Origin of the sequence: Salinihabitans flavidus, assembly GCF_900110425.1 — a bacterium.
Lineage (GTDB): Bacteria > Pseudomonadota > Alphaproteobacteria > Rhodobacterales > Rhodobacteraceae > Salinihabitans > Salinihabitans flavidus.
Genome location: NZ_FODS01000001.1, coordinates 1 through 55,252, shown reverse-complemented (window position 1 = coordinate 55,252; position 55,252 = coordinate 1). Strand labels below are relative to the sequence as shown.

The following is a 55,252-nucleotide window of genomic DNA, read 5'->3' as shown; positions in this document are numbered from 1 at the left end:
AGAAGCTGCGCGAAGAGATGCAGATCGAATTCACGATCGACAACGACCGGGTGCATATCCTTGACGGGGTGCGGGTGCAGCGCACGGCGCGGGCGGCGGTGCGGATCGCAGTGCAGCTTGCCAAGGACGGTGTCATCCCGAAGGAGGAGGCGCTGATCCGGATCGAGCCACGATCCCTCAACGAATTGCTGCACCGGCAGGTCGATACGTCGGCCCCGCGCGATGTGATCGGCACAGGCGTCGCCGCCAGCCCCGGCGCGGCCACGGGCCGGATTGTCTTTACCGCATCGGAGGCGCAGGCCAGCGCGGCGCGCGGTGAGCCTTGCGTGCTGGTGCGCCGAGAAACCTCGCCCGAGGATATTCGCGGGATGCACGCGGCCTCTGCGGTGCTGACCGAACGCGGCGGGATCACCAGCCACGCGGCGGTGATCGGGCGCGGACTTGGCCTGCCGTGCGTGGTGGGGGCGTCCTCCATGAGGTTCCAGACGCTCAAGAGCCTTTTGACCGCGCCGGATGGCCGGGTGTTCCGCGAGGGGGACATCATAACGGTGGACGGCACGCGCGGCGAGATCCTCGCCGGAGCCGCACCGATGCATGAGCCGGCGCTCGACGATGCGTTTCAGGCGTTGATGACATGGGCCGCGGGGGCCTGTGACATCGGCATCCGGGCCAATGCCGACACGCCCGCCGATGCCCAGACCGCGCGCAATTTCGACGCGCAGGGGATCGGACTTTGCCGGACGGAGCACATGTTCTTCGAGGAGGACAGGCTTACCGTGATGCGCGAGATGATCTTTGCCAAGACGAGCGAGGACCGGCGCGCGGCGCTGGAGCAGCTTTTGCCGATGCAGCGCGCCGATTTCACCGAATTGTTCCGCATCATGCAGGGGCAGCCGGTCTGCATTCGCCTGTTCGACCCGCCCCTGCACGAGTTCCTGCCCACCGACCGCGCCGGGCTGCGCGATCTGGCCGAGGCGCTTAACCTGCCACTGTCGGATGTGACGCGGCGGGTGGAATCGCTTGACGAATACAACCCGATGCTGGGAATGCGGGGGGTGCGGCTTGGCGTCACAGTGCCGGAGATCTACGAGATGCAGGCACGCGCGATTTTCGAGGCGACGCTGGACGCGAGCCGTGAGGGCGCGCCCGTTGTGCCCGAGATCATGATCCCGCTTGTCAGCGCCAAGCGCGAGGTGGAACTGGTCAAGACACGGATCGATGCGGTGGCGGCGGCGGTGCGCACCGAGAAGGGCGCGGGCTTCGATTATCGTTTCGGGGTGATGGTGGAAACGCCGCGCGCCGCGCTGCGGGCCGAGGATATCGCGCCGCATTGCCATTTCTTCAGCTTCGGCACGAATGACCTGACGCAGATGACCTATGGTCTGTCGCGGGACGATGCGGGGCGGTTCATGTCGGCCTATGTGCAGCAGGGGGTGTTTCCCGAAGATCCGTTCCACACGCTCGATGTCGAAGGGGTGGGCGAGCTTCTGCGGCTTGGCGTGGAGCGGGGACGCCGGGCGCGGCCTGACCTGATCCTGTCGATCTGCGGAGAACATGGCGGCAGCCCCGAGTCGATCGCATTCTGCCGCGAAGTGGGGATTGATTACGTGTCGTGCTCTCCTTTCCGCGTGCCGGTGGCCCGGCTGGCTGCCGCTCAACTGGCGATTCGGGACAAGATCGGGTAGGCGGAAGCACCGCGACCAACTCAATATGGCCATTTTCAGGGCGAAATTGGTGCGAAAAGCGGCAGGGTGGACGAATGCTGCGCATTTTTGTAGAAGACCCGATGTTCGGACTTGGGAGGGTCCGGTTCACAACATAGGGGCGTGAGACATGCGTGCTGCCATCATTACCTTCCTCGGCGCCGTTCTTCTGGCACAGACGACAGTCGCCGGGGCACGGGAAGACGTTTACGAAGTTGCATTGAACAGTCCATCCCGGAGCGAGTCGCAGTCATCGGGAAGCTGGCTGGAGCGGCTTTTCGGCGCGAAACCGCCGAGCCCGGAGACGGAGATCGAGTATTCCCGCGACTGGATCGACACCCAGCCCAAGGCAAAAGGGGATGAAAACTGGAAATGCCTTGCCGAGGCGCTCTATTTCGAGGCGCGGGGCGAGAGCGTGAAGGGCCAGTTCGCGGTGGCGGAGGTGATCCTCAACCGTGTGGCGCATTCCTATTACCCTGACAGCACCTGCGGCGTGATCCGGCAAGGCACCGGCCGCAAGTATCAGTGCCAGTTCACCTATACCTGTGACGGTGTTGCCGAGGTCATCCACGAGAAGGATGCCTTCGAACAGGTAGCCAAGGTGGCCAACCTCATGCTGAGCGGCGCGCCGCGCGCGCTCACAGGCGGGGCGACGCATTACCACACCAAGACGGTGCGCCCGGCCTGGGCGCGCAAGTTCCCGCGCACGGCCACCATCGGGGTGCATCACTTCTATCGCCAGCCGACACAGCTTTCGCAAAACTAGGCCGGTCTGACGCAAACGGCCGCTGGCCTGACGCATCGGGGGCTGCCCGAGAGGGCCCGCCGCGTCACACTGACCGGGCTGCGAAGGGCAAGGAGGCCGCGCGATGAGCAATGAAATCAGACTGGCCTTTGCCCACCCCGATGAGCGGTCGCGCGCCACGGCGGCGAGTGATCCGCTCGACCGGATTTCGCTACGCGATCATATCGCGGAAGTGGAAATTGGCGCCTTTCAGGCCGAGCGGGGCACGACGCAGCGGATCTGTTTCAACATCGTGGTCGAGGTGCGTCCTATCACCGACCCGGTGGAGGACGACGTGGACCGCATCCTCAGCTATGACAAGGTGACCGAGGCCATCGCGCATGAGCTGTCGGCGGAGCGGATCAACCTGCTGGAGACGCTGGCCGAGCGGATCGCGGAACGTATCCTGCATGAGCCGCAGGCGATGCGCGTGTTCGTTCGGATCGAGAAGCTGGACCGCGGCCCCGGCGCGCTCGGGGTCGAAATCGTGCGGTCGCGCAGCAGCATTCCGCATTTGATGGAGGAGGACGAGGAGAAGCCGCATCCGCGCGTGCTCTACCTGTCGAACGCGGCGATCCGGTCGCAGCGGCTTTCGGACTGGATTGAGCAGTTGGAGGCGGACGGGATCCCGATGATCTTCTGCGTCGGCGCGCCGGAAACGCCCGCGCCGCAGACGGGGCACGCGATGACGCAGCGGCGCGTCGATCTTCTGGCGATTGAGCAGAACGCCTGGATGCTTGCGGCGCGCGATGCCCGCTGCGTCGTGGTCAGCACCCGGACGGAACTGGACTGGGCGATGAAGAACGGGCAGATCTGCGTCTGGGCGCCGTCGAAGATCGTGCTCGACGCGGTGGACGGGCCCTCGGCGCAGCCCAGCGATTCGGTGGCGCTCGCGGTCTGGTTTGCCGAAAAGATGGAAGCGCGGCGCCTGTGGATCGTGGGCGAGGAACTGCCGCAGGACGCGGACGTGCCGCTTCGGGCATTGCCGGCGGATGCCGGCGCGCTGTGACACAGGTTGCCAAGGCGCGCGCGATCGCCCAATAAACCGCCATGACCTATTATCGCCCCATAGCACAGACCGATCCCGCGCGGCCCAGCGGCGCGCTGCCGCTGGCCGGGGGCTGGTGCTGGTTCTCGCATGTTGAAGTGCTGCGCCGCGATGGGCCCCCGCAGGTGATCGCGGCGGCGGATCTGCCCGAGGGCTGGCGCGCCCGGCTGACCGCGCCGCGCCCGGCGCTTGGCCCGCTGGCGATGGACCGCCCGCAGATCATGGGCATTCTGAATGTCACGCCCGACAGTTTTTCCGATGGTGGGCAACATGCGCAGGCCGGGCGGGCGCTGTCTCATGCGCGGGCGATGGCGGAGGCTGGCGCGGCGATCATCGACGTGGGCGGCGAATCGACACGGCCCGGGGCCGTCGATGTGCCCGCCGAGGAAGAGATCGCCCGCACCGCGCCGGTGATCGAGGCGATGCGGCGCGAGATTGGTGTGCCGGTGAGCATCGACACCCGCAAGGCCACCGTCGCGCGGGCCGCCGTGGCGGCCGGGGCGGGGCTGTTCAACGACGTGGCGGGCTTCACCTTCGATCCCGCGCTTCTGCCTTATGCGGCGCAAACGGGGCTGCCGGTCTGTGTCATGCATGCGCGGGGTGATCCGGCCACGATGCAGCACAATCCGGTCTATGAGGATGTGCTGCTCGATGTTTACGATTATCTGGAAGCTCGCGTGGCCGCGCTTGAGGCGGCGGGCATCCCGCGCGCACGGATCGCGGTCGATCCCGGCATCGGCTTTGGCAAGACGATCGCGCACAACCTTGCGCTTCTGGCGCGGATCAGCCTGTTTCACGGGCTGGGCTGTCCCGTTCTTCTGGGAGCGTCACGTAAGAAATTCATCAGCGTGATCGGCAAGGCTCCCGATCCGATGGGCCGCGCGCCCGGGTCTGTGGCGGTGGCGCTGGGGGGAATCGCGCAGGGGGTGCAGATCACCCGCGTGCACGATGTGGAAGCGACGGCGCAGGCGCTTCGCCTCTGGCGGGCGGTGACGCTCGGCGATTGGTGAGGGCGCGCGCTACGGCCCGCCACGCACAGGGGTCAGCTCGCACAGCAGGTCCGCCCCCTTGATCCACGCGGCTCCGACTTGCGGTCCGGGCGCGGCGGGCGTGGCCACGTCGATCGCGTGGGGGCGGCGGGACGGGTAGAACACCACCCCGCGATGCACGAGGATGACCCGCTCCACATCGGGCAGAGGCGTCTTGCGGTGCAGGTGGAGCGTGCGCCCCGACAGATGCAGCGCGCCCGCGGGCTCCGCCCCCTTGAACTGGCGGCGCGGCACCGGCACGAACAGCGACCCCAGACCGGGGATGCCCCCCAGATCGATACGGTTGAGTGGTAGCGTCTGGACCGGATGGCTGAGCGACAGGCCCAGCCCCGGGCCCAGCAGCAGGTGATGGGGATGGGTGGTGCCGCCCGGCCCGTCGAGCCGCAGCCGAGCGCGCCCGCCATCATTGCCGGTGCGTTGCAGAGGGTCGGTTTTTCCGGCGGCGACGCCCCCGGCGGTCAGCACGAGAGGCGCGGCGAGCGCGCCGAGAAGCGCGGCGCGCCGGGTCAGGCCGTGTGTGGTGCGGTGTCGCGGCATGGGAAGGCCCTCCTTTGCAAGGCATGGTATCATGTGGCCGGTCAGGGCGCCACGATGGCCTTGCGTCTCTTGCGGCTGAGCAGCAGGCCGCCGAGGATCAGCACCAGCGAGATCAGAAGCTGCGGCGGCAGCGCCTCGCCCAGTAGCAGCGCGCCGAAGATCACCGACCAGACCGGCACCTGATAGTTGACCTGCGACAGGAACCCCGGCCCCGTGTCGCGGATCACCTGCACCAGAAGCACCTGCGCCAGCGCCGTGGGCAGGATCCCGAGGTAGAGCAGCGCCCCGAGCGACAGCGGCGTGGGCCACGTGGCGGGCATCCCCTCGACGATCAGCGCGGCGGGCACCATCATGACAGTTGCGGAACTGAGCGCGGCGGCGGCGAGCGCGAGCATGTTCACAGGCGGGCAGAGCCGCGTGATGATGGAGCCGATGGCATAGCAGAGGGCGGCCCCGAGGCAGGCGAGCCGGGCCAGCGATTCATGATCGCTTCCGACCGAGCGGAAGGCATCCAGCCCGATCAGCACCAAGACGCCCACGAAGCCGATCAGAAAGCTGATCCCGCGCCGCAGCGTGAGCCGTTCGGCAGGTACGAAGACATGTGCCAGCGGCAGAACGAACAGCGGCACGGCGGCCATGCAGACCCCCGCGAAACCGCTGGCCACATAGGTCTGCCCCCAGCTCAGCAGCGCGAAGGGCAGGGCGGAGGAAAACAGCCCCATCCCGATCGCGGCGATCCAGACACGCCGGCCCACGCCGCCCCGGGGGTCGGGCAGGCCGGAACCGCGCGCCCGCACGATGGCCACCAGAAGCACCGCGCCAAGCGCGATCCGCCCGGCGGCGATGGTCAGCGGACCGATGTCGCGCAGCGCGACGGAAATGCCCATGAAAGAGCCGCCCCAGACCAGCCCGAGCGCCAGAAGCTTGATCCAGTTCTTTAGGCCCGGTGAGCCGTCCATTGCCTGCCTCCGCCATGTAAAAGGGCGCCCCCGGTGGGGGACGCCCTGGCCGGACATTAGGGCCGGGTCATCCCCGCCGCAAGATCAGTTCTTGTCCTTGTCGACCATCCGCCCGGCCGAGATCCACGGCATCATGCCGCGCAGCTTTTCACCGACTTCCTCGATCTGGTGGGCGTCGTTCATGCGGCGCGTGCCCTTGAAGAACGGCTGCCCGACGGCGTTTTCCTGCATGAAGTCGCGGACGAATCTGCCGCTCTGGATGTCGCTCAGGATCGCCTTCATCTCTTTCTTGGTGCGCTCGTAGGGAAGCACCCGCGGGCCGGAGACATACTCGCCGTACTCCGCGGTGTTTGAGATGGAATAGTTCATGTTGGCGATGCCGCCCTCATAGATCAGATCCACGATCAGCTTCACCTCGTGCAGGCACTCGAAATAGGCCATCTCGGGGGCATAGCCCGCCTCTACCAGCGTCTCGAAGCCCATGCGGATCAGCTCCACCAGACCGCCGCAGAGCACGGCCTGTTCGCCGAAGAGATCGGTTTCGCATTCCTCGCGGAAGCTGGTTTCGATGATGCCCGAGCGCCCGCCGCCGATGGCCGAGCAATAGCTCAGGCCCAGTTCCAGCGCCTTGCCGGAGGCATCCTCGTTCACGGCGACGAGGCAGGGCACGCCGCCGCCCTTGACGTATTCGCCGCGCACGGTATGGCCGGGGCCCTTGGGCGCCATCATGATGACGTCCACGCCTTCCTTGGCCTCGATCAGGCCGAAATGAATGTTCAGGCCGTGGGCGAAGGCAATCGCCGCGCCGGGCTTGATGTTGTCGTGGACATACTTGCGGTAGGTCTCCGCCTGAAGCTCATCGGGCATGGTGAACATCATCAGGTCGCACCATGCGGCGGCCTCTGCGATGCCCATGACCTGAAGGCCCTCGGCCTCGGCCTTGCGGGCGCTGGCGGAGCCTTCGCGCAGGGCCACCACGAGGTTCTTGGCCCCCGAATCGCGCAGGTTCAGTGCATGGGCGTGCCCCTGAGAGCCATAGCCCAGAATCGCCACTTTCTTGTCCTTGATCAGGTTGATGTCGCAATCGCGGTCATAATAAACGCGCATGTCAGCGGTCCTTTCATGTGAATTCCTGGCCGCGATCATAGGGTGTGCGGCGCGGGTGACGAGAGCGGTTCGCATGAAATTTCCGGTGATTTCGCAATAGTCATTCGTGAAATTCGCATATATCGTGATTTCCATGCTTGATGATCTTGACCGCCGTATCCTGCGCCACCTGCAACGCGACCCGGCCCTTTCGGTGCCGGAACTGGCCGACCGCCTTGGCCAGAGCGCGCCGCGCCTGACCCGGCGGCTCGAAAAGCTGCAATCGGGCGGCATCCTGCGCGGGCAGCGTGCGGTGATCGACTGGCGCGCGCTTGGATATGAGGTGGAGGTGAGCCTGCGCGTCACGCTCGACAAGACACAAACACGCGCCTTTGACGATTTCCTTGAGGGTGCGCGCGGTATCCCAGAAGTGCTTGAGATACAGACCTTTCTGGGCCGGGTGGATGTGCGGCTTTCGGTGATTGCGCGCGACATCGCGCATTATCAGCATATCTACCGGCGCAAGATCCTGACCCTGCCGCATATCGCGGATATCGAGGCGCTGATGCATGTGGCGCGGATCAAATCCGACGAGGTGCTTCCGATATGATCGAGCCGGACGACACCGATCGCGCGATCCTGCGGGCGCTGGCGCGCGATGCGGGGCAATCGGCCGGGGCGCTGGGGCGCCGGCTCGGCCTGTCGCAGCCCGCCACATGGCGGCGCATCCGGCGATTGCAGGAGGCGGGGGTGATCACGGGGCGGGTGCTCGATCTCGACAAGGAGAAGCTGGGCTTTGGCGTGACCGTGTTCCTTGGCGTGAAACTGGCGACCAAGGGGCGGATTTCATTGGAGGATTTCGAACGCGCCGTCACCGCGATCCCAGAGGTGCAGACGGTGGAGCATGTGCTCGGCATGTATGACTACCGCCTGCGGGTGACGGCGCGGGATCTGGCGGATTTCGAGCGGGTGCTGCGGCGGCGCCTGATGACGCTGCCGGGTGTCGGGAATGTGGAGGCCAATGTGCTTTTGAGCGAAGAGCGGCGCCCGGGCCCTCTTGGCTAGCGCCTCTGGCCGGATCAGGCTTCCAAATCCGGGCCATTCACGCTAGCCCTTTGGCAAAGTGGAATGAAGGAGAGAGGCGATGGCGCTGTTGCAGGAGATCGACCCGCAGGGGCTCGATGAGTTTTCGGTGGTCTTCACCGATCGGTCGCTGAACCATATGTCGGCGGCGTTTCAGGAGGTGATGCGCGACATTTCGGGGATGTTGAAAGAGGTCTACAAGGCCGATGCGGTGGCACTCATCCCCGGAGGCGGCACCTATGGGATGGAATCTGTCGCCCGGCAATTCGCGCGCGATTCCAAGGTGTTGGTGGTGCGAAACGGTTGGTTCTCCTATCGCTGGAGCCAGATCGTCGAGGCCGGGTCACTGACATCCGAGACCATCGTGATGAAGGCGCGGCGGTCCGGCAACGATCCGCAGGCCCCCTTCGCCCCCGCCCCGATCGACGAGGTGGCCGAGCGCATCCGGCAGGAGCGGCCGGACGTCGTCTTTGCCCCGCATGTGGAAACCTCTGCCGGGGTGATCCTGCCGCATGACTATATCACTCAGATGGCGGCGGCGGCGCATGATGTGGGGGCGCTGGTGGTGCTCGACTGTATCGCGAGCGGGGCGGTCTGGGTCGACATGAAGGCGGCCGGTGTGGATGTCCTGATCTCCGCACCGCAGAAGGGATGGAGCGCGTCTCCCTCTGCCGGGCTGGTGATGATGTCGGCCAAGGCATTGGAACGGCTTGAGAAAACCACGTCGGACAGTTTCGCGCTCGATCTGAAGAAATGGCATTCGATCATGCTGGCCTATGAGAACGGCGGCCATGCCTATCATGCGACCATGCCGACCGATGCGCTTCGGGCGTTCCGGGACACCATGCGCGAGACCCGCGATCATGGTCTGGCGCGCTTGCAGGAGGCGCAATGGGCGCTTGGCGACGGAGTGCGCAAGTTGCTGAAAGACAAGGGAATTCGCTCTGTCGCGGCAGAGGGGTTCGGCGCGCCGGGGGTGGTGGTCAGCTATACCGACGATCCCGGCATCCAGAACGGCAGCAAGTTCGCCGCCGAAGGGTTGCAGATCGCCGCCGGGGTGCCGCTGGCCTGCGATGAGGGGGAGGGATTCATGACCTTCCGGCTCGGGCTGTTCGGGCTCGACAAGCTTTATGATGTGGAGGGCACTCTGGGGCGGTTGAGGCCGGTTCTGGACCGGGTTCTCTGAGAGTCGGGCGAATCAGGGTTAATGCCCTGATTTCGCCGAAAAACCCGTTTTCGGTATCACGTCGGTAAAACGTCAGTATTACTTCGGTATGGGCGCCGCGTATCGCGCCATCAGGGGCGTGATGAACGGGGCGGGCGTTGCGCATTGAGTATTTGCGGAACAGAGAAAGAGCGGGCGGCCGCCCGTTGGCCCGGTGCGCGCATGCTTCAGCGCGCGCCAAGACCCATCTGCATCAGCGTCTTGCGCACCGCGGGCATGGCGTAGAGCGCGTTGAGCCCCATCGCGCGCATGTCGCGCAGGGGCCGGGCGGAGACCATCGAGGCGCGGTTGAGCAGATCGATGCCCTGCACGCGCAGCCGCATCTCCGCATAGCGTTTGCGGTGATACTCCGCGAGCATCCGCGCATCTCCGAGCCGGCCCGGCGCCGCGCGCGCCAGATCGAGCAGCACGCGCATGTCCCCGAGGCTCATGTTCAGACCCTGCGCGCCGATGGGCGGGACCACATGCGCGGCCTCGGCCACCAGCACCAGCCTTTCACCTTGGAGCCGGTCGGCATGTTGCGAGATGATCGGCCAGATGGTGCGGCGCGAGGCGAGCGCGAGCGGGCCGAAGAGATGGGCGCTCCGCTCTGACATCTCCGCCTCGAACGCGGGCGTGTCCAGCGCCAGCAATTCCTGCGCGCGGGGGCCGCGTTCCATCCAGACCACGGCGGACGAGGGGCGCCCCCCATGATCGGGGAGCGGGACCAGCGTGAACGGCCCGCCGGAGCGGTGAATCTCGGTCGAGACATTTTCATGCGGGATCGGGTGGGTGACGGCGAAGGCGAGCGCCTTCTGCCCGTAGCGGGTGGTCTTTACCCCGATCCCGGCCGCCTGCCGCATCGGGGAGTTGCGCCCGTCCGCCGCGATCACCAGCCGGCAGCGGCTGCGGGTGCCGTCCGACAGGCCCACGCGCGCCTCTGCCAGACGTGTGAAGAGCGTCGTGGTCGCGGTGCCGAGGCGCAGGTCCACGTTGGGCAATTCCCCGAGCCGGGCGATCATCTCGCGCCGCAGGAGCCAGTTGGGCAGGTTCCAGCCGAAGGGCATGTCCGAGGACAGGTCGGCGGCATCGAACTCGCGCGTGATGCGCGGCTCTGTCAACTCTCCGCCGGCGTCCACGATGCGCATGATCTGCAACGGCGCGGCATGCGGGGCGAGGCGGTCCCACAAGCCGGCCTCCTCCAGCAGGGCGCGGGCCGGTTGCAGGAAGGCGGTGGTGCGCAGGTCCGCGCCTTCGGCGTCGCGCTCTGTCACCGGGGGGGCGGGATCGAGGCATTGCACCGAAAACCCCGCCGCGCCGAAGGCGGCCGCCGCGCTCAGCCCGGCGATGCCGCCGCCCGAGATCACGATGTCGAAAGACTGGTCCGTCATGGCATTCCCCCTGATCCGGGCGGCACGATAGGCCGGGCGCGGCGGCATGCCAAGGGGCCGGGGGCCGGTCAGCCTGCGGCGATCACGATCAGCACGATCCAGATCAGCGGCACCATGATCAGCGCCGGGATATACAGACCCGGAATCCCGAAGGTCAGCGCCGAGATCCCCCACAGGGAGACGAAGGCGGCGATGGCGTAATAGACGGTATCGCGGCTGCCGTATGTCAGATCGCGGGCGATCCATCCGACCACCGGGATCATGAAGAGGATCCGCTGCCACAGGGGCTGCGTGCGGGGGGTGTCGGCGGTGGTCATCGCGCGTCTCCTTAACGTCTTGTCATCAAGTCGTCATATAGGGGCGCGGGGCGCCGAATGAACTGTGCCATTTTGTCAGATCACCTGTGCGAGAAACGCGGAGAGATCATCGGTGTGGTGGTGAATGTGGTCGGCGGCAAGGCGATCCTCGGCGACATGGACGGTGCGCATGCCCATCTCGTGCGGGGCGCGCAGGTTGCGCGGATCATCCTCGAACATGGCGGCGGCGTCGGCCCGCACCCCGTCGCGGGCGAAGATCGCCTCGAACGCCGCGCGCTCGGGCTTGGGGCGGAAGCCGGCATGTTCTACCCCGTAGACGGCATCGAAGAGCCCCGACAGGCCGCGCGCCTCCAGCACCCGTTCGGCGTAGGGCGCGCTGCCGTTGGTATAGACGATACGCCGCCCCGGCAGGTTACGGATATGCCCGGCGAGCATCGGGTCGGGGTCGAGATGATCGAGAGAGATGTCATGCACCTCGATCAGGTAGGGGGCCGGGTCCACGTCATGCTCTCGCATCAGCCCGGCCAGCGTCGTGCCGTAGCGCGTCCAGTAGTCGCGGCGCAGGAAGGCGGCGCGCTCTCGGTCCACGCCGAGCGTGTCCATGACGAACCGCGTCATGCGCACCTCGATCTGGTCGAACAGGCGCGCGCGGGGCGGGTAGAGCGTGTTGTCGAGGTCGAAGACCCATGTGGTGACATGGGTGAAATACTGTCTGGGCATGGCGCGCAAGCTAGGGCGTTGTGACGCGCTGCGCAATGGCGGCTTGCACCTTTTCCGCGCGGCGGCATAGAGTGGCGGTCATCCTTGCAAGCGCGGCCATGGGAGGGCGGCATGACGCAGACGAAAGCACCGGCGAAGGATGCCTATACGCTCATCCTCGAGGCGATTGATATTGGCACGTTCCGGCCCGGCGACCGGCTTGTCGAAAGCGATCTGGCCGAACGGTTCGGGGTGTCGCGCACGCCCATCCGCGAGGCGTTGCAGCGGCTTGAGACGCAATCGCTTCTGGCGCGGGACGGGCGGAGCCTGATTGTCTCCTCGCTCGATCACAACCAGATGTCGGAGCTTTACGTGGTGCGCACCGAGTTGGAGGGGCTGGCCGCGCGGCTGGCGGCGCGGCACGCCACGCGCGAGGAGGTGCGGGTGCTGCGCGACATGGTGCAGGCCGACCGGGCGCTGATCGGCGACCCGTCGGCGCTGGCGCGCGCGAACCGGCGGTTCCACAAGCAGATCCACCTTGCCTCTCACAACCGCTATCTGGTGCAGCAGCTCGATCTGGTGCATCGGTCCATGGCGCTCATGGCGACGACCTCCATCGCCGCCGAGGGGCGGGGCGAGGATACGCTGACCGAGCATCAGGCGATCGTGGACGCGATCGAGGCGTGCGACGAAAGCGGCGCCTACAACGCGCTGCGCGATCACATTTCACAGGCTTTCGTGACCCGGCTGAAACTTGACGGGGGCGATGTCTGAACGCAGGGCCGATTGCCCCTCGGGCGTCTGGCCGTGGTCGGTCTTGTCCCAGTAGAAGGGGGCGACGACCAGTTCAAGAAGCGCCTTGTAGGCGGCGACGGTGGCCATCGGGAAATAGAACGGCATCGTGATCACCCAGGGCATCAGCCGCCCGCGCCCCTGACGGGAGATGGCGAAAAGCGCCACCAGCGCATCGACTGCCGTGGTAGTCAGGATCGCGGCGGTGACGGTGGGCGTGACGAATTGCGTGAATGCGATATCTTGCGGGACGGGCAGTCCGAAGAGGATCAGCCAGAAGCACCAGATCAGCGGCGCCAGCAGGAATTGCAGGATTGCGGTGCCGAAGAAAAGCTGAAACCCCCAGAAGCGCCGGTGCCCGAGTTGCCGCAGAAGCTGGCGGGGCCGGCGCATGTGCACCAGATAGGTGACCATATACCCCTTGAGCCAGCGCGACCGCTGCCGGATCCAGCGCCATGGGCGGCAGTTCGCCTCTTCATAGGTGACGGTGTGGATCAGGTCCGTGCGGTAGCCATAGCGCGCAAGGCGGATACCGAGGTCCGCATCCTCGGTCACGTTATGGGCATCCCAGCGGTTCACCCGTTCAATCGCCTCGCGGCGCAGGAACACGGTGGTGCCGCCGAGCGGAACGGCGAACCCCATGCGCGCGATACCCGGCAGGATGACGCGGAACCACGTGCTGTATTCGATGGTGAAACAGCGCGAGATCCAGTTGGTATAGGGGTTGTAGTAGTCGAGGATGCCTTGTAGGCAGCCGACCTCGGGCGGGGCGATGGCAAAGCGGCGGGCGACGTGTTCAAGCTGATCGGCCTGCGGGGCGTCCTCGGCGTCCCAGATGCCGATGATCTCTCCGCGGCAGAAATCGAGCGCGTAGTTGAGCGCACGCGGTTTTGTCGTCAGCCCGCTTCCGGCGGGCACCTCGATCACCTGAATCCAGTCGGGCAACCGCGCCTTTTCGATGGCCTCGCGGGTCATGTCGTCCCGTTCTTCCAGCACCAGAAGCACGTCGAGAAGGGCGGCGGGATAGCGCAGACGCGACAGGCGGGAAATCAGCGCCCCGGCAATCTCGCGTTCTCGGTAGAGCGGGACCAGAACTGAGATGCGCGGCCAGAGTGCGCCCTCGGGCATTCTGGCCGGCTCGCGGCTGAACCCGCGCTGCAGCCGCGCGATGAAGGCGGCGACCTTCAGCCCGCTGCTCAGAAAGAGGGTGAGCAGCGCGAGGGCCAGAAACGCCGCAAAGACCGCGCCGGGCGCGGTCCATGCCACAAGCACTGGTGCGGCCACTGCGGCGCTCAGAAACATGACGTGGCGCGAGCCGGGCCCGCGCCAGCCACGGCAGCTTTCGCCGGGGGGCACGCGCGCTTCCGCGCTGCGGGTCAGATGGCGGCGATGGATACGGGTGATATGGGCGCGGATGTCATCCTCGCGCGCGACGGCGACAAGCGCGCCGCGCAGGTTCGCAGGCAGAACCGCGCGCAGTTCCGCGATGCGGTCGGGGCGGCTGGTGACCAGCATGACCAACCCGCCAAGGCTCGCCCAGGGCAGAACGCTGTGATGCAGGCAGAATTCCGGAGACAGAAGACCGGCCAGCCTTGGGTCGGGTGGATCGCGGGACAGATCGACCTTCTGCGCGGTGTGAAATCCGGCCAGCGCGTCGAGCGCCTGATCCTCGTCGATCCAGCCCCGCGCGCGGAGAATATCGGTCAGCGACGCGTTCCAGCCCGATTGCCGGTCAAGCGCGTGAAACAGTTGCCAGGGAGCGATTGTGCCCTGTTCAATGAGATGCCGCCCGACGGAAACAAATTTTTCCCGCCGTGGCACCGCGCGCGGCGCAAACAGCCGGAGCATCTGGTCACTCATCGCCGATTTCCCTGTCGTCCTTGCGTGCCGGGGAGACTGCGGGGCGAGGGTTAACGCCAGGTTAACGCCAATGATCGCGGAGACTCCCGCGTCACAATCGGATTTTGCAATGCGACGCGACAGGCATTACCGTTTGCAGTGCGCAGGTTCGGCGGGACATGCAGACGTGTTTCGTCGTTGGCGATCCCTGCCCTGTGGACGAGTGAAAACGGAGGATATCATGACCGAACACATTCTGGTTGCGACCGATGGGTCGCACACCGCCGATCGCGCGGTGCGCATGGCCGGGGAACTTGCCGGACACTATGGCGCAAAGCTGACGATATGCCACGTTCTGATGCACAAGGCCCCGCCCGAAGAACTTGAGCGTATGGCCGAGATCGAGCATATCGTGCCCGAGGTTGGCCGGCTCACCATGTCGCGGCCCGAGAATGTTCCGGGCAACATGGCGGACTTGTTCCGCAAGCTGGAAGGGTCGGAGCATACCGCCCGCGCGGTCGCCGCGATCGGCGATACCATCGTGACCAGCGCCAGGGAAATCGCGCAGGAGGCCGGGGCGCGGGACGTGCACACGCGCACGGCACAGGGCGACTATGCCGAGTCGATCCTGTCAACCGCGCGCGAGGAGGGCGCGGACATGATCGTGATGGGCCGTCGCGGGCTTGGCACTTTCAAGCGGTTGCTTCAGGGCAGCGTGTCGCAGAAGGTCGTCGCCCATGCCGAATGCACGGTGATGACGGTGATCTGAGCGGCGCCGGGCGCGGAGTTATCCGCGCGCGGCCATGTCCACGGCGAAGCGTTCGAAGAGGTAGAAGCTGTCCTGCGGACCGGGGCTCGCCTCGGGGTGGTACTGCACCGAATAGACCGGGCGCTCGGTGAGGCGGATGCCACAGTTCGACCCGTCAAAGAGCGAGCGGTGGGTTTCAACCACGCCCTTTGGCAGGGTCTGGCCATCGACCGCGAAACCGTGGTTCATCGAGGTGATTTCCACTTTCCCGGTTTCGAGATCCTTGACCGGGTGGTTGGCGCCGTGGTGGCCGTGGTTCATCTTTACCGTCTGGCCGCCGAGCGCCCGCGCCAGTAGCTGATGGCCAAGGCAGATGCCGAATACCGGAAGCTCGGCTTTGAGGATCTGCTGGAGCATCGGCACCGCGTATTCGCCGGTGGCCGCCGGATCGCCCGGACCGTTGGACAGGAAGATGCCGTCGGGGTCGTGGGCCATCACCTCCTCGGCGGTGGCGGTGGCGGGCATGACCGTCACATCGCATCCCGTCGAGGCCAGGCAGCGCAGGATATTGCGTTTCGCGCCGTAGTCGATGGCGACGACCTTGTGCCTGGGGTTCGTCTGGCGGCTATAGCCTTCGGGCCAGGCCCAGCGCATTTCGTCCCAGCGGTAGGATTGCGCGCATGTGACCTCCCGCGCGAGGTCGGCCCCGGTGAGCCCCGGAAAGGCGCGGGCCTTGGCCACGAGCGCCTTGGTGTCGAAATGACCGTCCGGGTCATGCGCGAGCGCGACATGCGGTGCGCCCTGATGGCGGATGGCGCGGGTCAGGCGGCGGGTGTCCACGCCGCCGATGGCGATGCGCCCGCGCGCGGCGAGCCAGTCGCCCAGCCGCCCGGCGCTGCGCCAGTTGCTCGGCTCTGTCGGGTTCCATTTCACCACCATGCCGGCGGCCACCGGATCGGCGGTTTCATCGTCATCGGGGTTGACGCCGGTATTGCCGATATGGGGAAAGGTGAAGGTGACGATCTGCCCGGCATAGGAGGGGTCGGTCATGATCTCCTGATAGCCGGTCATGGCGGTGTTGAAGCACAGTTCCGCCGTCGCCTCCCCCGTCGCGCCGAAGCCGCGCCCGTAGAATAGCGTACCATCGGCCAGCGCAAGGCATGCGGTCGGATGGGATGCGGGGTGATCCGCCATGATGCGACTCTCCTGGACGACAGATTTGCCGGAACCTATGTCGGGCGCGGGGCAGCGTCAAGAGGGGGGTGAGATATGGGATATTATGCAATATCAATAGGTTAGGGTGGGTGCGCTGCCGGTTGCACGGCGGCACACCATTGGGTAGGCTGCGAAGCTCCAAAAACCCGTGGGGATGGGCGGCATCATGACCAAGCAAGACGAGATCAGCAAGGCGATGAAACAGGCAATGAAGGAGCGCGCGACGGCGCGGCTTTCGACGTTGCGGTTGATCAACGCGGCGATCAAGGACCGCGAAATTGCCGCGCGCGGCGACGGGGAGGAGACCGGGATCGACGACGCCGTGGTGCTTTCGATCCTGTCGAAGATGGTCAAGCAGCGGCAGGAAAGCGCCCGCACCTACGAGGAGGGCGGGCGGCTCGACCTTGCGGAGCGGGAGCTCGCCGAGGTCGAGGTGATCGAGGAATTTCTGCCCAAGCAGTTGAGCGATAAGGAAATTGCCAAGGCCGTCGAGGCCGCCATCGCGGAGGTGGGTGCCAGTTCCATCCGCGACATGGGCAAGGTGATGGGTGTGTTGAAATCAAGATACGCCGGCCAGATGGATTTCGGAAAGGTCGGTCCGATGGTGAAAGACAAGCTGAACTGACCGGCCCGCTGGCGGGGTCGCCGGGGCGGGAAAACCCCTGTCGGTGAAACGTCGGTATTTTGTCGGTATCGCGTCGGTGCCCTGCGGGCCCCCCCTGTTTGTACCTGGACATAACGTGAACAGGCTTTTTCGCGGCCCCGTTCCGATGTAGGCTCCCGTGCCATGCCGCATGATCTGAACAGGTTATTCCCGCTGCGCCCGGCCCGCGTTCACGAGGTGTGTGGGCCGTCGGCCATGAGCTTTGCCGCGATCGCCAGCGCGCGGGCGCAGGGCGATTTCCTCTGGATTCGGGAGGGATGGCAGCCCGATACGCTCAACCCCGTGGCGCTGTCGGAGATGGCCGACCCTGCACGGCTCTTGATCGCGCGGACCGCGAATCAGATCGAGAGCCTGGCCGTGGCCGAAGAGGCGCTTCGGGACGGGGCGATCCCGCTGGTGGTGATCGAGGTCACGCGCCCGCTTGACCTTCGGGAGGGGCGGCGGCTGCAACTGGCGGCGAAAAACGGGCAGACGACGGGGTTGTGTCTCATTCCCGAGGGGATGGGCAGCAATGCCGCCGAGACCCGCTGGCACGCCGCGCCGCTGTTCGATCCCGGCGGGGCGGACTCGACTCTGATGCGGTGGGAAATTATAAAGAACAAAACAGGAACCTTGGGATTCTGGGATGTTCGATGGAATGCGGCGGCGCATCGTCTCGATGTGGTTTCCCCGGCTGGCGAGTGACCGCAGCCTCCGGGGACGGCCGGTGGATGCGCCGTTTGCCCTCACGCTCAAGGAGGAGAACGCCAACCGGATTTATTGCCTCAATCCGCAGGCCGAAAAGCAGGGGCTGCACCGCGGGATGAATGTCGCCGATGCCCGCGCCTTCTGCCCCGAGCTGGAAAGCCGCCCGGCCAGCCCGGCGGATGACCGGGCGTTCCTGCATGTGCTGTGCCGCTGGGCGACGCGCTATTGCCCATGGGTCGGGATCGAGGGGGCGGACGGGCTGGTGCTGGACATCACCGGGGCCGCGCATCTGTTCGGCGGCGAGGCCGGGATGCTGTGCGACATGCGCCAGCGGCTTGCGCGGGCGGGGATCACGGCGCGCATCGGGCTGGCCGATACGCGCGGGGCGGCCTGGGCGCTGGCGCATTTCGCCGAAGGCCGGGCCGGGCCGGGCGATGCCGTGGCGGCACTGCGTCCGCTTCCCGTGGCGGCGCTTCGGCTGGAGGAGAAGACCGTCACCGCGCTGGAGCGGCTGGGGCTGCGCCGCATCGGCGATCTGGAGGATGCGGCGCGCGCCCCGCTTGGCCGCCGGTTCGGCCCCGATCTTCTGATGCGTCTGGATCAGGCGTTCGGGCGGCGGGCGGAGCAGATCAGCCCGCTGCGCGCGCCGCCGCACTACGGGGTGCGGATGGGCCTGCCCGAACCGATCGGTCTTTGCGACGATGTCATGGCGGGGGCGGCGCGCCTGCTCGACCGTCTGTGCGAGACGCTGACGCGGCATGAGGCCGGGGCACGGGTGCTGTGCCTGACGCTGCGGCGCGTTGACGGTCAGGCGCAGCAGGTGGAGTTGCGGCTGGCCGCCCCGATGCGTGACCCGGCGCGTATCCTTCCGCTGTTCGAGCGGGGGGTGAGCGGTGTGGACGCCGGGTTCGGCATCGACCAGATGCGGCTGTCGGTGACGCGGGCCGAGCCGCTGCCGGTCGAGCAGATGAGCCATTCCGCCCCGGCGCGCAGCGGCCGGCTTGAGGATCTTATCACCCGGATCGGCACGCGGATCGGGCTGGACAACATCCAGCGCCTGTTGCCCGCCGACAGCCATATCCCAGAGCGCGCGTTCATCGTCGCCGCGGCGGCCTTTTCCCGGCCCGGCGGGGGCTGGGCGGCGCCGCGCCCGCGTCCGCTGCGCCTGTTCGCGCCCGAGCCCATCGCGGGCACGGGATCGCGCCCGCCAGAGCGGTTCCGCTGGCGGCGGATGCCGCTGACCACCGCGCGCGCCATAGGGCCCGAACGGATCGCCCCCGAATGGTGGCTGGAGGATGAGAACTGGCGCGCGGGCCTGCGCGATTACTGGCGGGTGGAGACCCGGCAGGGGCGGCGGCTGTGGCTGTTCCACACGCCGCAAAACCCCGGCTGGTTCGTGCAGGGGGAATTCGTATGACGGGTTTTTCCGGCCAGAGAGATCAGGACGCGGACCGCGCGCCGGGGGTACCGGTCGCGGGCTATGCCGAGCTTTGCGTGACCTCCAACTTCACCTTTCTGACCGGCGCCTCCCACCCCGAGGAACTGGTGCTGCGCGCGGCCGATCTGGGGCTGGCGGCCATCGCGATCACCGACCGCAATTCGCTTGCCGGGGTGGTGCGGGCCTATTCCGCGCTCAAGACGCTTCGGCAGGAGCGGCAAGAGCGGCAAGAGGGGCCGGAGGGGCAGCTTCCAAGGCTGATCGTCGGGGCGCGGCTTGTCCTGCGCGATTGCCCGGTGGACTGGGTGGCCCTGCCCACGGATCGCGCCGCCTATGAGCGGTTGTCGCGGCTTCTGACGCTGGGCAAGCGCCGCGCGGACAAGGGCGCGTGTCACCTGACGCTGAACGATCTGCTGGAGGGGGGCGGCGGCCTGATCCTGATCGCCCTGCCGCCCGATGATCCCGGGCGGGCGGTGACCCCGGTTCAGGCCGTGCAGCGCCGGTTTCCCGGTCAGGTCTTCGTCGGCGCGGCACCGCGTTACGACGGGTCCGATCAGGACTGGTTCGACGCCTGCGCGCACCTCGCGCTCAGAACCTCCGCGCCGATGGTGGCGGTGGGCGATGTGCTGATGCATCGCGGGGCGCGCCGGCGGCTGGCCGATGTGCTGACCTGCATGCGCGAGGGGATCACCATCGACCGGATCGGAACGAAGGCCCTGCCCAATGCCGAACGGCGGCTGAAGGGGGCGGCGGACATGGCGCGGCTTTACCGCAACCATCCGGGGGCATATCGCCGGACGCTCGACATCGCGGCGCGCTGCGGCTTCTGCCTGTCCGAACTGTCCTATGATTATCCCGATGAGGTCGCGGGCGGGGAGACGCCGCAGGCCCGGCTTGAGCGGCTCACCCATGAGGGGCTGGCGCGGCGCTGCCCGGAGGGTATTGCCGAGCGCTATCGGGCGCTGGCGGAAAAGGAACTGTCGGTTGTCGGCGATCTGGGCTTTGCCGCCTATTTCCTGACCGTGCATGACATCGTGCGCCATGCCCGGTCCAACGGCATCCTGTGTCAGGGGCGCGGGTCGGCGGCCAATTCGATTCTGTGCTGGGCGCTGGGCGTGACCGATGTGTCCCCCGACCGGATCGCCATGGTGTTCGAGCGGTTCGTGTCGAAATACCGCGGAGAGCCGCCCGATATCGACGTGGATTTCGAGCACGAGCGCCGCGAGGAGGTGATCCAGTGGATCTACGGGAAATACGGCCGCGACCGGGCCGGGCTCTGCGCGACGGTGATCCATTTCCGCAGCCGCGCCGCGATCCGCGAGGTGGGCAAGGTGATGGGCCTGTCGCAGGATGTCACCGCGGCGCTGTCGGGGCAGATCTGGGGCACGTCGGAGGGCGGGGCCGATCCCGCGCGCCTGCGAGAGCTTGGCCTCAACCCCGACGATCGCCGCCTGTCGCAGACCATTGACCTGATCGCGGAGATCATCGGCTTTCCGCGCCATTTGAGCCAGCATGTCGGCGGCTTCGTCATCACGCGCGGGCGGCTCGATGCGCTTTGCCCGATCGAGAACGCGGCGATGGAGGGGCGCACGGTGATCGAATGGGACAAGGACGATATCGACGCGCTGGGCATTCTCAAGGTCGATGTGCTCAGCCTCGGGATGCTGACCTGCATCCGCAAGGCGTTCGACCTGCTGGAGCGGCACGAGGGCACGTCCCTGACGCTCGACACCGTGCCGCAGGAGGATACGGCGACCTATGACATGCTGTGCCGGGCCGATGCGGTCGGGGTGTTTCAGGTCGAAAGCCGGGCGCAGTTGAATTTCCTGCCCCGGATGCGGCCGCGCACCTTCTACGATCTGGTGATCGAGGTCGCCATCGTGCGCCCCGGCCCGATTCAGGGCGGCATGGTCAAACCCTATCTGCGGCGGCGTCAGGGGCTGGAGCGAGCCGAGCCGTTCGGCCCGGAGTTGGAGGCGGTGACGCGCAAGACCCTCGGCGTGCCGCTGTTTCAGGAACAGGCGATGCAGATCGCCGTCGTCGGGGCGGGGTTTACCGCCGAAGAGGCCGACCGGCTGCGCCGCTCTCTGGCGTCGTTCCGGCGGATGGGCACCATCGGCGCGCATCGTGATCGCTTCGTGGAGGGGATGCGCGCGAACGGCTATTCGCCGGAGGTGGCGGCACTGTGCTTTTCCCAGATCGAGGGGTTCGCTGACTATGGCTTTCCCGAAAGCCACGCGGCGGCCTTTGCCATGCTGACCTATGTGTCCTCATGGCTCAAATGCCACCATCCGGCGGTCTTTGCCTGCGCGCTTCTCAATGCGCAGCCGATGGGATTCTACGCCCCCGCGCAGATCGTCCGCGACCTGCGCGATCACGGGGTCGAGGTGCGCCCCGTCTGCGTGAACGCCAGCGGCTGGGACAACACGCTGGAGCGCCGGGCGGGGGGGCAGCTTGCCCTGCGCCTCGGGTTGCGGCAAATCAAGGGCCTGCGCGAGGAGGAGGCGGGCTGGATCGTGGCGGCGCGCGGCAACGGCTATCCCGATCCCGAAAGCCTCTGGCTGCGGGCCGGTGTGTCGCCGGCCACACTGGAGCGGCTGGCCGAGGCCGACGCCTTCGCCGGCCTGGGGCTGACCCGGCGCGACGCGCTCTGGCAGGTGCGGGCGATCCGGTCCCCCGCGCCGCTGCCGCTGTTCGCCGACCCGCTGGACGGGGAGGGGATACGCGAGGCCGGGGTCACACTGCCCGCGATGCATCTGGGCGAGGAGGTGGTGGAGGATTACGTCGCCATGCGCCTGACCTTGCGCGCCCACCCGATGGAGCTTTTGCGCGGCGCGATCCCCGGCCTTGTCCCGCATGCGGAACTGGCGGTGACGCCGCTCAACCGGCTGTCGGTCTGCGGGCTCGTGATCACCCGCCAGCGCCCCGGCACGGCGTCGGGGGTCATCTTCCTGACGCTCGAGGATGAAACCGGGGTGAGCAACGTGGTGGTCTGGCCCAAGATCTACGAGCGATTCCGGCGCAGCGTCATGGGCGGGCGGCTTCTGCGCGTGACCGGACGGTTGCAGCGCGAAGGCATCGTCGTGCATCTGATCGCGGAGCGGATCGAGGATCTGTCGCACCGCCTGTCGGAACTGGGCCATCCGCTGGACGGGGCGGTGGGCATCACCCGGCCCGAAACCGACGACGCGCCCCGCCCGCCGCGCTATCCGCCCCGCGCCCGGCATCCCCGCGAACAGGCCAGACGGCTGTTTCCCAGCCGGGATTTTCATTAGGGGCGTGTTGCGTCTGATCGGTGCGGCCCATCACCTGCAAAAGGGCATACGTCCGCCCGGGTGGGCGCAAATGCGCCCGCCGTGGGGCGGGCGGGCGCATGCCCGGGCCGCGAGCGACCCGGGCGGTAGGAACGTGACGGAGCCGACGCGCCCCGGGCGGCGGGGCGCGCGGTATGCGCCTAGCCTTCCATCCCCGGCGCATCGAGCATGTGCCGCCCGGCGCGGTCCTCCACCTCGATGACCCACAGGTCGGGGTCGGTGCGCCGCTGCCGGGCGAGAACGGCGTCAACCTCTGCCTCGTCGCCCTCGGCCAGCGGCAGCCAGCGGCGTTCCCCGCTCATCAGATCGAAGCTGCGCTGAAACGCCTGCGCCTGCCCGTCCAGCGTGTTGAGCTTGACCAGAACCGCGCCCCCTGTGTCGTCGCCATGCGCCACGACAAAGGCCGGTATCCCCTCAAGCCGAAGCCGCGCGAGATACGCCTGCACCCAGAATTGCGCCGTCAGCCGCATATGCGCCCCTTTCGTCAGCGTGTCGGACGGACCACCGGCCCGGGCCGGCAGGGTGGCCTAACTGTCCGCGCCGTCGCGGAAATCCAGCCCCATCTCGGAATAGCGTTCGGCCTCGTCAAGCCAGCCGGGGCGCACCTTGACCTGACAGAAGAGATGCACCCGGCGGCCAAGAAACTCTTCCAGCTCCTCTCGGGCGGCCTTGCTCACGGCCTTGATCGTCTCGCCCTTGTGGCCAAGCAGGATCCCCTTGTGACCGTCCCGCGCGACATAGATTATCTGGTCGATGCGCGCGCTGCCGTCCTTGCGTTCCTCCCAGCTCTCGGTCTCCACGGTGAGCTGATAGGGAAGCTCCTGATGCAGGCGCAGCGTCAGCTTCTCGCGCGTGATCTCTGCCGCGATCATCCGCATCGGCAGATCCGCGATCTGATCCTCGGGGTAAAGCCACGGCCCCTCGGGCAGCTGTCGCGCGAGCCATGTCTTGAGCGCGTCGCAGCCATAGCCCTTCTCGGCGGAAATCATGAAGGTTTCCGCGAAGGCATAGCGTTCGTTGAGCGATTGGGTCAGCCCCAGAAGCACCTCGGATTTCACCCGGTCGATCTTGTTGATGGCCAGCGCCACGGTGCGGCCCGTGCCGATCTCTGTCAGCCGCTCGAGGATGTCCTCCACCCCCGGCGTGATGCCGCGGTGTGCCTCGATCAGCAGCACGACCACATCGGCGTCCGCCGCCCCGCCCCAGGCCGCCGCGACCATCGCCCGGTCGAGCCTGCGGCGCGGCCGGAACAGGCCCGGCGTGTCCACGAAGATGATCTGGCTCTCGCCCTCCAGCGCCACGCCGCGAATGCGCGCGCGCGTGGTCTGCACCTTGTGGGTGACAATCGACACCTTCGCGCCCACCATGCGGTTGAGCAGGGTGGACTTGCCCGCGTTGGGCTCTCCGATCAGGGCGACGAAACCGGCGCGTGTGCTCATGCTGGCATCCGTTGTGAAATTGCAAAGCCCCGCCATAACGGGTTTTGCCACGCCCCGCCAGTGGTTGCCGCGCGGCTCATGCCTGCACCAGCCGCGACAGAAGCGCCGTCGCCGCGGCCTGTTCGGCCTGCCGCTTGGAGCCGGCCTGCGCCTGCGCGCTCTCGCCGCTTTCCAGCCGCGCGGCGATGGTGAACACCGGCGCGTGGTCGGGACCGCTACGCGTCACGGTCTCATAGTGCGGCGGCGGCAATCCGCGCGCCTGCGCCCATTCCTGAAGCGCGGTCTTGGCGTCGCGGGCGTCATCCTCGACCCGCGAGACGCGCTCCCCCCAGAGCCGCACCACCATGTCGCGCGCCGCCTCGAACCCGGCATCGAGATAAACCGCGGCGATCACCGCCTCCATCGCGTCGCCCAGCAGCGCCTGCTTGCGCCGCCCGCCAGAGAGCATTTCCGAGCGGCCGAGCTTCATCGCGTCGCCAAGCCCGATCGCGCGCGCCACATCGGCGCAGGTTTCCTTGCGCACCAGCGTGTTGAACCGCGGCGCGAGCTGCCCCTCGGTGGCCTCGGGGTCTTTCGCCAGAAGCGTCTCGGCCATCACCAGCCCGAGCACCCGGTCGCCAAGGAATTCCAGCCGCTGGTTGTCGGCGCGCTGCGGGGCGGCGACCGACGAATGCGTCACCGCCCGCAACAGCAGATCGGGCTGCGCGAACTCATGGCCCAACCGCGCCTGAAGCGCCTTCAGCTCGCCGGAAACCTTCACTCCACCCCCTTGAAAAAACGGTCCCCCCGCCATGTCCAGAACGAGAACATCGACCGCCCGGCGGAGGAGAACATGATCCGGTCGGCCCGCCCGATCAGGTTTTCAAAGGGCACGAAGCCCACACCGCGCGCCGCCTGCGGCACCCGGCTGTCGGTGGAATTGTCGCGGTTGTCGCCCATGAAGAAATAATGACCCTCGGGCACGGTATAGACGCCAGTGTTGTCGGTGCCCTGCATGGCGATGTTGAGGATGGGATGCGATCTGCCGTTGGGCAGTGTCTCAATCTGGCGCGATTTTACGCAGAGTCCGCCAGTGCCCACCGGCCCGTTCTCGCAGCGCGGACGTGACCCCTGCGGCCCTTGCGGACCGTAGACTTCCTCGAACACGCCCGCGTCCTCAAGCTCCACCGGCTCTCCGTTGATATGCAGAACGCCCCGCCGCATCTGGATGCGGTCGCCCGGCAGGCCGATCACCCGCTTGATGAAATCAAGCCCGGTGACAGGATGGCGGAACACCACGACGTCGCCGCGCTCCGGTTCCGAGCCCCAAAGCCGGGCATTGTCCCCATCGAAGACGCTACAGATGTTCTTGGCGTCGATGTTGATTCCAAGAGACGCGATGCGGATGCTCGGACAGGAAGCATAGGAATAGCCATAGGCCATCTTGTTCACGAACAGGAAATCCCCGATCAGCAGGGTCTCTTTCATGGAGCCGGAGGGAATCCAGAACGGCTGAAAGAACAGCGACCGGAAGATGCCCGCGATCAGCAGCGCATAGACGATGGTTTTCACGGTTTCAAGAAAACCGCTTTTCTTCTTGGCTTCTGATGCCATCTGACTGGAATCCTCCGGGGGGTTTGGGTCGTGGGCTACATGAGCCGGGAACCCGCCCAAGTCAACCCGGGCGCGCGCCCTCTTCGCGCACGCGGGGCAGGTGGCAACCTATCATTTTGCTAGCTGAGATTGTCGAGCGGCCTTGCCTCGATCACCACGAAGGCCTGCGCCCAGGGGTGATCGTCGGTCAGCGTGACGTGAATGACCGCCTCGTGCCCGGGTGGCGTCATCTCGCGCAGCCGGCCCTCGGCCCAGCCCGTGACGTGCATCACCGGCTGACCCGTGGGCAGGTTCGTCACCGACATGTCCTTCCATGCGATCCCCATGCGCAACCCGGTGCCGAGCGCCTTGGAGCACGCCTCTTTCGCGGCCCATCGCTTGGCATAAGTGCCGGCCGTGTCGCGCCGCCGCTCCGCCTTGCGCTGCTCGGTCTCGGTGAAGACGCGGTTGCGGAACCGATCGCCGAACCGTTCCAGCGTTCCGGCCACGCGGTCGATATTGGCCAGATCCGTGCCGATGCCAAGGATCATGCGCGTTTCCTTTCCGCAGCCGGACCGTTCGGACGTTTCAGAAGCCCAGCCGCTGAAGCCGGCCGATCACCCGGCGGAACACGACGGGCGGCAGCATCTCCTTGAGCATTTCGGCGCGCCGGATCTTGCGGTCCACCTGATCGTGCGTGCCGGGGCGCGGCGTGAAAAGCGTCGTGTGGGACTTGCGCGTATAATCCCATGTCGCGGTATAGTAATAGAGCGCCAGAGACATGCGGGGCTCTCCGTCGGGGTGGTTCACCGTTTCGGGGTTGCCGTGCCATGTATCCGACCCCGTGTTGAAGCAGCACATGCGGTTGAACACCGGCACGAAACTGTCCACCCGCTGCGTCATGTCGGTGTTCCAGATCTCGAAGGAGCCGCCGTATTCCTTGCGCCAGTCCTTATTGAGATAGATCAGGATGTTGAGACGGCGTTCGAGGTTGAGCTTGGCGTTGTGGTTGAAATCGGCGTGGATGTCGAGGTGCCCGCCATTGGCGACCACATGGACACCGCCACCGGCGAAATAGGGGTCGGGGATCAGCCCCTGAATGCCCGTCATCTCTTCGAGGAATCGCAGGAAGGGGCGGGAATTCAGAACGTAGAAGAGATTGCGCGTGTAGGGCGGCAGGCGTTCGGGCAGGTAGCTGGTTTTCAGCTTTTCCTGTGGCCGGTCGAACATGGTTTCGGCCTCGGGCAATTCCCTGATCTCATTGAGCACACGGTCCAGCACCGTCTCGGGCAGGAAGTCGTCGAAGCTGCCATAGGGGTAGGGTGTGTGGCTGCGATAGGTCTTGGCCGCCGCCGCCCCGGCCGCCTTGGCCGATGCGGAGTCGAGAACAAGCGTTTCGGGGTCCATCTCGATCACTGGCATAACTCATTCCTTCAAAAATACATGCACATCTGCCCATGACCTAACGCGCCTTTTGGGCAGGATGATGAACAAAATCGGACCGAGTTTGAAACCAGCCCGAGACGTGCGTCAAGCGCGCGCCTCGTCCATTAGGCGCCGCATCTCGGCGATCGCCGGCTCCAGCCCGCGAAAGATCGCCTCGCCGATCAGGAAATGCCCGATGTTGAGTTCCATCACCTCGGGAAAGGCGGCGACGGGCTGCACGGTGTCATAGGTCAGGCCATGGCCGGCGTGCACCTCCAGCCCCAGCGCGTGGGCATAGCTGGCCATCTCGCGCAGGGTGTCCAGTTCGCGGTCGCGGTCCTCCATGCGTCCTTCGGTGTGGGCGTCGCAATAGGCGCCGGTGTGAAGCTCGATCACCTCGGCGCCGATGCGGTGCGCGGCGTCGATCTGGCGGGTGTCGGCGGCGATGAAGATCGACACCCGGCACCCGGCCTCGCGCAGCGGCGCGATGTAGTGGGCCAGCTTGTTTTCCTCGCGCGCGACCTCAAGCCCGCCCTCGGTGGTGCGTTCCTCGCGCTTTTCCGGCACGATGCAGACGGCATGCGGGCGGTGGCGCAGCGCGATCTTCTGCATTTCCGGCGTCGCCGCCATCTCGAAATTGAGAGGCACGGTCAGCACCTCCATCAGCCCGTCGATGTCCGTGTCAGAGATATGGCGGCGATCCTCGCGCAGATGCGCGGTGATCCCGTCGGCCCCGGCCTCCTGCGCGAGTTTCGCGGCGCGCAGCGGATCGGGATAGGCCCCGCCGCGCGCGTTGCGCACGGTGGCCACATGGTCGATATTCACGCCCAGTCGCAACATTGGCATGGCTCCTCACTAGGGGTCGCCCGAACCTAGCCCCTTCCCCGGAAAGTGCAAACCGCTTTCCCTGTGGTGCCGGCTACCGGATCTCGTCCTTCTTCTTCTTGCTGCGATGCAGGGCTTTCTTTCTCAGCGCGTCCAGCTTGGACTTCAGCCGTCCGGCGCGGCGCTTCTGATAGGCGCGGATCACCGGGACCGACAGATAGTAGGCGACAGAGGCCGCGATGATCCCCGGAATGATACCGCCGACCAGATAGGGAAAGAAGACTTCTTCATGAAACCGCAGCAGCGCATGCCAGTCGGCCCGCTGATCACTGAACAACGACACGAAATTGTGCCACAGATCGCCCCAGGCCTCGGTGAACTTGCGCACCAGAGATTTTTCCACACGCTCATCGAACATGGTGCCGAGCAGGAAGTGCCCGGTTTTCAGAGAGATCACGCCGATCGGCAGGAAGGTGAGCGGGTTGCCCACGAAGGTCGCCAGAAGCGAGGCCAGCACACTGCCCTTCACGATCCGGCTGATCAGTATGGCAAGGACGAAATGCAGACCGAACAGCGGGGTGAAGCAGACGAACACGCCCGCCCAGATGCCCCGCCCGATGAATTCGGGCGAGCCGGGCAGCCGGTGCAGCCGGTGTTTCACATAGTGAAAGGCCCGAGTCCAACCGCCCCGTGGCCAGAGGAAATCCAGCAGGGTCTGAAGGATAGGACGTCTGTCACGCCGCTTGAAAACCACTGCGGTGTGTTCCCCTGTCTATTGCTGCCCCGAGGGCGCCCTGGCCTGGCTCGGGTCTCTGTGCCTCTCTATGGCCGCCACATCGCTTTCCGCTTCGAGTGCGAGCATCAGCGAATGCAGGTGCTCTGCGTCGCGCAGGTCGATCCAGACCATCAGCCGGAAGAAATCGGGCTTGCGGTCAAGAAACTCCAGGTTCGAGATATTCGCCTTGTGCTCTCCGATCAATGTGCAAATTCGCCCCAGCACCCCGGCATCGTTGCCGATCGTCATTTCAAGCGGAACGGTATAGATCGCCTTGTGCTTGCCCGCGTGCCAGTGCAGGTCGAGCCAGCGTTCCGGCTGATCCTCGAACTGACCAAGCGAATCGCAGTCGATGGCATGCACCACCACCCCCTTGCCGCGGTAGGTGATACCAACGATCCGCTCTCCCGGCAGGGGCGAGCAACAGGGCGCGCGCTGAAAACTCTGATCTGGCGAGAGGCCGATCACCGCGCGATCCTGGGCGATCTCCTCGCTTTCGTCGGGGGCGAGGTCGGGATAGACCGCCTGCACCGCCTGCCGCCCGGTCAGCTCCGCACTGCCCAACCGCGCCAGAAGCGTCTCACGGTCCTCCAGCCTCAGATGCTTCGCGGCGGTATCGAGAACCTTGTCGGTCGGCTTCTTGCCCACATGCTCGAACGCAGAGCGTGCCAGTTCGAATCCGAGCTTTATATAGCGTTCCCGGTCCACCGCCCGAAGCGCCCGGCGAATCGCGGCCTTCGCCTTGCCGGTGGTCGCGATGTCCAGCCATGTGGCCTGCGGCACCTGTCCTTCGGCGGTGATGATCTCGACCGATTGCCCGTTCTTCACCCGTGTCCAGAGCGGCACGCGCGTGTGATCGACCTTCGCGCCCACGCAGGCATTGCCGATCCTTGTGTGGATGGCATAGGCGAAATCAATCGGCGTCGCCCCGCGCGGCAGCTTCACCACATCGCCCTTGGGCGTGAAACAGAACACCTGATCGGAATACATCTCGAGCTTGACCGCTTCGAGAAACTCGTCGTGATCCTCTTCGGCGGTAAACTGCTCTGTCAGGGATCTGATCCATTTTGCCGGGTCCACGGCAAAGGGGTTCTCGCCCCGCACCCCGTCGCGATAGGACCAATGCGCCGCCACCCCGGTTTCGGCCACGTCATGCATCTGGCGGGTGCGGATCTGCACCTCCACCCGCTTGCCGTCGCGCCCGCTCACCGTGGTGTGGATGGAACGATAGCCGTTCGATTTCGGCTGGCTGATGTAATCCTTGAAGCGTCCCGGCACGGCGCGCCAGCGCTGATGGATGGCGCCCAGCACACGATAGCAATCCTCCTCGCTGCCTGTCAGCACGCGAAAGCCGTAGATGTCAGACAGCCGCGAAAAGCTCAGATCCTTCTCCTGCATCTTGCGCCAGATGGAATAGGGTTTCTTGGCGCGGCCCAGAACCTCGGCTTCGACCCCCGCCTTGTCGAGTTCATGGCGCATGTCGCCGGTGATCCGCTCTATCACGTCGCCCGATTCGCGCTGAAGCGTGATGAAACGGCGAATAATGCTGGCCCGGCCCTCGGGGTTGAGCACCTTGAACGCGAGATCCTCAAGCTCTTCGCGCATCCACTGCATCCCCATGCGCCCGGCCAGCGGGGCATAGATATCCATGGTCTCGCGTGCCTTCTGCGCCTGCTTTTCGGGACGCATGGCGCGGATCGTGCGCATGTTGTGCAGCCGGTCCGCCAGCTTCACGAGGATCACGCGCAGGTCTTTCGACATCGCCATGAACAGCTTGCGGAAATTCTCCGCCTGTCGGGTCTCGTTGGACGACAACTGAAGGTTGGTCAGCTTGGTGACACCATCGACCAGCTCCGCGACCTCGCGGCCAAAGCGTTTTTCGACCTCGGCGTAGATCGCCTTGGTGTCCTCGATCGTGTCGTGCAAAAGGGCGGTGGCGATGGTGGCATCGTCGAGCTGCTGCTCTGTCAGGATGGCCGCCACCGCGATGGGATGCGAAAAATAGGGCTCGCCGGAATGGCGATACTGCCCTTCGTGCATCGCGCGGCCGAAGTCATAGGCCGCACGCAGCATCGTCTCGTTGGTCTTGGGATTGTAGGCGCGGACCAGCGCGATCAGATCGTCAACCGGGATCATGCGCCCCCGCCTCGTGCCTCTCTGGCTGCGTCAGCCTTGCCCCTGTGCTTCCATCAGCGCGCGAAGCAGCTTTTCCTCGGACATGTCGTCCTCGGCGGGCTTGTCAGCCTCCCCGCCCATCAGAAGCGCCATGGAATCGTCTTCCGGCTCATCGACTTCGATCTGGGTCTGGTTGCTTTCGATCAGACGCTCGCGCAGATCATCGGCGGTCTGCGTCTCGTCCGCGATCTCGCGCAGGGCGACGACAGGGTTCTTGTCGTTGTCGCGGTCCACGGTAACGGGGGACCCGGCCGTGATCTCGCGGGCCCGGTGCGCGGCGAGCATCACAAGCTCAAAGCGGTTCGGAACCTTGTCGACACAGTCTTCTACGGTCACGCGGGCCATGCGGCACTCCATTCTCTCGGGTCGGGATCGGAAACCATGTATCTAAGGGGGAACGAATACCTTGACAACCCGATTCCACCTGAAATCAGAGGGAAATCACGGCTGCGCGATCACTTTCGGGCAGGGCATCGTGCATCTGCCGCACGCTGAGCCCGAGAACCGGATGGATCCAGTGCCGCGCGATGTCCATCAGTGGCACCAGCACGAAGGCGCGGCCCTGAATCCGCGGATGCGGCAGAATCAACTCTTCCGGCGTGGCGCTGACCTGCTCATCGGGTGGCAGATCGTGCCATTGCATGAACCGCTCCCGCGTGGGTATCACGCGGTCGCCCAATGCGATCAGATCCACGTCGAGCGTGCGCATCCCCCAGCGTTGCACCCGCGCCCGGCCGCGCGCCGCCTCTATACCATGCAGACAATCGAGAAGCGCCCGCGGTGCAAGTGCGGTCTCCACCTCCACGGCGGCATTGACGTAGTCGGGCCCGGCCCCCGGCGGAAAGCACGGAGTCGAAAAGAAACGGCTGACCTTGCGCAACCGAACCGGCCCCCTGTTCAGATCCCCGACCGCCGCCGCGAGGGTCTGAACCGGGTCGCCGGATTGTGAAGGCAGGTTACCGCCCAGTGCCAGAAGGCAGATTTCGCACATGATTTTGATTTCTCCTATCCCTTCGGACAGTGTAAACTACCTCAAATCGCGGTCGCATCCACTTGATGGCGCGCCTGCATGCATTTAATTAGGCGCTCTTAGTGTGCCCAAGATTTCATCACTCACGGATCGACAGAGGGCACGTCTTTTTATTGGAAAGGACATTTTATGTTTTACAAGGACGAACGGCTCGCGCTGTTCATAGACGGGTCCAATCTTTACGCGGCGGCGAAGTCCCTTGGCTTCGATATCGACTACAAGCTTCTGCGGTCGGAGTTCATGCGTCGCGGGAAGCTACTCCGGGCATTCTACTATACCGCGCTGCTGGAGAATGACGAGTATTCTCCGATCCGGCCTCTGGTGGATTGGCTGCACTATAACGGCTATGCGATGGTGACGAAACCGGCCAAGGAATATACCGACAGCCATGGTCGCCGGAAGGTGAAGGGGAACATGGACATCGAACTGGCCGTGGACGCGATGGAGCTTGCGCCGCGGGTGGATCATATCGTGTTGTTCTCCGGCGATGGCGACTTCCGCCCGCTGGTGGAAAGCCTGCAACGGCAGGGCGTGCGCGTGTCGGTGGTCTCCACCATCCGCAGCCAGCCGCCGATGATTTCCGACGACCTGCGCCGACAGGCTGACAACTTCATCGAACTGGAGGGTCTGCGCGAAGTGATCGGGCGTCCGCCGCGCGACTACACGCAAGAGCGTGACCGCGATATCGCCTACAGCGAGAACGACTGAAGACCACCGGCCCGGTGTTCTCCGGGCCGGTTTTCATCCGGCCGAATTCCGGCGGGCGCCCTCTGCGCGGCGCAGCGGCGCCGATTCCTTTCGGGGCCTTCGCTCCCCTTTGTGAAATCTTTACCAATGTTGACAGAGCCTCACCGTTCGCGCTGTTTACCTGGCAATTTCGCGGGTCGATACCGACGCGATACCGACGTAATACCGACATTTTACCGACAAGGGTTTTCCCGGCGTTAACAAGGGCTTGCAGTGAGTCGTGACCGGCAGGGGCCGAGGGCGGTGCCGCAAGGCGTGCGCTGGCTTTGCACATTTTCCTAGCTGCCGCTGCGGGCGTTGTGCATCCCGATCACGTCGTCGGGCCATGTGCTCTTGATATAGGCAAGGATTTCAATGATTTGCGCATCGCTCAGGACATCGCCAAAGCCGGGCATATCGCTTTCATAGCCTTGGCCGACAACGGCTTCCACGCCCAGCTTGGTCAAGCGAAACAGGACCATGTCGGGGTGGTGCCATGTGTGTCCGCTCGCATCATGCGGCGGCGCGGGCATGCGCCCGCTGTCCTTCCTCTCCCGCCAGTTGGCCGTCTCGCCTTCCAGGTCAACCCCATGACAAGACGCGCAAAATTCCTGATAGAGCGTCTCTCCGCGCGCCACGGCCCCGGAATCCTCATAGGGCAGAAATCCCTTGCCCTGCGCCCCCGCCGCCCCGGCCCAGAACGCGGCTAGCACCCCAAGCGCCAGTTGCCTCAAAGCCATGTCTGTCTCCCTCATGGATGATTCCGAATGCCCCTTTCCCACCTTCCAGCGGTGGAAGGTCAAGGCGCCATCGGCTCACAGGATCGTGTGCCCCCCCTCTGGACGCAGGGCCTTCAAGGGATTACCTCTGGCCCAAACGCGAGGACAGCATGACAAGACCGCCCCTGACCCTATACATCGCGGCGCCGCGCGGCTTTTGCGCGGGCGTGGATCGTGCCATCAAGATCGTTGAAATGGCGCTCGAAAAATGGGGGGCGCCGGTCTATGTCCGGCATGAGATCGTGCACAACAGATTCGTCGTCGATTCCCTGCGCAACAAGGGCGCGGTGTTTGTCGAGGAGCTGTCCGACTGCCCCGACGACCGGCCGGTGATCTTCTCGGCGCACGGGGTCGCCAAGGCGGTTCCCGCAGAGGCGGAGCGGCGTGAGATGATCTATGTGGATGCCACCTGTCCTCTTGTCTCCAAGGTGCATATCGAGGCCGAGCGCCATCATGAAAACGGGCTTCAGATCGTGATGATCGGCCACGCCGGGCATCCCGAAACCATTGGCACGATGGGCCAGCTTCCCGATGGCGAGGTGCTGCTGGTCGAAACCGAAAGCGACGTGGAACGCATCGAGGTGCGCGACCCCGAAAAGCTCGCCTTCGTCACGCAGACCACGCTTTCGGTTGACGATACCGCCCATATCGTGACCGCGCTGCGAGACCGGTTCCCGGCGATCATCGGCCCGCACAAGGAAGACATCTGTTACGCCACCACCAACCGGCAGGAGGCGGTCAAGGCCATCGCGCCCAAGGCCGAGGCGATGCTGGTCGTGGGCGCGCCGAACTCATCCAACTCGCGCCGTCTGGTCGAGGTCGCCAGCCGTGCCGGCTGCGGTTATTCACAGCTTGTGCAGCGCGCCGCCGACATCGACTGGCGCGCGCTTGAAGGTGTCTCCAGCCTTGGCATCACGGCCGGGGCCTCCGCGCCCGAGGTGCTTGTCGAAGAGGTGATCGACGCCTTCCGCGACCGCTTTGACGTGACCCTGAAAGAGGTGGAAACCGCCGTGGAACGGGTGAACTTCAAGGTGCCGCGCATGTTGCGCGACATGGCCTGACGGCGGCGGATGCGGTCCATTCCGAAATCCGCACTGGCATTGGGGCTGGCGGGGCTGCTCCCCTTCCTTTGGTCGGCGCTGACGGTTCTGGCCCCCGATCTCGGTCTGTGGGCGGCCCGCACCCTTGGCCCGCGGTTCATCGGGCCGTATGTGGGCCTGTCCTATGGCACGGTGATCCTGTCGTTCATGTCAGGCGTACTGTGGGGGTTCGCCACCCGAGCGAGCGGCATGGTCGCGGCCAGCGGGTATGCCCTGTCGGTCATTCCGGCGCTCTGGGCATTCGTGATGGTGGGCGGCGGGCCGGTTGGCGCGGGGGTGAACCTGATCTTCGGTTTTGTCGGCCTTCTGGGGCTGGACTGGCTGTTCTGGCGGCACGGACTGGCACCGCGATGGTGGATGGCGCTGCGTGTTGCGCTGAGCGTCGTGGTGGTGATCTGTCTGGCGGTCGGCGTCTATTTGTGACATCAGCGCGGCAGACTGCGAAAGGCCGACATATGACCGATCTTACCGCCTACACCGATGGCGCCTGTTCCGGCAATCCCGGCCCCGGTGGCTGGGGCGTTGTGTTGCGGGCGATGGACGGAAGCCGCGTTGTCAAGGAACGCGAGTTCAGCGGCGGCGCGCCGGAGACCACCAACAACAAGATGGAGCTGATGGCGGCGATCACCGCGCTTGAGGCGCTCAGCCGCCCGTCGTCGATCACCATCGTCACCGACAGCCAGTATGTGAAGAACGGGGTCACGAGCTGGATACACGGCTGGAAGAAGAACGGTTGGAAAACCGCCGCGAAAAAGCCGGTGAAGAATGCCGAACTGTGGCAACGGCTCGATGCGGCGCAGGCTCGCCACGACGTGACGTGGGAATGGGTCAAGGGCCATGACGGCCACCCGGAAAACGAACGCGCGGACGAGTTGGCGCGCGAGGGGATGGCCCCCTATAAACCGAAGCGCGCGGGCGCCGCGTCATAAGAAAGGGGCGGTGCCTGAACACCGCCCCGTTTCGCATCGGTCAACCTGACGTGGAGGTCACTCCTCGGAGGCATCCGCGGCCTCGGCCACCTTGGCGGCCTTCTGCTCGGCACGTTCCTGTGCCTTCTTGCCGGGCTTGGCCTTTTTCGGGTTGCTGCGCTCTTTCTTCTCGGCAGCGCCAGCCGCTTCGAGCATGCGCGAGATGCGGTCGGTCACCTGCGCGCCCTGACCGATCCAGTACTGGATGCGCTCCACGTTCATCTGAACGCGCTCTTCGCTGTCTTTCGGCAGAAGCGGGTTGTAGGTGCCCAACTTCTCGATGAAGCGGCCATCGCGCGGCATGCGTGAATCGGCGGCGACGATACGGTAGAAGGGACGCTTCTTGGAGCCGGCGCGGGCGAGACGGATTTTCATGGCCATTTGATATTCTCCTTTGAATGGCGGTTGTGCGGTGGGATGGCACCCACCTTACGTTTGCTGTTTCTTGTGGTGCCTGATGACCTCATCAATGATGAAGCTCAGGAATTTCTTGGCGAATTCAGGGTCCAGGTCGGCCTGTTCCGCCAGGTCTTCGAGCCGCGCGATCTGTTGCGCTTCGCGCGCGGGATCGGACGGGGGAAGGTCGTGTTCGGCCTTGAGCGTGCCCACGGCCTGCGTGTGCTTGAACCGCTCTCCCAGTGTGTAGACGAGGATGGCGTCAAGCCGGTCGATGCTGTCGCGGTGGTCTCTGAGCAAGGCCGCGGCGCGGGTCACGGGATCAGTCAAGGGCCACTCCTTTCGGTTTGAAACTCGGGTCGGCGTAGTGGCCGATTTCCATGGCGATCCCGTCCGCGATCTGGCTTGACCGCAGGACCGCGGGCGACGGGTGGCGGTAAACCACGTCATGTCCGTCCACCGTCGCGGCCTCATGGTCCTTCACCGCGCCAAGCCGTTCGGCAAGCCGGATGGAATCGAGGTTCTTGGGGTCGAGGTAGCTGACCGCCCCATCCCAACCCTGGGTCTCGTAGAAATAACCGCGCACGGCATGGGTGGCCTCCAGCGCATAGCCATGTCCGGCCTTTTCGGGCCAGATGATCCAGGCAATCTCCCGTTCCGGCCACTGCGCCGGAAACCAGCCGCCCGCCATGCCACAGGTCTCATCGGTGTGCCGGTCATGGATCATCCACATGCCGAAACCGCGGATCGTCCAATGCCCGATTTCCGCCGCATACAGCATCCAGCTTTCGTAGGGATTGAGCGGCCCGCCCATGAACCGCGAGCGATAGCTGGCGAAGGTGGCCTTGAAATTCGGATAGTCTTGCGGTTCCGGTCCGCGCAGGACAAGGCGGCGGGTTTGCAGCACGGGAATCGACGCGGCTGACATGTCAGAGCGTCTCCGGGCCGGGGTGGCGGAAAAGCTGATCGGTGCCCATCGTCACGTTGGTATAGGTCTTTTCCAGCCACGCACCGAGTCGGCGGGCAAGCTGTTCGGACCGGGTGTTGCCGGGCACGATATTGCTTGTCATCGTAGTGAAGCCGAGCGGGCCATACGCATGGTTCCGGGCGGCCAGCGCGGCCTCATAGGCAATGCCGCGGCCCTCGAAGCCGTCAAACACGACCCAGCCCAGTTCGGGCTCTGGCCAGCCCTCGGGGTTCCAGATGCCGGCAATGCCCGCAATCCCTCCGGTCTCCTTCAGGGTGACCGTCCAAAAGCCATAGCCATGCAGGTGCCAGTGCCCGATGGACCCGGCGAACCAGCGCCACGCCTCATGCCGTGGCAGCGGGCCATCGAACCCCCAGGATCGGTCCGCATCCGCATAGAAGGCGGCGATGGGTTCGAAATCCTGCGGCTCGGGGCCGCGCAGGATCAGACGTTCGGTTTCTATGATCGGGGCCGGGGTCAGTGTCATGCATAAGCCTCCATTCCGCCATTGACGAGCGTGTCCGGCCCCGGATGGCGCCAGATATACATCGTACCGAACGCCGGATGCTCATAGGTTGTCTCGAACGCGGCGCCAAGGCGGCGGGCCAGCGCCTCGCTGGCGGTATTGGCCGGGTCGATCAACGAGATCGCGGTGCTCCATCCCAGCACGTCATAGGCATGGGCACGGGCGGCCAGCGCGGCCTCGGTCGCGTACCCCTTGCCGGTGGCGTGGGTCATGAGCGTCCAGCTGATTTCCGGTTCGGGCCAGCCATGCGGATACCACAGGCCGACGCGGCCCAGATAAGTGCCGGTGCCCTTTTCCTCCAGCGCCCAGAAGCCATAGCCGCGTATGTGCCAGTGACCGATCAGGCTCGCCAGCGCACGCCACGTTTCATCCGGGCGCTTCGGTCCGCCGACAAACCGCGAGGCATCTGAGGCGAAGAATTTCGCCTCCGCCTCGAAGTCATCCTCGCGCGGCAGACGCAGGATCAGGCGTTCGGTTTCAAGCACAGGGAAGCCGGTCATCGCGGCGCATCCGCCATCGCGAGCGGGGCCGCGCGACGATCGCCGCGCACCGTTAAGACGATGTTATCCTTCCTGTGGAAATATGTCCGGCAGAAGATCGACATGCGGATCACTTCTTCTTTCCGAAACCGGACAGGCCGGGCGGGAGCGAGGAGCCGCCAAGGCCCGGCATTCCGCCCTTACCACTGCCAAGCTGCTTGGCCGCCTGCTCAAGCGCCTTTGGGTCCATCTGGCCGGGGTCCATGCCGGCGGGCACGTCGGGCATTCCGCCCTTGCCGAACATGCCCGACATGGCTTGCTTGAGCATACCGCCTTTGCCCATCTTGCCCATCTTCTTCATCATGTCGGCCATCTGGCGCTGCATCTTGAGAAGCTTGTTGAGGTCCGACACCTCAAGCCCGGCCCCCTTGGCGATGCGTTTCTTGCGGCTCGCCTGAAGGATCTGGGGATTGGCGCGTTCCATCTTGGTCATCGACTGGATAAGCGCGATCTGCTGCTTGAGCACGGTGTCGTCGATGCCCGCACCCTGCATCTGCTTGGACATTTTGCCCATACCGGGCATCATGCCCATCACGCCTTCCATGCCGCCCATCTTGATCATCTGCTCAAGCTGCATCTTGAGATCGTTCATGTTGAACCGGCCCTTCTGGAACCGCTTCATCATGCGTTCGGCCTGTTCGGCCTCAATGGTGTCCTGGGCCTTTTCGACAAGCGCGACGATGTCGCCCATGCCGAGAATGCGGCCCGCGATGCGATCCGGCTCGAACGTCTCCAGCGCGTCCATCTTTTCGCCAAGGCCGACGAACTTGATCGGCTTGCCGGTCACCGCCCGCATCGACAGCGCCGCGCCGCCGCGACCATCGCCATCCATCCGGGTCAGCACGACACCGGAGATACCGATCTTGCCGTCGAACTCCTCGGCCACCTCGACGGCGACCTGCCCGGTCAGGCCATCGACCACGAGGAGTGTCTCGCGTGGGTTGACCGCGTCGCGCACGTCCTCGATCTCCTGCATCAGGGTCTGCGCGATCTGAAGCCGCCCGGCGGTGTCGAGCATGTAGACATCATAGCCGCCCAGCGTGGCCTGCTGCTTGGCGCGTTTGGCGATCTGCACCGCATTCTCACCCGGCACGATGGGAAGGGTATCGACCCCGATCTGCTGCCCCAGCACCCGAAGCTGTTCCATCGCGGCGGGGCGGTAGATGTCGAGCGAGGCCATGAGCACCCGCTTGCCGTTCTTCTCGGTCAGGCGCTTGGCCAGTTTGCCGGTGGTGGTCGTCTTGCCAGACCCCTGAAGCCCCACCATCAGGATCGGCGCCGGGGCGTTGTCGATCTTCAACTCGCCCGGCTCACCTTCCCCTGCCAGCACATGCACAAGCTCGTCGTGAACGATCTTGACGACCTGCTGTCCGGGGGTGACGGATCTGGTGACGGTCTGTCCGGTGGCCTTGTCCTGCACGGCCTTGACGAAATCGCGCGCGACCGGAAGAGAGACATCCGCCTCAAGCAGGGCGACGCGCACCTCGCGCAGGGCGGTTTTCACATCCTCATCGGACAGGGCGCCTTGTTTCGAAAGCCGGTCGAAGACACCAGAAAGGCGTTCGCTGAGATTTTCAAACATCGCTTCCGGCCTTCCCTACCGTTTCATTCTGGCCCGAACATAAGTGCGAACCGCCCAAACGCCAATCTCCCCCGCGGGCGAAACTCGCTGACGGGGGGCGATCCCTGGCAAACGCCAATGGGACCGGAAGCATGACAGACTTCCGGATTGATGCGGGAATTACAGGCAAGTTACCGGGGGAGTCAAGCAGATGCGGCCAGAAGCGATGTGCTCACCGATTTTTCGGCCCCGAAAGCCGGACGAACGTGCAATCGCAAGTCCACATCTTGGTGCGAGATGGCGGCGCCCCATGCGCGGGAGAGGGCGCCGCACTCTCGTTTCAGGCCGCCCGTGCCAGAGCCTCGATGGCGCCTTGTGCCTTGCTCAGACTGGCATCCGCGTTGATCGCCAGCTGGTCGGCGGCCACGAGGGTCACATCGGTGATGCCGATAAAGCCGAGGATGTGCTGGAGGTAGGTACTGGCAAAGTCGATTTCAGAGCCGGCACCCGTTCCGCCGGAGGCCATTGCGATGATCGCGCGCTTGCCGGTCAGAAGGCCCTCCGGGCCGGTTTCCGTATAGCGGAAGGTCACGCCGGCGCGGGCGATCTGGTCGATCCACGCCTTGAGCGCTGCAGGCAGACCGAAATTATAGACGGGAAGGCCGATCACGATGGTGTCCGCCTCTTGCAGTTCCGAGATGAGCGCGTCGGAGCCGGTCAGCTTTTCGACCTGTGCCTCGGTACGGTCGGCGGCGGGGGTGAAATTGGCATTCACCCAGGTCTCGTCGATCTGTGGAACCGGGGTTTCCGCCAGATCGCGGCGCAGGACCCGCGCATCCGAATGGACGTTGACAATGCGCGCCGTCAGATCGCGTGTGACAGAGCCTTGGCGGCGGGCCGAGGCATCGATATGAAGAAGGGTCTGTGTCATGGTTTGATCATCCTGAATCAAGGAGGGGGTCTGTGATGACTGACATCGGCTTGTGCCTGATCAAACTCAACAGTAGCATCCGAACATGAATTGTTGGCAGGCGCACAGATAGATGGTTGCGAGCATGGACAATTGGGATGAGATCAAAACCGCCTATCAGGTGGCCCGACTTGGCACGGTCAGCGGTGCAGCCGAGGTGTTGGGCGTGCATCATGCCACGGTGATCCGGCATATCGACGCGCTGGAAGGCAAACTTGGCGTGAAGCTTTTTCAACGCCACGCACGCGGCTACACTCCGACAGAGGCCGGGCTCGACTTGCTGCGGGTGGCACAGGCAACCGACGATCAGTTCGGACAGCTTGAAGGGCGGATCAAGGGGCGCGGAAGCGAGGTTTCGGGTGAGCTTGTGGTCACCTCACTGACGTCCCTGTCGCCGCTTCTGTCGCCTGTTCTGGCGGAGTTTCAGGAGGTGCATCCCGGTCTCGTCGTGCGTTATCTGACCTCTGACCGGGTGTTCCGGCTCGAATATGGTGAAGCGCATGTGGCCCTGCGCGCGGGCTCGAAGCCGGAACAGCCCGACAATGTGGTGCAACCGCTGGCCTCTCTTCCCGTGGGACTTTATGCCAGCGCCGCCTACGTGGAACGGCATGGGCTGCCCTCTGGTCCCGACGCGTTCGCCGCGCATCGTTTCGTCGCGGATGACGATCCGAAATCGCGGGCGCCATTCCTGAAGTGGCTGCACGAACAGGTGCCGCGCGAGAATGTCGTGTTCCGCGCCACCGATGCGCGGGTGATGGAATACGCCGTTCTGGCCGGGGCCGGGATAGGGTTTCTGCCGCTCTGGCTGGCCGATCAGCACAAGGATCTGCACGAGGTGATGCCGCCGCAGGAGGATTGGCAGGGGCCGCTCTGGCTCGTGACCCATGTGGACCTGCATCGCACCACCAAGGTTCAGACCTTTCTGAAGTTCCTGAAGTCCGCGGCAGAAGATTGGGAGTGCAAATGACGCGCGAGACGCTCGCGCATCTGGCGATGCTTCTGATGTCGGCAAGCGTCGCGGGGTCGTTCTCGCTCGGTGCGCTGGCGGCGAACGAGATCTCGCCGGTCGCTCTGACCGCCGTGCGGTTCTGGCTTGCGGCGGGCGTGATCGCAGGGGCCGCTATGGCCACGACGGGCCTGCCACGAAAGGCGGCGCGTGCCCCATGGCGATATCTGTTGCTGGGCGGTCTGTTCTCGATCTATTTCGTGCTCATGTTCGAAGGGCTGAAAACCGCGCGCCCGGTGTCGACATCCGCTGTTTTCACCCTGACTCCGGTGCTGGCGGCGGGCTTTGGCTATCTGCTCCTGCGCCAAAGAATGACGCGACGGATCGCACTGGCCCTCGCGATCGGGGCAGTGGGGGCCCTTTGGGTGATATTCCGTGCCGATTTCGCCGCGTTCCTGCGGTTTGAGGTCGGACGTGGCGAGGCGATCTTTTTCGTGGGCTGTGTGGCTCATGCCTTTTATATCCCGCTGGTGCGGCGCCTGAACCGTGGCGAGCCTGCGATTGTCTTCACGTTCGGGACGATTGTCGCCGGTGCGCTCGTTCTCACCTTGGTGGGCTGGGGAGAGTTGCGGGCGACGGAGTGGACCGCGCTGCCCGGCATCGTCTGGATCGCGCTGGCCTATCTGGTCGTGTTCGCCACGGCGCTGTCCTTCGTTTGTGTCCAGTTCGCCTCGTTGCACCTGCCGGCGGCCAAGGTGATGGCCTATACCTATCTGATTCCAAGCTGGGTGACGCTCTGGGAGATCGCGCTTGGACATGGCGCGCCCGGACCGCTGGTTTTTGCCGGAATCGGACTGACGGTGGTGGCCCTCGTGTTGCTTCTCAAGAACGAGGATCGTCCGGCGTCCCATCGCGAAACTCACTCTCCAGAAACCGCTCGAACGCATCGAGGTTGACCGGCTCGAACTGCCCGAAGCCCTGCATCCAGACCGATGCCGCACGCAGCGCATCGGGTTCCAGCTTGCACCATTTCACGCGCCCACGCTTTTCCTGACTGATGAGCCCGGCGCGGGTGAGGATGGTCAGATGCTTGGAGATCGCGGCCAACGACATCTCGAAAGGATCGGCCACATCGGTCACGGCCATGTCATCCTCCAGCAGCATGGAGAGGATGGCGCGCCGCGTTGGGTCGGCCAGCGCGGCAAAGGCGATGTCGAGGTCAGTATTCATCGAATGTCCATTGGCAGGATCGGCTTCCATGGTCAACCTTTTGGTTGAATATGCTCAACCTCCGGAATCAGGCCCAACAGGGCCGACAGGGAATCGTTGTTCCCCACGCCCGGCAGGATAATGTGCTGGTATTCAAAGGCTTAGGGGTTGGCCAGAGCAAGATCAGGGACGCTTGACTCGGAACTGTCCACGGCATAGCACTACGCCAGCGTCCTGAGGGGGCTTTTGCGTGACCGATCCAGAGAAAGAGAAGCGCCTGGCGCAGCTTGAAGAGCGGATCGAGGCGGCCAAGAAGGCCCGGGCACCGAAACCCCACATGGAGGAGCACTATTCTCAGGCGCATCTCGCCTGGCGTATGGTGATCGAATTGGTGGCCGGTCTCGGGATCGGTTTTGGCATAGGGTACGGGCTGGACAGCCTTCTGGGGACGATCCCGCTCTTCCTTGTGCTGTTCACATTGCTGGGTCTTGCGGCCGGGGTGAAGACGATGCTCCGCAGCGCGCAGGAAATCCAGTCGAGAAAGCAGGCCGAAGAGGCCGAGAGAGACGAGAGGGACTGAACCGTGGCAAGCGACACGCAAGGTGCAGAGAACGCAGGCGGTGGCCTTGAATTCCACCCGATGGATCAGTTCATCATTCAGCCGCTTTTTGGCGGCGATGTGGTGCACTGGTACACGCCGACCAATGTGACGCTTTGGATGGCGCTGTCGATTCTGGCCATCTTTGCCCTTCTGGTCCTTGGCACATCGCGCCGCGCCATCGTGCCGTCGCGCAGCCAGTCGATCGGCGAATTGGCCTATGGCTTCGTCTACAAGATGGTCGAGGATGTCGCCGGCAAGGACGGTCTGAAGTACTTCCCCTATATCATGACACTGTTCATGTTCATCGTGACCGCGAACTTTCTTGGCCTGATCCCGACAGCCTTCACCACCACGTCGCATTTCGCCGTCACCGGGGTTATGGCGCTTATGGTGTTCTTCTTCGTCACCATCCTGGGCTTCGTGAAGAACGGGTCGGCCTTTCTCGGCCTGTTCTGGGTCAGCTCCGCGCCACTGGCGCTGCGCCCGATTCTGGCGATCATCGAGTTGATTTCCTACTTCGTCCGCCCGGTCAGCCATTCCATTCGTCTGGGCGGCAACATGATGGCCGGCCACGCCGTGATCAAGGTGTTTGCCGGGTTCGCCGGACTTGCCGTGATCTCACCGCTTTCGGTTGTGGCAATCACCGCAATGTATGGCCTGGAGGTGCTGGTGTGCTTCATACAGGCCTATGTCTTTACCATTCTGACCTGCGTGTATCTTAAAGATGCGCTGCATCCCTCGCACTAAGGGTCATTCCCGCACATTACTCATCGAAACTTCCAAATCGTAAGGAGATATCACATGGAAGGCGATCTCGCACACATCGGCGCAGGCCTCGCAGCAATCGGTTCCGGCGCAGCCGCCATCGGGGTTGGCAACGTGGCCGGCAACTTCCTCTCGGGTGCCCTGCGCAACCCGTCCGCCGCCGCGTCGCAGACTGCGACTCTTTTCATCGGCATCGCATTTGCAGAAGCTCTGGGGATCTTCTCGTTCCTCGTCGCCCTGCTGCTGATGTTCGCCGTCTGATCCATACGGTTCCTTACGACCGGACGGAGCCTTTTGCAGGCTCCGTCCGGGGCATGACAGGTTCCGACGGAGGAAGATATGGCAACTGAAACGCAAGACGTCGCTGGTCAGGCAAGCGAAGCTGCATCCGCTCCGGGAATGCCGCAGCTCGATTTTTCGACCTTTGGCAACCAGATTTTCTGGCTCCTGGTCACGCTGGTCGTGATCTACTTCATCCTGTCTCGCATCGCACTGCCACGCATTGCGAATGTGCTGGCCGAGCGCCAGGGGACAATCACCAATGACATCGCCGCTGCCGATGAACTGAAGGCCAAGGCTGCGGAGGCGGAACAGGCTTATGAGAAGGCGCTGGCAGATGCCCGCGCAGAAGCACAGCGGATCGTCGCGGAAGCCAAGGCCGAGATTCAGGCCGACCTTGACGAGGCCACCCGACACGCCGACGCTGAGATCGCCGCGAAAGCTGCGGAATCGGAAAAGGCCATCGAGGAAATCCGCGCCTCCGCGCTCGAGAATGTGCGCACCGTTGCCAAGGATACCGCGCAGGAGATCGTTGCGGTCTTCGGCACCAAGAAAGCGGATGCCAAGACGATAGAGGCCGCCGTCGAAACGCGGATGAAGGGATAAGAGATATGCGCAAGATTGTAACGCTCTTTGCCCTGATCGCAGCCACGCCGGCATTCGCCGCGAGCGGTCCGTTCTTCTCGCTGCGCAATACCGACTTCGTGGTGCTGCTGGCCTTCATTCTGTTCATCGCGGTTCTTGTCTATTTCAGGGTCCCGGGAATCCTTAGCGGTATGCTGGACAAGCGCGCCGCCGGTATTCGCTCGGAACTCGATGAGGCGCGGGCGCTGAGGGAAGAAGCCCAGAGCCTTCTGGCCTCCTACGAGGCCAAGCAGGCTGAGGTGCAGGAAAAGTCCGAGCGCCTTATCGCGCACGCCAAGGCCGAAGCGGAGACTGCCGCAGAACAGGCGAAAGAGGATCTGGAAAAGTCGATCGCACGCCGCATGGCGTCCGCAGATGAGCAGATCGCATCGGCCCGGGCCGCCGCTGTCCGCGAGGTGCGCGATGAGGCCGTGGGGGTTGCGATCAGCGCGGCCAGAGAGGTGATCGCAAAGCAGATGACCGCAACCGAAGCGAACAAGCTCATCGACGCGGCCATTTCGGATGTGGACGCGAAAATGCATTGATCGCGCCATCAGGTGCGTGATGGAATGACCCCGGCCCCGCGCCGGGGTTTTTTCGTTTGGAATGGGGCACGCGTCAACCTGACAGGCGGGCTATTGTTGGGGGCTGGCCGCGGGCCTTCGTCTGTTGGCAGTTCCGAACTGCAATGAACCTTCACACGTGCCGACAAATGATTGCGGCGCCTCGGTTGCCCGAAGCGCCGCAATGGTCGTCTTGTTGAAAGAGCGCAGATAAACCTACGCGCGCCCTGACCGCACAAACATCAGGCGAGGTCGAAACGATCCGCGTTCATCACCTTTGTCCACGCGGCAACGAAGTCACGCACGAATTTTTCCTTTGCATCGCTCTGCGCATAGACCTCTGCCACTGCACGAAGCTGCGAGTTTGACCCGAAGATCAGGTCGACGCGCGTACCGGTCCATTTCGACTTGCCGCTGGCGCGATCGTGGAGTTCGAACACGTCCTCCTTGTCGGAGGCGGGGGACCATTCCGTTGCCATGTCGAGCAGGTTGACGAAGAAGTCGTTGCTGAGCGTTCCGGGCCGGTCTGTGAGAACCCCGTGCGGGGACTGCTTGTAGTTTGCGCCCAGAACCCGCAATCCGCCGACAAGAACCGTCATTTCCGGTGCTGTAAGGGTCAGAAGTTGTGCCCGGTCGATAAGCATCTCTTCTGGCGAGACAGTGTAGGCGCCGCGCGCGTAGTTGCGGAAACCGTCTGCTTCCGGTTCCATCATCTCGAATGCTTCTGCATCCGTCTGGTCCTGTGTGGCGTCCGTGCGGCCCGGCGCGAAGGGCACCTCAACGGGTTGACCGGCATCCTTCGCGGCCTTTTCCACGGCAGCGCAACCGCCCAGAATGATCAGATCGGCCAGAGAGACCTTCTTGCCACCCGATGCAGCCTTGTTGAAGGCCGACTGGATGCCTTCGAGTGTATCCAGAACCTTGCTCAACTGATCGGGCTGGTTCACCTCCCAGTTCCTCTGAGGTTCAAGCCGGATGCGGGCACCGTTGGCCCCGCCGCGTTTGTCCGACCCGCGGAAGGTCGAGGCGGACGCCCATGCCGTCTCAACCAGTTCCGAAACCGTCAGGCCGGAGCCGAGGATCTTCTCTTTCAGATCCGCGACGTCGGCGTCGTCGACAAGGGGATGATCCACTTCAGGCACCGGATCCTGCCAGATCAGGTCTTCGGCGGGAACTTCAGTGCCGAGATAGCGGGATTTGGGGCCCATGTCGCGGTGGGTCAGCTTGAACCAGGCCCGCGCGAAGGCGTCGGCGAATTCCTCGGGGTTCTCATGGAAGTGGCGCGAAATCTTCGCGTAGTCCGGATCCATCTTCATCGCCATGTCGGCGGTGGACATCATGATCGGGACCTTTTTCGAGGGATCCTCCGGATCGGGGGCCATGTCGGATTCTTCGATATTCTTGGGTGTCCACTGCCACGCGCCTGCCGGGCTCTTGGTCAGTTCCCAATCGTATTTGAAGAGCACGTCGAAATAGCCCATGTCCCATTTGATCGGGTTCGCGGTCCATGCGCCTTCCAGCCCGCTGGTGATGGCATCGCGGCCCTTGCCGCTGCCATAGGAACTGATCCAGCCAAGGCCCTGCTGTTCGATCGGGGCAGCCTCCGGGTCCGGGCCGACGTGCGCGGCGTCGCCCGCACCGTGGGTCTTGCCGAAGGTGTGCCCGCCGGCCGTAAGCGCGACGGTTTCATAGTCGTTCATCGCCATACGCTCGAACGTGACGCGGATGTCATGAGCCGATTTCAGGGGATCAGGTTCGCCGTCAGGGCCTTCCGGGTTGACGTAGATGAGGCCCATCTGAACGGCGGCCAGGGGATTCTCAAGCTCCCTGTCGCCCGAATAACGGCTTTTTGGATTGTCGCTTGTAGCGAGCCATTCGTCCTCGGCGCCCCAATAGATGTCTTCCTCCGGCTCCCAGATGTCGGCACGTCCGCCGCCAAACCCGAAAGTCTTGAAACCCATCGATTCCAGTGCGCAGTTGCCGGCAAGAATCAGCAGGTCCGCCCAGGAAATCTTGTTGCCGTACTTCTGCTTGATCGGCCACAGAAGACGCCGCGCCTTGTCTAGATTGGCGTTGTCGGGCCAACTGTTGAGTGGCGCAAACCGCTGCGAACCCGAGCCGGCGCCACCACGACCGTCTGCCGTGCGGTAAGTGCCCGCGCTGTGCCATGCCATACGGATGAACAGACCGCCGTAGTGGCCATAGTCGGCGGGCCACCAGTCTTGGCTGTCGGTCATCAGAGCGTAGAGATCTCTTTTCAACGCCTCGAGATCGAGTTTCTTGAACTCTTCGGCATAGTTGAAATCCGCATTCATTGGATCGCAAAGCGCAGAGTTCTGGTGCAGGATCTTGAGGTTCAACTGCTCAGGCCACCAGTCGCGATTCGTCCTGACACCAATATTTGTTGCCCCATGCATCACTGGGCATTTCCCGGCATCATTTCCGTCCATCATTTTCTCCGATTCTGGCTGTGTTGAGTGACATTGCCTTGCGGCATTGGTCATGACTGATCTGCGAGATGGTGACCCTGAATCGCGTCGGGCCCGAATGGGTGAAGGTCTTCGTGTCTGTCCTCTGAGCAACGCTGTTTTGCAGAACACAGAATCGACGTGACACTGACGACTCCTCCCCCTCTTCATCCTCTATTCTGACCTATCAAACTCGAGTGATAATGGTAAGTTGAATCTTCTGATCAAGATAATAGGGTTTTCTTATGAGCGGGCCCACGAAGACGACAGATGCACCCGAAGTGGGAAGCTGGAACGTGGTGGGGCCGGATCAATCACGCGGCCGCAGGACCATCTGAGTCTGGAGAACGATCGCAGCAATTTTTCCGTCGCTTCGGGTTACCGTGGTTTGCCAGACCATCGTGCTGCGGCCCTTGTGAAGGGGCACCGCGACGGCATTTGCGGTATCCCCAAGGGCGACTGGACGAAAGAAGTTCGTCTTGCTTTCAAGGGTGGAAGTACCTTCCCCGTCCGCCAGATTAAGAAAGGTGGCAGTGCCTCCAAGGTTGTCGGCCAGCGCCATGATGGCCCCGCCATGCAGTGTCCCGTTGCGGTTGGTCAAGGGCTCGGTCACGACGAGTGCAGCTTCCACCCGGTCGGGACTGGCACTTGTGACGGTCAGCCCGATAAGTCGGGCGAAAGGCGGTTGATCGTATGCGATTTCAGAGATGCGGGGTTGGTCGGTCATATCGGCCTCGAACAATTGGGGCTATAGTATTGCCGCAGAGCGTTGCGGTGGAAACCTGCGCGGCGTTCCTGTTTTCACGACGCGATCAGGCGCGCATCCCAGTGTCCGTTGTTGACTGACTGCCGGACAAGCTCAAGCAGAACATCGCGGATCGTTTCCGTGGCGAAGGTCGGCGGACGAGAGGACAGATGGCACAAATAGAGGGTTCTGGATAGTTCCGGCTCAATGATGGGTCGTGCGTTGACCACACCGGCGGCAAGCTGATCCTGCATGAACAGACGGGTGCCGATAACGCATCCAAGCTGCGCCTCCAGCGCGCCCGCGATGGCCTGAACGGAGTTCATTTGCAAACGTGCCCGCGCTTCGATCTTCTTCAACAGGGTAACATCGTCCATGATAGCGCGGGCCGATACCCCCTGACGCAGCAGGATGATCGGCAGTTCGAGCAGTTTTTCGAATGTGATCGGGGCCTCGGTGTCACCGATAATCTGCGGACTTCCGACACAAACCATGCGCTCTTCCAGAACCGGCACCGCCCGCAGAGAGGAATCCTCAGGCGGGTTGTAGACCAGTGCCATGTCGATATCAGAGGCCATCAGGTGCGGCAGCGCCGCGCCCGACAGGCTTTCGCTCAGGACGAGTTGTACATCCGGAAAATCTGTCATCACGCGCCGCACGAATTCGACACCGATCGCCTTGACCGCTGAAAAGGACATGCCGACCGCCACGGTGCCGCTGATGTTCTCCCCGGCGGCGCGCAGGTCCGTTTCGGCGGAATCCATTGCCCGCAGGATCAGCCTTGCGTGATCATATAACCTCAGACCGGCGGCGGTGGCCTGCATCCCGCGCGGTTTGCGTTCGAACAGGGTTGTGCCAAGCTCCGCCTCAAGCTGAGAAAGATGATGGCTCAGCGCCGATCCCGCGACCCGAAGGTAACTGGCCGCTTTCGTGAGCGAACCCTGCTCGAATATTGCAGCGAAATAACGAAGCTGGCGGGAGTTAAGCATACCATTATCCATACTGCTGGCGGGACGCGTTCAGGGTATTTCATGACAACCGGCCTGACCATGCCCGGAAGGAAGAATCCGCCACCCCTTTCCCCTCGCAACGTCTGCCCTCATACTATCGACCAAGAGCATGATTTAAGAGGGCGGTATGGCATTTGCATCAGTACGCGGCTGGATTGGGGGGCTCGCGCTGGTGATGCTTCCACTGGAGGCTCCTGCGAAGGAAGTTCGAAGCTATATTTTCGGCAACAGTCTGATTCACCACGATACCGACACTGACGAGACGACGGTGCCGCATTGGATCGGCGTTCTTGCCCAGACCGCCGGACATGACTACCGAGTGGATGGACATTGGGGGTTCCTGCGCAATTTCGCTGCCGATCTGCCTCCGCCCGCGAACTGGACCTACTCAGGCACCCCGCGGGCCTGGACGCGCTCGTATCGGACATTCGGGCAGGTCGGATATGACACGATCATGATCAACCCGGCCAATTTCATACAGAACAGGGCTGCCGACCGTCCCTATGATGGGGAGAAGCCCGACGGGGCGTCGCCACTCTCTGCCACGCTTTCGCTTTTTGACTGGGTCGCCGCGGAAAGTGAAAACGTCCCGCGCTTCGTGATCTACGAGGGTTGGTCCGACTTGGGGGCGTTCTCACAGCGGTTTCCGCCGAACGCCCGCGCCTTGCGACGCTATTATACCTTTAACGTGGGCGAGTATCATGACTGGTATGTTGAATATCGTGACCGAATTCGCGCAGCCCGTCCCGGATACCGGGTTACGCTTCTGCCGGTGGCCAGAACTCTGGCCGGGTTTCTGGGTCAAGGCGGGATGCTGGAGAACCTTCCGCCCGAAGCGCTTTATACCGACAATGCACCGCATGGCACGCCGACTCTCTACTTCCTGGCCGCTTTGATCTCTTATGCGGGACTGTTTGATGAAGCCCCTCCCGCCGAATTGACCTTACCGGACACGATCCACGCAAAGGTTCGGGACAATTACGCGGCCTTGCGCCAAGTCATCGCCGATGTGTATTCGATATCCGACAGCGCCCGCGCCACGACAGTCCCTGCCGCGACCGAAACGGCGCGGAAGAACAACGCCGCATCCCATGATGAGGCCGCGGAACCCGCATTGGGCCTGCGCAACCCACCCTTGGCGATGGGATTGAACGGGATCACTGACTGGTCGGTTCAGCACCCCTTTCTCGATCGAATGAAGAGTGCGCGCACATGGATTGGCCACCTGCCGGGGCGATGGGGAGGCGTTTCCACTCAGGAGCTTTCCGAGGGCGGGCATCTGGATGAGAACGGTTGGCTGCGGTCAATTCCAGAGCGGGTTGACCGGGTGGAGGCACTGATTCTGACAGATCAGCTTCCAGAAGAGCCCGGACTCGCTGGACGCTACCGCATGACCTATGAGGGCACGGGCGATATTGCGGTAGGCGGACGTGGACGTACCATCAGTCGTGAAGACGGCGAACATTGGTTTGAGTATCAGCCCGGAGAAGGGGCAGTGGCGGTCGCGATCCGCACCACCGACCCTGAAGGCACCGGCGATTACATCCGCAACATTCGTATCCTCCATGAAGATCAGATACCGCTTTTCGAGGCGGGAGCGGAGTTCAACCCGCGTTGGATCGAAAAGATCGCAGATCTGCGCTCGCTGCGGTTCATGGACTGGATGCAGACCAATGGCTCCTCGGTGAAGGGGTGGGAGGATCGTCCGACGACCGCCGACTACACCTACAAGCGGCGCGGTGTCCCGGTGGAGGTCATGGTCCGGCTGGCCAATCTCGTTGGTGCCGATCCATGGTTCTGTATGCCACATCTGGCCGACGATGACTTTGTGCGCCGCTTTGCGGATTATGTGCGCGATAGCCTTGACCCCAAGCTCAAGACATATGTCGAATATTCCAACGAGCTGTGGAATTTCATCTTTCCGCAGGCGCAATGGGCCAATACTCAGGCTGCCGAACGTTGGGGGGAGGGCGCGGCACCCGATGCATGGGTGCAGTATGCAGGTATGCGCGCAGCCCGCACCATGAGGCTGTGGTCGGACGTCTATGGCGAAGCGGCAGAGGAACGTCTGATACGGGTTCTTGGGGTTCATTCCGGCTGGCCTGGGCTGGAATCTGGGATGCTTGACGCGCCGCTCTGGCAGGCCGAGGCGCCGGGAAATGGCGCCCCCGCAGAGGCGTTTGATGCCTATGCCGTGACCGGCTATTTCGGTAGGGAACTGGGCGGAGATGATCACGCGCCGCAGATCCTCGACTGGCTGTCCGAGGAAGAGGGGGCACTGCGTGACGCGGGCCGTGCTGAAGGGCTGGAACACCGGGTGCTTGATCTCTATGTCGAAGAGCGGCGTTTTGCCTCCGTGGTGCCCAAGGTCGCGAAACTGCTCCGCGAAGGCTCTGTTCGGGAGCTCATTCTTTCAAGTTGGCCCTACCATGCGCGCACGGCAAGGGCGCGCGGGTTGCAGCTTGTGATGTATGAGGGCGGCACTCATGTGCTCGGTCATGGTGCCTGGGGCGATAGCGCGACGCTTTCGGAGTTTTTTCAGCACCTCAACTACACTGACGAGATGGCTGCGATATACGCCGAACTGCTGAAGGGCTGGCGCGAGGCGGGCGGGACGCTTTTCAACGCATTTGTGGACGTGGCGCGCCCCAGCAAATTCGGAAGCTGGGGCGCCTTGCGCCACCTCGGGGATGAAAACCCGCGCCATGGCGTGCTCATGGCGTACAACCGCGAGACCTCTGCCTGGTGGGAAACCCGCGCGCCGGATACGTTCACTCATGGCGCATTGATGCACGGCACGGACGGTCCCGACCGCATCGTGGGCACCCCGAAACGAGATATCATTCTGGCCGGGCCGGGTGATGACGAGCTATATGCGAGCGGGCCTGACGACCTTCTTCATGGAGGAGAGGGCATGGATCATGCGATCCTGTCGGGCCGGTTCGAAGACTACGACTACCGCCGCGCGGATCGTCGTCTGATCGCGGTTTCCCCGAAGGCCCGCGTGTCGATGTTTGCGATCGAGACCTTTTCATTTTCCGAAGAGCCGGATTTTGTCCTGTCTGTCGCGGATTTCTTTTAGCCGGGCGCCATGCACTCAAGCGCATGGCACCCGGCGTTTCTTGCGGGTGCCGTCTCCGGCCCCATGGATGGGATAATCGGGTGAACGCTCCGGTTCAGCTATGGATCGCGCCGTCGCCGCAGGCCAGCGCGGCCTCCCGGACCGCCTCGGAATAGGTTGGATGCGCGTGACAGGTCAGCGCCACGTCCTGAGCCGAGGCGCCAAATTCCATCGCCACGCAAAGCTCGTGGATCAGATCGCCGGCTCCGGGGCCGATGATAGCGGCCCCCAGAATGCGGTCGGTTTCCTTGTCGGCGATGATCTTCACGAAGCCGTCGGCCTGTGCCACCGCCTTGGCACGGGCGTTGCCCATGAAGGAAAACTTGCCAACCTTGATGGCGCGGCCCTCCTGCTTGAGCATCTCTTCGGTCTGGCCCAAGGTGGCAACCTCGGGCGCGGTGTAGATCACGCCGGGGATGACATTGTAGTTCACATGGCCATGTTTTCCGGCGAGAACCTCTGCCAGCGCCATGCCTTCATCCTCTGCCTTGTGGGCAAGCATCGGACCTTCGATCACATCGCCTATGGCGTGGACGCCGTCAACGCTTGTGGCCCATTTCCCGTCCGTGGCAATCTGGCCGCGGTCGGTCAGTTCCACGCCGAGCGCGTCCAGCCCGAGCCCTTCAGTCACGGGTCTGCGCCCCGTGGCGACAAGCACCACATCGGCGTCAAGCGTGATCTCTTCATCGCCCTTCTTGGGTTTGTAGGTGACTTTTGCCTTGGTCTTCAGGGCCTCGACAGATTGAACGGCGGCGCCGGTGATTATCTCAAGTCCCTGCTTTTCAAGAATTTTCCGGAAGGATCTCTGAACATCCTTGTCCATTCCCGGGGTGATGGCGTCCATGTACTCCACCACCGTCACTTCGGTGCCCAGCCGTGCGTAAACCGAGCCCATTTCCAGCCCGATGACACCGGCCCCGATCACCACCATCTTCTTGGGGACCTTGGAAAGCTCCAGCGCGCCGGTGGAGGAGACGACGACCTTTTCGTCAATCTCGACGTTGGGGATCGACGACGCCTCGGAGCCGGTGGCGATGACGATGGAACGTGCGGTATGGGTGTCATCCCCGACCTTCACCTTGCCCGCCTCGGGAATGCTCGCCCAGCCCCTTATCCAGTCTATCTTGTTCTTCTTGAACAGAAATTCAATGCCGCCGGTGTTCTGACCAACGACCTTGTCCTTGTAGGCGCGCATCTGTTTCCAATCGACCGAGGGCGATTTTCCCTTCAACCCCATGTCGGCGAAATTGTGCTCTGCCTCGTGCAGCAGGTGGGTCGCGTGCAACAGCGCCTTGGAGGGGATGCAGCCCACGTTCAGGCAGGTGCCGCCAAGCGTTTCGCGCCCCTCGACCACGGCGGTTTTCAGGCCGAGCTGGGCGCAGCGGATGGCGCAGACGTAGCCGCCGGGGCCCGCGCCGATGATGATGACGTCATATTGGGACATGGGTCAATTTCCTTCGATTTGGGACGTCGGTATCACGTCGGTATTGTGTCGGTATCACGTCGGTGGCGAAAGGGGGAAGTGACGGCGGGGCGCTGCCCCCGTCGCCGCGCTGCGGCGGCTTTCCCCGGCGTATTTGGACAATGGTGAAGTCATGCCAGCGCCGCCAGAAGCATCAGCGCGGTGGCGAGAAACCCCACCCCCCAGATGAGAGAGCGCCACGGCACCCAGCCGAAAGCATAGGCGGGCACATAGAGAACGCGGGCCGCAAGGTAGGTGTGGGCGCAGGCCGTGGTGAAGGGGGTCGAGGCGTCCGCGAGCGTGACCACAACGCAGGCGATGGTGAAGAGGATCAGCCCCTCGAAATGATTGGTCATTGCCCGATGCAGGCGCGCGGTGCGGCGCGAGACCTGCTCCATCAGCGGTTTGCCCGGCCGATCGGCGTCGCGCGGCGAGAGTGTCTTGCCGGGGCCGAGTTCAAGGTTGGCGGGGATCGCCATGAGAACGACCTGAAGCACCTGAAGCAATGCGGCGAGGGTGAGGGCGGTGAGTTCGGGGGTCATTTTGTCAGCCGATAGATTTGATAAAACTTGCTATTAGACCGCCAGTGAAGTTCCCAACTCTAGCATAGCTTGCATGACCTGCGCTCACATTTTCAACCGCTTCCGACAATTGCATTTCCGCATCCGCGATTCTCAATTTTTGACCCAAAACGCTCATGCCGTAAGAGGTTAAAACAGGTTGAAATACAGTTCCTGCAGCAACATTGGCCAACTCCCGGCTAATCTCTCGATATCTAATTGTCACATCCCGCGTGATTATACGGTCGTTTCTTGAAGATTTCTGGTTTCTGGCGATGCCAGTCCTTGAGCGCGTCGATGGGCGTTCGGCCCTTGAGCACTGATTGCGGGAGCTGGCCATTATAGAGCCGGACATAGCGAAGGATGGTCTGTTCCAGGTCTTCTCCGCTGCGGAACCGGTGGCTCTGCAGGACATCTTCGATCCGGCCGTTGAAGCGCTCCACCATTCCGTTGGTCTGTGGCCGCATCGGTGGGGCAAGGCGGTGCTCGATACCGAGATCGGCGCAGAGCCGGTCGAACTCGTGGTTTCCAGTGGCGGCGCGTTTTCGCAGGCCGAAGAGCCTGTCGGT

At 64.1% G+C, this 55,252-nt stretch carries 60 protein-coding genes (1 of these 60 cut by a window edge); 25 read left to right on the top strand and 35 right to left on the bottom strand.

Annotated features, from left to right (window positions below; translation table 11 throughout):
* The 4 genes from ppdK to folP all read left to right on the top strand — a co-directional run.
* Positions 1–1,685: the 3' portion of a pyruvate, phosphate dikinase gene (gene ppdK, locus BMW66_RS00295; RefSeq protein ID WP_093114632.1), read on the top strand. It extends 892 nt beyond the left edge of the window; the window shows 1,685 of its 2,577 coding nt (coding positions 893–2,577); its start codon lies off the left edge, out of view; it ends in the stop codon at positions 1,683–1,685.
* Between the two features lie 148 nt (positions 1,686–1,833).
* Complete coding sequence (locus BMW66_RS00290; protein ID WP_093114631.1) at positions 1,834–2,469, top strand: cell wall hydrolase; 636 nt, start codon at positions 1,834–1,836, stop codon at positions 2,467–2,469.
* A 103-nt stretch (positions 2,470–2,572) separates the two neighbouring features.
* Positions 2,573–3,496, top strand: a complete 924-nt coding sequence (locus tag BMW66_RS00285; RefSeq protein ID WP_093114630.1) for a dihydroneopterin aldolase — start codon at positions 2,573–2,575, stop codon at positions 3,494–3,496.
* A gap of 41 nt (positions 3,497–3,537) precedes the next feature.
* Positions 3,538–4,545, top strand: a complete 1,008-nt coding sequence (gene folP / locus BMW66_RS00280; protein ID WP_093114629.1) for a dihydropteroate synthase — start codon at positions 3,538–3,540, stop codon at positions 4,543–4,545.
* 9 nt (positions 4,546–4,554) lie between these two features.
* Here folP and BMW66_RS00275 read toward each other — a convergent pair whose 3' ends face one another.
* The 3 genes from BMW66_RS00275 to ilvC all read right to left on the bottom strand — a co-directional run bounded on the left by BMW66_RS00275 (position 4,555) and on the right by ilvC (position 7,187).
* Positions 4,555–5,121, bottom strand: a complete 567-nt coding sequence (locus BMW66_RS00275; protein ID WP_093114628.1) for a hypothetical protein — start codon at positions 5,119–5,121, stop codon at positions 4,555–4,557.
* A 41-nt stretch (positions 5,122–5,162) separates the two neighbouring features.
* Positions 5,163–6,080 carry a DMT family transporter gene (locus BMW66_RS00270; protein WP_093114627.1) on the bottom strand — a complete coding sequence of 306 codons (918 nt, stop codon included), beginning with the start codon at positions 6,078–6,080 and terminating at the stop codon, positions 5,163–5,165.
* Positions 6,081–6,164: 84 nt separating this feature from the next.
* Entirely contained in the window at positions 6,165–7,187 is a 1,023-nt protein-coding gene (gene ilvC, locus BMW66_RS00265; protein ID WP_093114626.1) for a ketol-acid reductoisomerase, read from the bottom strand.
* A gap of 133 nt (positions 7,188–7,320) precedes the next feature.
* Between ilvC and BMW66_RS00260 the strand changes: the two genes are divergently transcribed.
* The 3 genes from BMW66_RS00260 (at position 7,321) to BMW66_RS00250 (ending at position 9,435) form a co-directional block, all read left to right on the top strand.
* Positions 7,321–7,776, top strand: coding sequence for an Lrp/AsnC family transcriptional regulator (locus tag BMW66_RS00260; RefSeq protein WP_093114936.1), 456 nt, complete (start codon positions 7,321–7,323; stop codon positions 7,774–7,776).
* Positions 7,773–8,231 (top strand): Lrp/AsnC family transcriptional regulator, encoded by a 459-nt coding sequence (locus BMW66_RS00255; protein ID WP_093114625.1) that lies wholly within the window; start codon positions 7,773–7,775, stop codon positions 8,229–8,231. The genes BMW66_RS00260 and BMW66_RS00255 overlap by 4 nt, the downstream gene beginning before the upstream one ends.
* 79 nt (positions 8,232–8,310) lie before the next feature.
* Positions 8,311–9,435: an aminotransferase class V-fold PLP-dependent enzyme gene (locus tag BMW66_RS00250; RefSeq protein ID WP_093114624.1), complete on the top strand. Its 1,125-nt coding sequence runs from the start codon at positions 8,311–8,313 to the stop codon at positions 9,433–9,435.
* 206 nt (positions 9,436–9,641) lie between these two features.
* On the opposite strand, the gene BMW66_RS00245 is transcribed toward BMW66_RS00250, so the two are convergent.
* The 3 genes from BMW66_RS00245 to BMW66_RS00235 form a co-directional block, all read right to left on the bottom strand.
* Complete coding sequence (locus BMW66_RS00245; protein ID WP_093114623.1) at positions 9,642–10,844, bottom strand: UbiH/UbiF family hydroxylase; 1,203 nt, start codon at positions 10,842–10,844, stop codon at positions 9,642–9,644.
* Between the two features lie 68 nt (positions 10,845–10,912).
* The gene (locus tag BMW66_RS00240) at positions 10,913–11,161 is read right to left on the bottom strand and encodes a hypothetical protein (RefSeq protein ID WP_093114622.1); all 249 of its coding nucleotides are present in this window, start codon (positions 11,159–11,161) and stop codon (positions 10,913–10,915) included.
* A 75-nt stretch (positions 11,162–11,236) separates the two neighbouring features.
* Entirely contained in the window at positions 11,237–11,881 is a 645-nt protein-coding gene (locus BMW66_RS00235; RefSeq protein ID WP_093114621.1) for a pyrimidine 5'-nucleotidase, read from the bottom strand.
* A gap of 111 nt (positions 11,882–11,992) precedes the next feature.
* On the opposite strand from BMW66_RS00235, the gene BMW66_RS00230 reads away from it, so the two are divergent.
* Positions 11,993–12,634, top strand: a complete 642-nt coding sequence (locus BMW66_RS00230; protein ID WP_093114620.1) for a GntR family transcriptional regulator — start codon at positions 11,993–11,995, stop codon at positions 12,632–12,634.
* On the opposite strand, the gene BMW66_RS00225 is transcribed toward BMW66_RS00230, so the two are convergent.
* Positions 12,587–14,512, bottom strand: coding sequence for a glycosyltransferase family 2 protein (locus tag BMW66_RS00225; RefSeq protein ID WP_093114619.1), 1,926 nt, complete (start codon positions 14,510–14,512; stop codon positions 12,587–12,589). The genes BMW66_RS00230 and BMW66_RS00225 overlap by 48 nt on opposite strands.
* Before the next feature lie 220 nt (positions 14,513–14,732).
* Here BMW66_RS00225 and BMW66_RS20230 point away from each other — a divergent pair, with 220 nt between their 5' ends.
* The gene (locus tag BMW66_RS20230) at positions 14,733–15,260 is read left to right on the top strand and encodes a universal stress protein (RefSeq protein ID WP_175483120.1); all 528 of its coding nucleotides are present in this window, start codon (positions 14,733–14,735) and stop codon (positions 15,258–15,260) included.
* An 18-nt stretch (positions 15,261–15,278) separates the two neighbouring features.
* On the opposite strand, the gene carA is transcribed toward BMW66_RS20230, so the two are convergent.
* A complete protein-coding gene (carA, locus tag BMW66_RS00215) occupies positions 15,279–16,433 on the bottom strand; it encodes a glutamine-hydrolyzing carbamoyl-phosphate synthase small subunit (protein ID WP_093114618.1) in 1,155 nt (384 codons plus the stop codon).
* Between the two features lie 187 nt (positions 16,434–16,620).
* Between carA and BMW66_RS00210 the strand changes: the two genes are divergently transcribed.
* The 4 genes from BMW66_RS00210 to BMW66_RS00195 all read left to right on the top strand — a co-directional run bounded on the left by BMW66_RS00210 (position 16,621) and on the right by BMW66_RS00195 (position 22,518).
* Positions 16,621–17,079 carry a GatB/YqeY domain-containing protein gene (locus BMW66_RS00210; protein ID WP_093114934.1) on the top strand — a complete coding sequence of 153 codons (459 nt, stop codon included), beginning with the start codon at positions 16,621–16,623 and terminating at the stop codon, positions 17,077–17,079.
* A gap of 162 nt (positions 17,080–17,241) precedes the next feature.
* Positions 17,242–17,802, top strand: coding sequence for an ImuA family protein (locus tag BMW66_RS00205; protein ID WP_093114617.1), 561 nt, complete (start codon positions 17,242–17,244; stop codon positions 17,800–17,802).
* Entirely contained in the window at positions 17,744–19,222 is a 1,479-nt protein-coding gene (locus BMW66_RS00200) for a Y-family DNA polymerase (protein ID WP_093114616.1), read from the top strand. The genes BMW66_RS00205 and BMW66_RS00200 overlap by 59 nt, the downstream gene beginning before the upstream one ends.
* Positions 19,219–22,518 (top strand): error-prone DNA polymerase, encoded by a 3,300-nt coding sequence (locus BMW66_RS00195; RefSeq protein ID WP_093114615.1) that lies wholly within the window; start codon positions 19,219–19,221, stop codon positions 22,516–22,518. Before BMW66_RS00200 ends, BMW66_RS00195 begins: the two co-directional genes overlap by 4 nt.
* A 179-nt stretch (positions 22,519–22,697) precedes the next feature.
* Here the strand turns inward: BMW66_RS00195 and BMW66_RS00190 are convergent, their stop codons facing one another.
* From BMW66_RS00190 to folK, 11 genes are all read right to left on the bottom strand, one after another.
* Positions 22,698–23,027, bottom strand: a complete 330-nt coding sequence (locus BMW66_RS00190) for a DUF1491 family protein (protein WP_093114614.1) — start codon at positions 23,025–23,027, stop codon at positions 22,698–22,700.
* 57 nt (positions 23,028–23,084) lie between these two features.
* Positions 23,085–23,996: a GTPase Era gene (gene era, locus BMW66_RS00185; protein WP_093114613.1), complete on the bottom strand. Its 912-nt coding sequence runs from the start codon at positions 23,994–23,996 to the stop codon at positions 23,085–23,087.
* Positions 23,997–24,072: 76 nt separating this feature from the next.
* On the bottom strand, positions 24,073–24,756 hold the full coding sequence (gene rnc / locus BMW66_RS00180) for a ribonuclease III (protein ID WP_093114612.1): 684 nt from the start codon (positions 24,754–24,756) through the stop codon (positions 24,073–24,075).
* Positions 24,753–25,589, bottom strand: a complete 837-nt coding sequence (gene lepB, locus BMW66_RS00175; protein WP_093114611.1) for a signal peptidase I — start codon at positions 25,587–25,589, stop codon at positions 24,753–24,755. The genes rnc and lepB overlap by 4 nt, the downstream gene beginning before the upstream one ends.
* A gap of 119 nt (positions 25,590–25,708) precedes the next feature.
* Complete coding sequence (gene acpS / locus BMW66_RS00170) at positions 25,709–26,119, bottom strand: holo-ACP synthase (RefSeq protein WP_093114610.1); 411 nt, start codon at positions 26,117–26,119, stop codon at positions 25,709–25,711.
* Between the two features lie 37 nt (positions 26,120–26,156).
* Complete coding sequence (locus BMW66_RS00165) at positions 26,157–26,990, bottom strand: 2OG-Fe(II) oxygenase (RefSeq protein ID WP_093114609.1); 834 nt, start codon at positions 26,988–26,990, stop codon at positions 26,157–26,159.
* 108 nt (positions 26,991–27,098) lie between these two features.
* A complete protein-coding gene (locus tag BMW66_RS00160; RefSeq protein WP_093114608.1) occupies positions 27,099–27,839 on the bottom strand; it encodes a pyridoxine 5'-phosphate synthase in 741 nt (246 codons plus the stop codon).
* A gap of 73 nt (positions 27,840–27,912) precedes the next feature.
* Positions 27,913–28,572: a DUF2062 domain-containing protein gene (locus tag BMW66_RS00155; protein WP_093114607.1), complete on the bottom strand. Its 660-nt coding sequence runs from the start codon at positions 28,570–28,572 to the stop codon at positions 27,913–27,915.
* Positions 28,573–28,590: 18 nt separating this feature from the next.
* A complete protein-coding gene (locus tag BMW66_RS00150; protein ID WP_093114606.1) occupies positions 28,591–30,729 on the bottom strand; it encodes a RelA/SpoT family protein in 2,139 nt (712 codons plus the stop codon).
* A gap of 30 nt (positions 30,730–30,759) precedes the next feature.
* Positions 30,760–31,113, bottom strand: coding sequence for a DNA-directed RNA polymerase subunit omega (gene rpoZ / locus BMW66_RS00145; RefSeq protein ID WP_093114605.1), 354 nt, complete (start codon positions 31,111–31,113; stop codon positions 30,760–30,762).
* An 85-nt stretch (positions 31,114–31,198) separates the two neighbouring features.
* Entirely contained in the window at positions 31,199–31,759 is a 561-nt protein-coding gene (gene folK, locus BMW66_RS00140) for a 2-amino-4-hydroxy-6-hydroxymethyldihydropteridine diphosphokinase (protein WP_093114604.1), read from the bottom strand.
* A gap of 168 nt (positions 31,760–31,927) precedes the next feature.
* Between folK and BMW66_RS00135 the strand changes: the two genes are divergently transcribed.
* On the top strand, positions 31,928–32,506 hold the full coding sequence (locus tag BMW66_RS00135) for a LabA-like NYN domain-containing protein (RefSeq protein ID WP_093114603.1): 579 nt from the start codon (positions 31,928–31,930) through the stop codon (positions 32,504–32,506).
* Positions 32,507–32,823: 317 nt separating this feature from the next.
* On the opposite strand, the gene BMW66_RS00130 is transcribed toward BMW66_RS00135, so the two are convergent.
* The gene (locus BMW66_RS00130; protein WP_093114602.1) at positions 32,824–33,264 is read right to left on the bottom strand and encodes a c-type cytochrome; all 441 of its coding nucleotides are present in this window, start codon (positions 33,262–33,264) and stop codon (positions 32,824–32,826) included.
* A 149-nt stretch (positions 33,265–33,413) separates the two neighbouring features.
* Between BMW66_RS00130 and ispH the strand changes: the two genes are divergently transcribed.
* The 3 genes from ispH to rnhA are packed head-to-tail and all read left to right on the top strand — an operon-like array spanning position 33,414 to position 35,332.
* Entirely contained in the window at positions 33,414–34,364 is a 951-nt protein-coding gene (gene ispH / locus BMW66_RS00125) for a 4-hydroxy-3-methylbut-2-enyl diphosphate reductase (RefSeq protein ID WP_093114601.1), read from the top strand.
* Between the two features lie 9 nt (positions 34,365–34,373).
* Positions 34,374–34,826, top strand: a complete 453-nt coding sequence (locus BMW66_RS00120) for a DUF3429 domain-containing protein (protein ID WP_093114600.1) — start codon at positions 34,374–34,376, stop codon at positions 34,824–34,826.
* Positions 34,827–34,858: 32 nt separating this feature from the next.
* The gene (gene rnhA, locus BMW66_RS00115) at positions 34,859–35,332 is read left to right on the top strand and encodes a ribonuclease HI (RefSeq protein WP_093114599.1); all 474 of its coding nucleotides are present in this window, start codon (positions 34,859–34,861) and stop codon (positions 35,330–35,332) included.
* 57 nt (positions 35,333–35,389) lie between these two features.
* Here the strand turns inward: rnhA and rpsP are convergent, their stop codons facing one another.
* The 7 genes from rpsP to BMW66_RS00080 form a co-directional block, all read right to left on the bottom strand.
* The gene (gene rpsP / locus BMW66_RS00110) at positions 35,390–35,752 is read right to left on the bottom strand and encodes a 30S ribosomal protein S16 (RefSeq protein WP_093114598.1); all 363 of its coding nucleotides are present in this window, start codon (positions 35,750–35,752) and stop codon (positions 35,390–35,392) included.
* 48 nt (positions 35,753–35,800) lie between these two features.
* Positions 35,801–36,097, bottom strand: a complete 297-nt coding sequence (locus tag BMW66_RS00105; RefSeq protein ID WP_175483119.1) for a chorismate mutase — start codon at positions 36,095–36,097, stop codon at positions 35,801–35,803.
* On the bottom strand, positions 36,090–36,695 hold the full coding sequence (locus tag BMW66_RS00100) for a GNAT family N-acetyltransferase (RefSeq protein ID WP_093114596.1): 606 nt from the start codon (positions 36,693–36,695) through the stop codon (positions 36,090–36,092). Before BMW66_RS00100 ends, BMW66_RS00105 begins: the two co-directional genes overlap by 8 nt.
* Position 36,696: 1 nt before the next feature.
* Positions 36,697–37,221: a GNAT family N-acetyltransferase gene (locus BMW66_RS00095; RefSeq protein ID WP_093114595.1), complete on the bottom strand. Its 525-nt coding sequence runs from the start codon at positions 37,219–37,221 to the stop codon at positions 36,697–36,699.
* Entirely contained in the window at positions 37,218–37,760 is a 543-nt protein-coding gene (locus BMW66_RS00090) for a GNAT family N-acetyltransferase (protein WP_093114594.1), read from the bottom strand. The genes BMW66_RS00095 and BMW66_RS00090 overlap by 4 nt, the downstream gene beginning before the upstream one ends.
* Before the next feature lie 109 nt (positions 37,761–37,869).
* Positions 37,870–39,381: a signal recognition particle protein gene (gene ffh / locus BMW66_RS00085; RefSeq protein WP_093114593.1), complete on the bottom strand. Its 1,512-nt coding sequence runs from the start codon at positions 39,379–39,381 to the stop codon at positions 37,870–37,872.
* A gap of 319 nt (positions 39,382–39,700) precedes the next feature.
* Positions 39,701–40,291, bottom strand: a complete 591-nt coding sequence (locus tag BMW66_RS00080; protein WP_093114933.1) for an FMN-dependent NADH-azoreductase — start codon at positions 40,289–40,291, stop codon at positions 39,701–39,703.
* A gap of 124 nt (positions 40,292–40,415) precedes the next feature.
* Between BMW66_RS00080 and BMW66_RS00075 the strand changes: the two genes are divergently transcribed.
* Both BMW66_RS00075 and BMW66_RS00070 read left to right on the top strand, forming a co-directional pair.
* Positions 40,416–41,297, top strand: a complete 882-nt coding sequence (locus BMW66_RS00075) for a LysR family transcriptional regulator (RefSeq protein WP_093114932.1) — start codon at positions 40,416–40,418, stop codon at positions 41,295–41,297.
* A complete protein-coding gene (locus tag BMW66_RS00070; RefSeq protein WP_093114592.1) occupies positions 41,294–42,232 on the top strand; it encodes a DMT family transporter in 939 nt (312 codons plus the stop codon). Before BMW66_RS00075 ends, BMW66_RS00070 begins: the two co-directional genes overlap by 4 nt.
* Here the strand turns inward: BMW66_RS00070 and BMW66_RS00065 are convergent.
* On the bottom strand, positions 42,159–42,506 hold the full coding sequence (locus BMW66_RS00065) for an ArsR/SmtB family transcription factor (RefSeq protein WP_093114931.1): 348 nt from the start codon (positions 42,504–42,506) through the stop codon (positions 42,159–42,161). The genes BMW66_RS00070 and BMW66_RS00065 overlap by 74 nt on opposite strands.
* A gap of 229 nt (positions 42,507–42,735) precedes the next feature.
* Here BMW66_RS00065 and BMW66_RS00060 point away from each other — a divergent pair, with 229 nt between their 5' ends.
* The 5 genes from BMW66_RS00060 (at position 42,736) to BMW66_RS00040 (ending at position 45,299) form a co-directional block, all read left to right on the top strand.
* Entirely contained in the window at positions 42,736–43,065 is a 330-nt protein-coding gene (locus BMW66_RS00060; protein ID WP_093114591.1) for an AtpZ/AtpI family protein, read from the top strand.
* A gap of 60 nt (positions 43,066–43,125) precedes the next feature.
* Positions 43,126–43,833 (top strand): F0F1 ATP synthase subunit A, encoded by a 708-nt coding sequence (locus BMW66_RS00055; protein ID WP_093114930.1) that lies wholly within the window; start codon positions 43,126–43,128, stop codon positions 43,831–43,833.
* A gap of 54 nt (positions 43,834–43,887) precedes the next feature.
* Positions 43,888–44,112, top strand: coding sequence for a F0F1 ATP synthase subunit C (locus BMW66_RS00050; protein WP_093114590.1), 225 nt, complete (start codon positions 43,888–43,890; stop codon positions 44,110–44,112).
* Positions 44,113–44,190: 78 nt separating this feature from the next.
* Positions 44,191–44,736, top strand: coding sequence for a F0F1 ATP synthase subunit B' (locus BMW66_RS00045; RefSeq protein WP_093114589.1), 546 nt, complete (start codon positions 44,191–44,193; stop codon positions 44,734–44,736).
* Positions 44,737–44,741: 5 nt separating this feature from the next.
* Positions 44,742–45,299: a F0F1 ATP synthase subunit B gene (locus BMW66_RS00040; RefSeq protein WP_093114588.1), complete on the top strand. Its 558-nt coding sequence runs from the start codon at positions 44,742–44,744 to the stop codon at positions 45,297–45,299.
* Positions 45,300–45,559: 260 nt separating this feature from the next.
* Here BMW66_RS00040 and katG read toward each other — a convergent pair whose 3' ends face one another.
* The 3 genes from katG to BMW66_RS00025 all read right to left on the bottom strand — a co-directional run bounded on the left by katG (position 45,560) and on the right by BMW66_RS00025 (position 49,519).
* A complete protein-coding gene (katG, locus tag BMW66_RS00035; protein ID WP_093114929.1) occupies positions 45,560–47,767 on the bottom strand; it encodes a catalase/peroxidase HPI in 2,208 nt (735 codons plus the stop codon).
* A gap of 328 nt (positions 47,768–48,095) precedes the next feature.
* A complete protein-coding gene (locus tag BMW66_RS00030) occupies positions 48,096–48,512 on the bottom strand; it encodes a PaaI family thioesterase (protein ID WP_093114928.1) in 417 nt (138 codons plus the stop codon).
* Between the two features lie 74 nt (positions 48,513–48,586).
* Complete coding sequence (locus BMW66_RS00025; RefSeq protein ID WP_093114587.1) at positions 48,587–49,519, bottom strand: LysR family transcriptional regulator; 933 nt, start codon at positions 49,517–49,519, stop codon at positions 48,587–48,589.
* A gap of 148 nt (positions 49,520–49,667) precedes the next feature.
* Between BMW66_RS00025 and BMW66_RS00020 the strand changes: the two genes are divergently transcribed.
* Positions 49,668–52,622, top strand: coding sequence for a hypothetical protein (locus tag BMW66_RS00020; protein ID WP_093114586.1), 2,955 nt, complete (start codon positions 49,668–49,670; stop codon positions 52,620–52,622).
* 94 nt (positions 52,623–52,716) lie between these two features.
* Here the strand turns inward: BMW66_RS00020 and lpdA are convergent, their stop codons facing one another.
* From lpdA to BMW66_RS00005, 4 genes are all read right to left on the bottom strand, one after another.
* Positions 52,717–54,105 (bottom strand): dihydrolipoyl dehydrogenase, encoded by a 1,389-nt coding sequence (gene lpdA, locus BMW66_RS00015; protein WP_093114585.1) that lies wholly within the window; start codon positions 54,103–54,105, stop codon positions 52,717–52,719.
* A 149-nt stretch (positions 54,106–54,254) separates the two neighbouring features.
* Positions 54,255–54,665, bottom strand: a complete 411-nt coding sequence (locus BMW66_RS00010; protein ID WP_093114584.1) for an MAPEG family protein — start codon at positions 54,663–54,665, stop codon at positions 54,255–54,257.
* Between the two features lie 4 nt (positions 54,666–54,669).
* The gene (locus tag BMW66_RS19950) at positions 54,670–54,876 is read right to left on the bottom strand and encodes a hypothetical protein (RefSeq protein ID WP_217639275.1); all 207 of its coding nucleotides are present in this window, start codon (positions 54,874–54,876) and stop codon (positions 54,670–54,672) included.
* 22 nt (positions 54,877–54,898) lie between these two features.
* On the bottom strand, positions 54,899–55,252 hold a 354-nt coding region (locus BMW66_RS00005), incomplete at its 5' end, for an integrase core domain-containing protein (protein ID WP_139196094.1).

Coding starts and splice junctions, on each gene's coding strand:
- BMW66_RS00240 (WP_093114622.1), bottom strand. CDS start 11,161: ATGACCACCGCCGACACCCCCCGCACGCAGCCCCTGTGGCAGCGGATC.
- BMW66_RS00275 (WP_093114628.1), bottom strand. CDS start 5,121: ATGCCGCGACACCGCACCACACACGGCCTGACCCGGCGCGCCGCGCTT.
- folK (WP_093114604.1), bottom strand. CDS start 31,759: ATGTGCGAAATCTGCCTTCTGGCACTGGGCGGTAACCTGCCTTCACAA.
- BMW66_RS00065 (WP_093114931.1), bottom strand. CDS start 42,506: ATGAATACTGACCTCGACATCGCCTTTGCCGCGCTGGCCGACCCAACG.
- lpdA (WP_093114585.1), bottom strand. CDS start 54,105: ATGTCCCAATATGACGTCATCATCATCGGCGCGGGCCCCGGCGGCTAC.
- BMW66_RS00095 (WP_093114595.1), bottom strand. CDS start 37,221: ATGACACTGACCCCGGCCCCGATCATAGAAACCGAACGTCTGATCCTG.
- BMW66_RS00020 (WP_093114586.1), top strand. CDS start 49,668: ATGGCATTTGCATCAGTACGCGGCTGGATTGGGGGGCTCGCGCTGGTG.
- ffh (WP_093114593.1), bottom strand. CDS start 39,381: ATGTTTGAAAATCTCAGCGAACGCCTTTCTGGTGTCTTCGACCGGCTT.
- era (WP_093114613.1), bottom strand. CDS start 23,996: ATGAGCACACGCGCCGGTTTCGTCGCCCTGATCGGAGAGCCCAACGCG.
- rpsP (WP_093114598.1), bottom strand. CDS start 35,752: ATGGCCATGAAAATCCGTCTCGCCCGCGCCGGCTCCAAGAAGCGTCCC.
- BMW66_RS00230 (WP_093114620.1), top strand. CDS start 11,993: ATGACGCAGACGAAAGCACCGGCGAAGGATGCCTATACGCTCATCCTC.
- BMW66_RS00160 (WP_093114608.1), bottom strand. CDS start 27,839: ATGCCAATGTTGCGACTGGGCGTGAATATCGACCATGTGGCCACCGTG.
- acpS (WP_093114610.1), bottom strand. CDS start 26,119: ATGATCCTTGGCATCGGCACGGATCTGGCCAATATCGACCGCGTGGCC.
- rpoZ (WP_093114605.1), bottom strand. CDS start 31,113: ATGGCCCGCGTGACCGTAGAAGACTGTGTCGACAAGGTTCCGAACCGC.
- BMW66_RS00190 (WP_093114614.1), bottom strand. CDS start 23,027: ATGCGGCTGACGGCGCAATTCTGGGTGCAGGCGTATCTCGCGCGGCTT.
- BMW66_RS00010 (WP_093114584.1), bottom strand. CDS start 54,665: ATGACCCCCGAACTCACCGCCCTCACCCTCGCCGCATTGCTTCAGGTG.
- lepB (WP_093114611.1), bottom strand. CDS start 25,589: ATGGCATCAGAAGCCAAGAAGAAAAGCGGTTTTCTTGAAACCGTGAAA.
- BMW66_RS00075 (WP_093114932.1), top strand. CDS start 40,416: ATGGACAATTGGGATGAGATCAAAACCGCCTATCAGGTGGCCCGACTT.
- BMW66_RS00255 (WP_093114625.1), top strand. CDS start 7,773: ATGATCGAGCCGGACGACACCGATCGCGCGATCCTGCGGGCGCTGGCG.
- BMW66_RS00250 (WP_093114624.1), top strand. CDS start 8,311: ATGGCGCTGTTGCAGGAGATCGACCCGCAGGGGCTCGATGAGTTTTCG.
- BMW66_RS00030 (WP_093114928.1), bottom strand. CDS start 48,512: ATGACCGACCAACCCCGCATCTCTGAAATCGCATACGATCAACCGCCT.
- BMW66_RS00200 (WP_093114616.1), top strand. CDS start 17,744: ATGTTCGATGGAATGCGGCGGCGCATCGTCTCGATGTGGTTTCCCCGG.
- BMW66_RS00090 (WP_093114594.1), bottom strand. CDS start 37,760: ATGACCGGCTTCCCTGTGCTTGAAACCGAACGCCTGATCCTGCGTCTG.
- BMW66_RS00290 (WP_093114631.1), top strand. CDS start 1,834: ATGCGTGCTGCCATCATTACCTTCCTCGGCGCCGTTCTTCTGGCACAG.
- BMW66_RS00135 (WP_093114603.1), top strand. CDS start 31,928: ATGTTTTACAAGGACGAACGGCTCGCGCTGTTCATAGACGGGTCCAAT.
- BMW66_RS00150 (WP_093114606.1), bottom strand. CDS start 30,729: ATGATCCCGGTTGACGATCTGATCGCGCTGGTCCGCGCCTACAATCCC.
- folP (WP_093114629.1), top strand. CDS start 3,538: ATGACCTATTATCGCCCCATAGCACAGACCGATCCCGCGCGGCCCAGC.
- BMW66_RS00045 (WP_093114589.1), top strand. CDS start 44,191: ATGGCAACTGAAACGCAAGACGTCGCTGGTCAGGCAAGCGAAGCTGCA.
- BMW66_RS00040 (WP_093114588.1), top strand. CDS start 44,742: ATGCGCAAGATTGTAACGCTCTTTGCCCTGATCGCAGCCACGCCGGCA.
- BMW66_RS00165 (WP_093114609.1), bottom strand. CDS start 26,990: ATGCCAGTGATCGAGATGGACCCCGAAACGCTTGTTCTCGACTCCGCA.
- BMW66_RS00210 (WP_093114934.1), top strand. CDS start 16,621: ATGACCAAGCAAGACGAGATCAGCAAGGCGATGAAACAGGCAATGAAG.
- BMW66_RS00120 (WP_093114600.1), top strand. CDS start 34,374: ATGCGGTCCATTCCGAAATCCGCACTGGCATTGGGGCTGGCGGGGCTG.
- BMW66_RS00025 (WP_093114587.1), bottom strand. CDS start 49,519: ATGCTTAACTCCCGCCAGCTTCGTTATTTCGCTGCAATATTCGAGCAG.
- BMW66_RS00205 (WP_093114617.1), top strand. CDS start 17,242: ATGCCGCATGATCTGAACAGGTTATTCCCGCTGCGCCCGGCCCGCGTT.
- BMW66_RS00195 (WP_093114615.1), top strand. CDS start 19,219: ATGACGGGTTTTTCCGGCCAGAGAGATCAGGACGCGGACCGCGCGCCG.
- BMW66_RS00285 (WP_093114630.1), top strand. CDS start 2,573: ATGAGCAATGAAATCAGACTGGCCTTTGCCCACCCCGATGAGCGGTCG.
- BMW66_RS00080 (WP_093114933.1), bottom strand. CDS start 40,291: ATGACACAGACCCTTCTTCATATCGATGCCTCGGCCCGCCGCCAAGGC.
- BMW66_RS00050 (WP_093114590.1), top strand. CDS start 43,888: ATGGAAGGCGATCTCGCACACATCGGCGCAGGCCTCGCAGCAATCGGT.
- BMW66_RS00100 (WP_093114596.1), bottom strand. CDS start 36,695: ATGTCAGCCGCGTCGATTCCCGTGCTGCAAACCCGCCGCCTTGTCCTG.
- carA (WP_093114618.1), bottom strand. CDS start 16,433: ATGGCGGATCACCCCGCATCCCATCCGACCGCATGCCTTGCGCTGGCC.
- BMW66_RS00225 (WP_093114619.1), bottom strand. CDS start 14,512: ATGAGTGACCAGATGCTCCGGCTGTTTGCGCCGCGCGCGGTGCCACGG.
- katG (WP_093114929.1), bottom strand. CDS start 47,767: ATGGACGGAAATGATGCCGGGAAATGCCCAGTGATGCATGGGGCAACA.
- BMW66_RS00260 (WP_093114936.1), top strand. CDS start 7,321: ATGCTTGATGATCTTGACCGCCGTATCCTGCGCCACCTGCAACGCGAC.
- BMW66_RS00130 (WP_093114602.1), bottom strand. CDS start 33,264: ATGGCTTTGAGGCAACTGGCGCTTGGGGTGCTAGCCGCGTTCTGGGCC.
- rnhA (WP_093114599.1), top strand. CDS start 34,859: ATGACCGATCTTACCGCCTACACCGATGGCGCCTGTTCCGGCAATCCC.
- BMW66_RS00245 (WP_093114623.1), bottom strand. CDS start 10,844: ATGACGGACCAGTCTTTCGACATCGTGATCTCGGGCGGCGGCATCGCC.
- BMW66_RS00270 (WP_093114627.1), bottom strand. CDS start 6,080: ATGGACGGCTCACCGGGCCTAAAGAACTGGATCAAGCTTCTGGCGCTC.
- ispH (WP_093114601.1), top strand. CDS start 33,414: ATGACAAGACCGCCCCTGACCCTATACATCGCGGCGCCGCGCGGCTTT.
- ilvC (WP_093114626.1), bottom strand. CDS start 7,187: ATGCGCGTTTATTATGACCGCGATTGCGACATCAACCTGATCAAGGAC.
- BMW66_RS00055 (WP_093114930.1), top strand. CDS start 43,126: ATGGATCAGTTCATCATTCAGCCGCTTTTTGGCGGCGATGTGGTGCAC.
- BMW66_RS20230 (WP_175483120.1), top strand. CDS start 14,733: ATGACCGAACACATTCTGGTTGCGACCGATGGGTCGCACACCGCCGAT.
- BMW66_RS00070 (WP_093114592.1), top strand. CDS start 41,294: ATGACGCGCGAGACGCTCGCGCATCTGGCGATGCTTCTGATGTCGGCA.
- BMW66_RS00235 (WP_093114621.1), bottom strand. CDS start 11,881: ATGCCCAGACAGTATTTCACCCATGTCACCACATGGGTCTTCGACCTC.